Source organism: Anaerolineales bacterium (genome assembly GCA_037382465.1).
Taxonomy (GTDB): Bacteria; Chloroflexota; Anaerolineae; order Anaerolineales; family E44-bin32; genus WVZH01.
In genome coordinates this window covers 1-57,671 of sequence record JARRPX010000002.1, presented here as the reverse complement: position 1 = coordinate 57,671, position 57,671 = coordinate 1, and the positions used below count along the sequence as shown (strand labels likewise).

The 57,671-nt window shown below is 56.8% G+C and carries 49 protein-coding genes, 2 tRNA genes and 1 pseudogene (1 of these 52 running past the window's edge); 31 read left to right on the top strand and 21 right to left on the bottom strand.

Features of this window, described 5'->3' with window-relative positions; translation table 11 throughout:
• A protein-coding gene (locus P8Z34_00715; protein ID MEJ2549185.1) for a hypothetical protein crosses the window boundary here: on the bottom strand, positions 1-269 show its 5' portion. It extends 100 nt beyond the left edge of the window; only the first 269 of its 369 coding nucleotides appear in the window; the start codon lies at positions 267-269; the stop codon falls past the left edge of the window.
• Positions 270-403: 134 nt separating this feature from the next.
• Positions 404-1,429 (bottom strand): hypothetical protein, encoded by a 1,026-nt coding sequence (locus P8Z34_00710; protein MEJ2549184.1) that lies wholly within the window; start codon positions 1,427-1,429, stop codon positions 404-406.
• Between the two features lie 227 nt (positions 1,430-1,656).
• On the opposite strand from P8Z34_00710, the gene P8Z34_00705 reads away from it, so the two are divergent.
• From P8Z34_00705 to P8Z34_00680, 6 genes are all read left to right on the top strand, one after another.
• Positions 1,657-2,754: a L,D-transpeptidase gene (locus P8Z34_00705; GenBank protein MEJ2549183.1), complete on the top strand. Its 1,098-nt coding sequence runs from the start codon at positions 1,657-1,659 to the stop codon at positions 2,752-2,754.
• A 29-nt stretch (positions 2,755-2,783) separates the two neighbouring features.
• Positions 2,784-3,779, top strand: a complete 996-nt coding sequence (gene mvaD / locus P8Z34_00700; GenBank protein ID MEJ2549182.1) for a diphosphomevalonate decarboxylase — start codon at positions 2,784-2,786, stop codon at positions 3,777-3,779.
• Between the two features lie 95 nt (positions 3,780-3,874).
• Positions 3,875-4,921 (top strand): M50 family metallopeptidase, encoded by a 1,047-nt coding sequence (locus P8Z34_00695; GenBank protein MEJ2549181.1) that lies wholly within the window; start codon positions 3,875-3,877, stop codon positions 4,919-4,921.
• A gap of 20 nt (positions 4,922-4,941) precedes the next feature.
• Positions 4,942-5,907, top strand: coding sequence for a HEAT repeat domain-containing protein (locus tag P8Z34_00690; protein MEJ2549180.1), 966 nt, complete (start codon positions 4,942-4,944; stop codon positions 5,905-5,907).
• Positions 5,904-6,815 carry an AEC family transporter gene (locus P8Z34_00685; GenBank protein MEJ2549179.1) on the top strand — a complete coding sequence of 304 codons (912 nt, stop codon included), beginning with the start codon at positions 5,904-5,906 and terminating at the stop codon, positions 6,813-6,815. Before P8Z34_00690 ends, P8Z34_00685 begins: the two co-directional genes overlap by 4 nt.
• A gap of 66 nt (positions 6,816-6,881) precedes the next feature.
• Positions 6,882-7,424, top strand: coding sequence for a ribonuclease H-like domain-containing protein (locus P8Z34_00680; GenBank protein ID MEJ2549178.1), 543 nt, complete (start codon positions 6,882-6,884; stop codon positions 7,422-7,424).
• Between the two features lie 47 nt (positions 7,425-7,471).
• Here the strand turns inward: P8Z34_00680 and P8Z34_00675 are convergent, their stop codons facing one another.
• From P8Z34_00675 to P8Z34_00660, 4 genes are all read right to left on the bottom strand, one after another.
• Positions 7,472-8,857, bottom strand: coding sequence for a M23 family metallopeptidase (locus P8Z34_00675; GenBank protein MEJ2549177.1), 1,386 nt, complete (start codon positions 8,855-8,857; stop codon positions 7,472-7,474).
• A gap of 6 nt (positions 8,858-8,863) precedes the next feature.
• Positions 8,864-9,088: a hypothetical protein gene (locus P8Z34_00670; protein MEJ2549176.1), complete on the bottom strand. Its 225-nt coding sequence runs from the start codon at positions 9,086-9,088 to the stop codon at positions 8,864-8,866.
• A gap of 18 nt (positions 9,089-9,106) precedes the next feature.
• Complete coding sequence (gene radC / locus P8Z34_00665) at positions 9,107-9,808, bottom strand: DNA repair protein RadC (GenBank protein ID MEJ2549175.1); 702 nt, start codon at positions 9,806-9,808, stop codon at positions 9,107-9,109.
• A gap of 148 nt (positions 9,809-9,956) precedes the next feature.
• The gene (locus P8Z34_00660; GenBank protein ID MEJ2549174.1) at positions 9,957-10,340 is read right to left on the bottom strand and encodes a pyridoxamine 5'-phosphate oxidase family protein; all 384 of its coding nucleotides are present in this window, start codon (positions 10,338-10,340) and stop codon (positions 9,957-9,959) included.
• Between the two features lie 103 nt (positions 10,341-10,443).
• Between P8Z34_00660 and P8Z34_00655 the strand changes: the two genes are divergently transcribed.
• Positions 10,444-10,938: a zinc ribbon domain-containing protein gene (locus tag P8Z34_00655; GenBank protein ID MEJ2549173.1), complete on the top strand. Its 495-nt coding sequence runs from the start codon at positions 10,444-10,446 to the stop codon at positions 10,936-10,938.
• Positions 10,939-11,010: 72 nt separating this feature from the next.
• Here the strand turns inward: P8Z34_00655 and eno are convergent, their stop codons facing one another.
• Positions 11,011-12,309, bottom strand: coding sequence for a phosphopyruvate hydratase (gene eno, locus P8Z34_00650; protein MEJ2549172.1), 1,299 nt, complete (start codon positions 12,307-12,309; stop codon positions 11,011-11,013).
• A gap of 203 nt (positions 12,310-12,512) precedes the next feature.
• Between eno and mnmA the strand changes: the two genes are divergently transcribed.
• Genes mnmA through P8Z34_00630 form a run of 4 tightly spaced genes read left to right on the top strand, consistent with a single transcriptional unit; the run spans position 12,513 to position 14,777 of the window.
• Positions 12,513-13,583 (top strand): tRNA 2-thiouridine(34) synthase MnmA, encoded by a 1,071-nt coding sequence (gene mnmA, locus P8Z34_00645; protein MEJ2549171.1) that lies wholly within the window; start codon positions 12,513-12,515, stop codon positions 13,581-13,583.
• A complete protein-coding gene (locus tag P8Z34_00640) occupies positions 13,580-13,882 on the top strand; it encodes a hypothetical protein (GenBank protein MEJ2549170.1) in 303 nt (100 codons plus the stop codon). The genes mnmA and P8Z34_00640 overlap by 4 nt, the downstream gene beginning before the upstream one ends.
• 48 nt (positions 13,883-13,930) lie before the next feature.
• Positions 13,931-14,362 (top strand): hypothetical protein, encoded by a 432-nt coding sequence (locus tag P8Z34_00635; protein ID MEJ2549169.1) that lies wholly within the window; start codon positions 13,931-13,933, stop codon positions 14,360-14,362.
• Positions 14,363-14,387: 25 nt separating this feature from the next.
• Positions 14,388-14,777 (top strand): YtxH domain-containing protein, encoded by a 390-nt coding sequence (locus tag P8Z34_00630; protein ID MEJ2549168.1) that lies wholly within the window; start codon positions 14,388-14,390, stop codon positions 14,775-14,777.
• 102 nt (positions 14,778-14,879) lie between these two features.
• Here P8Z34_00630 and P8Z34_00625 read toward each other — a convergent pair whose 3' ends face one another.
• From P8Z34_00625 to P8Z34_00610, 4 genes are read right to left on the bottom strand one after another with little or no spacing between them, the layout of a single operon-like run.
• Positions 14,880-16,511, bottom strand: coding sequence for an NAD(P)H-hydrate dehydratase (locus P8Z34_00625; protein ID MEJ2549167.1), 1,632 nt, complete (start codon positions 16,509-16,511; stop codon positions 14,880-14,882).
• A 2-nt stretch (positions 16,512-16,513) separates the two neighbouring features.
• Positions 16,514-18,352, bottom strand: a complete 1,839-nt coding sequence (locus tag P8Z34_00620) for an aldehyde ferredoxin oxidoreductase family protein (protein ID MEJ2549166.1) — start codon at positions 18,350-18,352, stop codon at positions 16,514-16,516.
• Positions 18,353-18,389: 37 nt separating this feature from the next.
• Positions 18,390-20,021, bottom strand: coding sequence for a GMC family oxidoreductase (locus P8Z34_00615; protein MEJ2549165.1), 1,632 nt, complete (start codon positions 20,019-20,021; stop codon positions 18,390-18,392).
• A 42-nt stretch (positions 20,022-20,063) separates the two neighbouring features.
• On the bottom strand, positions 20,064-20,510 hold the full coding sequence (locus P8Z34_00610) for an SCP2 sterol-binding domain-containing protein (protein ID MEJ2549164.1): 447 nt from the start codon (positions 20,508-20,510) through the stop codon (positions 20,064-20,066).
• Positions 20,511-20,650: 140 nt separating this feature from the next.
• Here P8Z34_00610 and greA point away from each other — a divergent pair, with 140 nt between their 5' ends.
• Positions 20,651-21,121 (top strand): transcription elongation factor GreA, encoded by a 471-nt coding sequence (greA, locus tag P8Z34_00605; protein MEJ2549163.1) that lies wholly within the window; start codon positions 20,651-20,653, stop codon positions 21,119-21,121.
• An 88-nt stretch (positions 21,122-21,209) separates the two neighbouring features.
• On the opposite strand, the gene P8Z34_00600 is transcribed toward greA, so the two are convergent.
• From P8Z34_00600 to P8Z34_00575, 6 genes are all read right to left on the bottom strand, one after another.
• Positions 21,210-22,214: a hypothetical protein gene (locus P8Z34_00600; protein MEJ2549162.1), complete on the bottom strand. Its 1,005-nt coding sequence runs from the start codon at positions 22,212-22,214 to the stop codon at positions 21,210-21,212.
• 113 nt (positions 22,215-22,327) lie between these two features.
• On the bottom strand, positions 22,328-24,670 hold the full coding sequence (gene topA, locus P8Z34_00595; GenBank protein ID MEJ2549161.1) for a type I DNA topoisomerase: 2,343 nt from the start codon (positions 24,668-24,670) through the stop codon (positions 22,328-22,330).
• A gap of 25 nt (positions 24,671-24,695) precedes the next feature.
• Positions 24,696-25,796, bottom strand: coding sequence for a sugar phosphate nucleotidyltransferase (locus P8Z34_00590; protein MEJ2549160.1), 1,101 nt, complete (start codon positions 25,794-25,796; stop codon positions 24,696-24,698).
• Between the two features lie 5 nt (positions 25,797-25,801).
• Entirely contained in the window at positions 25,802-26,914 is a 1,113-nt protein-coding gene (dprA, locus tag P8Z34_00585; protein ID MEJ2549159.1) for a DNA-processing protein DprA, read from the bottom strand.
• 145 nt (positions 26,915-27,059) lie between these two features.
• Positions 27,060-27,133 (bottom strand) — tRNA-Asp (locus P8Z34_00580).
• A 69-nt stretch (positions 27,134-27,202) separates the two neighbouring features.
• Positions 27,203-28,303, bottom strand: coding sequence for a hypothetical protein (locus P8Z34_00575; GenBank protein MEJ2549158.1), 1,101 nt, complete (start codon positions 28,301-28,303; stop codon positions 27,203-27,205).
• A gap of 186 nt (positions 28,304-28,489) precedes the next feature.
• Here P8Z34_00575 and alaS point away from each other — a divergent pair, with 186 nt between their 5' ends.
• Genes alaS through P8Z34_00545 form a run of 6 tightly spaced genes read left to right on the top strand, consistent with a single transcriptional unit; the run spans position 28,490 to position 37,542 of the window.
• A complete protein-coding gene (gene alaS / locus P8Z34_00570; GenBank protein ID MEJ2549157.1) occupies positions 28,490-31,240 on the top strand; it encodes an alanine--tRNA ligase in 2,751 nt (916 codons plus the stop codon).
• 25 nt (positions 31,241-31,265) lie between these two features.
• A complete protein-coding gene (locus P8Z34_00565) occupies positions 31,266-32,789 on the top strand; it encodes a baseplate J/gp47 family protein (GenBank protein MEJ2549156.1) in 1,524 nt (507 codons plus the stop codon).
• Positions 32,786-33,181, top strand: coding sequence for a Holliday junction resolvase RuvX (gene ruvX / locus P8Z34_00560; protein MEJ2549155.1), 396 nt, complete (start codon positions 32,786-32,788; stop codon positions 33,179-33,181). Before P8Z34_00565 ends, ruvX begins: the two co-directional genes overlap by 4 nt.
• The gene (gene mltG / locus P8Z34_00555; protein MEJ2549154.1) at positions 33,165-34,301 is read left to right on the top strand and encodes an endolytic transglycosylase MltG; all 1,137 of its coding nucleotides are present in this window, start codon (positions 33,165-33,167) and stop codon (positions 34,299-34,301) included. Before ruvX ends, mltG begins: the two co-directional genes overlap by 17 nt.
• 7 nt (positions 34,302-34,308) lie before the next feature.
• On the top strand, positions 34,309-36,270 hold the full coding sequence (locus tag P8Z34_00550) for a prolyl oligopeptidase family serine peptidase (GenBank protein MEJ2549153.1): 1,962 nt from the start codon (positions 34,309-34,311) through the stop codon (positions 36,268-36,270).
• A gap of 27 nt (positions 36,271-36,297) precedes the next feature.
• Positions 36,298-37,542 carry an MFS transporter gene (locus P8Z34_00545; GenBank protein MEJ2549152.1) on the top strand — a complete coding sequence of 415 codons (1,245 nt, stop codon included), beginning with the start codon at positions 36,298-36,300 and terminating at the stop codon, positions 37,540-37,542.
• Positions 37,543-37,546: 4 nt separating this feature from the next.
• Here the strand turns inward: P8Z34_00545 and P8Z34_00540 are convergent, their stop codons facing one another.
• Complete coding sequence (locus P8Z34_00540) at positions 37,547-38,854, bottom strand: thymidine phosphorylase (protein MEJ2549151.1); 1,308 nt, start codon at positions 38,852-38,854, stop codon at positions 37,547-37,549.
• A gap of 189 nt (positions 38,855-39,043) precedes the next feature.
• Between P8Z34_00540 and P8Z34_00535 the strand changes: the two genes are divergently transcribed.
• On the top strand, positions 39,044-40,957 hold the full coding sequence (locus P8Z34_00535) for an amidohydrolase (protein ID MEJ2549150.1): 1,914 nt from the start codon (positions 39,044-39,046) through the stop codon (positions 40,955-40,957).
• Positions 40,958-40,983: 26 nt separating this feature from the next.
• Here P8Z34_00535 and mutS read toward each other — a convergent pair whose 3' ends face one another.
• Positions 40,984-43,587: a DNA mismatch repair protein MutS gene (gene mutS / locus P8Z34_00530; protein MEJ2549149.1), complete on the bottom strand. Its 2,604-nt coding sequence runs from the start codon at positions 43,585-43,587 to the stop codon at positions 40,984-40,986.
• Positions 43,588-43,661: 74 nt separating this feature from the next.
• Here mutS and P8Z34_00525 point away from each other — a divergent pair, with 74 nt between their 5' ends.
• The 5 genes and pseudogenes from P8Z34_00525 (at position 43,662) to P8Z34_00505 (ending at position 48,900) form a co-directional block, all read left to right on the top strand.
• Positions 43,662-44,603, top strand: coding sequence for an ROK family protein (locus P8Z34_00525; GenBank protein MEJ2549148.1), 942 nt, complete (start codon positions 43,662-43,664; stop codon positions 44,601-44,603).
• A 1-nt stretch (position 44,604) separates the two neighbouring features.
• A pseudogene (locus tag P8Z34_00520) lies at positions 44,605-46,079 on the top strand (ABC transporter substrate-binding protein).
• The gene (locus P8Z34_00515; protein ID MEJ2549147.1) at positions 46,040-47,002 is read left to right on the top strand and encodes an ABC transporter permease; all 963 of its coding nucleotides are present in this window, start codon (positions 46,040-46,042) and stop codon (positions 47,000-47,002) included. Before P8Z34_00520 ends, P8Z34_00515 begins: the two are co-directional and overlap by 40 nt.
• Positions 46,999-47,802 carry an ABC transporter permease gene (locus P8Z34_00510; protein MEJ2549146.1) on the top strand — a complete coding sequence of 268 codons (804 nt, stop codon included), beginning with the start codon at positions 46,999-47,001 and terminating at the stop codon, positions 47,800-47,802. Before P8Z34_00515 ends, P8Z34_00510 begins: the two co-directional genes overlap by 4 nt.
• Positions 47,803-47,928: 126 nt before the next feature.
• Positions 47,929-48,900, top strand: a complete 972-nt coding sequence (locus P8Z34_00505; GenBank protein MEJ2549145.1) for an inorganic phosphate transporter — start codon at positions 47,929-47,931, stop codon at positions 48,898-48,900.
• Here the strand turns inward: P8Z34_00505 and miaA are convergent.
• On the bottom strand, positions 48,897-49,829 hold the full coding sequence (miaA, locus tag P8Z34_00500) for a tRNA (adenosine(37)-N6)-dimethylallyltransferase MiaA (protein MEJ2549144.1): 933 nt from the start codon (positions 49,827-49,829) through the stop codon (positions 48,897-48,899). The genes P8Z34_00505 and miaA overlap by 4 nt on opposite strands.
• Positions 49,826-50,200 carry a YraN family protein gene (locus P8Z34_00495; protein ID MEJ2549143.1) on the bottom strand — a complete coding sequence of 125 codons (375 nt, stop codon included), beginning with the start codon at positions 50,198-50,200 and terminating at the stop codon, positions 49,826-49,828. The genes miaA and P8Z34_00495 overlap by 4 nt, the downstream gene beginning before the upstream one ends.
• A 140-nt stretch (positions 50,201-50,340) precedes the next feature.
• On the opposite strand from P8Z34_00495, the gene P8Z34_00490 reads away from it, so the two are divergent.
• The 7 genes from P8Z34_00490 to P8Z34_00460 all read left to right on the top strand — a co-directional run.
• A complete protein-coding gene (locus P8Z34_00490; protein ID MEJ2549142.1) occupies positions 50,341-51,486 on the top strand; it encodes a molybdopterin-binding protein in 1,146 nt (381 codons plus the stop codon).
• Positions 51,487-51,524: 38 nt separating this feature from the next.
• A tRNA-Gly gene (locus tag P8Z34_00485) sits at positions 51,525-51,596 on the top strand.
• Positions 51,597-52,043: 447 nt separating this feature from the next.
• Positions 52,044-53,363, top strand: coding sequence for a branched-chain amino acid ABC transporter substrate-binding protein (locus tag P8Z34_00480; protein MEJ2549141.1), 1,320 nt, complete (start codon positions 52,044-52,046; stop codon positions 53,361-53,363).
• Positions 53,364-53,487: 124 nt separating this feature from the next.
• Positions 53,488-54,579, top strand: a complete 1,092-nt coding sequence (locus tag P8Z34_00475) for a branched-chain amino acid ABC transporter permease (protein MEJ2549140.1) — start codon at positions 53,488-53,490, stop codon at positions 54,577-54,579.
• Between the two features lie 3 nt (positions 54,580-54,582).
• The gene (locus P8Z34_00470) at positions 54,583-56,235 is read left to right on the top strand and encodes a hypothetical protein (protein MEJ2549139.1); all 1,653 of its coding nucleotides are present in this window, start codon (positions 54,583-54,585) and stop codon (positions 56,233-56,235) included.
• An 11-nt stretch (positions 56,236-56,246) separates the two neighbouring features.
• A complete protein-coding gene (locus P8Z34_00465) occupies positions 56,247-57,044 on the top strand; it encodes an ABC transporter ATP-binding protein (GenBank protein MEJ2549138.1) in 798 nt (265 codons plus the stop codon).
• Positions 57,045-57,063: 19 nt separating this feature from the next.
• Positions 57,064-57,671, top strand: a 608-nt coding sequence (locus P8Z34_00460; protein ID MEJ2549137.1) for an ABC transporter ATP-binding protein, incomplete at its 3' end; no start/stop codon positions are given.

The following is a 57,671-nucleotide window of genomic DNA, read 5'->3' as shown; positions in this document are numbered from 1 at the left end:
CGCACCCGATACTTGCCCTCGATCTCACCGCAATCGTCGTCGACAAGCAAGATCACGTCCCCCCTTAATTCATATACCCCGTTTATTTTTCGGTCACTCTCACCGACTTGAAGCGTGAAGGTTTCACCCCCGTCGAAGCTCAGGCGTACGAGATACTCTTCGATCTTCCGCCCCCAGACGCCAACGACATTCACGTCATCCCGAACGCATCCAGTACACAGTACGACGAGAACGATCATCGTGGCAAAGAGGAAGAGCGGCTTCTTCACTGGATCACCTTGAACTCGCGATTATCAGGGCGTTATCCAAAAAGGAACGGAATCTGCATTGAGTATGCAGTATCCCGGATCGAGTGTCAAATCCAGGCTGTATCTTGCAGTTACCAGGCTTTGTGTATGCCCAATTATTCGCTCGGCAATTCGACGCCGGTGCCGATAAATCCCCCTTCCAAATCATCGAGTAAATCACGTGCTGCTCTCTCTTTTCCTTCGGTGAGTAAATCCCGGTTCACATCGACGATCTGAAGTTCCCAGCGGATGACCCACCCACCTTTCCCATCGAGTAAATCGGCCCAAACCGAGCGTAAGCTTTCGATCGCAGAATATCGGATCGTCGCTGCCCATTGACTTTCCGGTACGACGTCAGGGCGCGGCCCATCGCCGATGACGGCGGCGGGTAATTGGATTTCTTCCGGCCCGATCGATTGGAATACATCCACCGGCGCCAGGTAGATAACAGCTAGTCGATTTTCCTGGATGAATGCGGCGAGTGATTCCCAGCCTTGTCCGCTCGTATCCATATGGAATGATTGGGGGTATTCATAGAACGGCGGAAACGCCGGCCGGCACAATCCACAGAAGTAGCGAGCACCGTTGATGAATCCAGTTTCGATCGCCTCGCTATTCGCACCGCTCCCCAACGATACAACTCCAGTCCGCCAATCTTCTGCAATCATTGCCGCAATATAACCCGCGACGAACGCTTGTCTGTCCGACCGCAGATCGTTCCTGTCGAGGACGCTGATATTGCCGCTCGCCGCAACTCCTGGCACTCCAATTGTGACGAATTGGATTTCAGGGTGCCCGGAAGCGAAATCCCCCACGCCGGGATCATCCTCGAAGATGAACACGAGGGACCCACCGCCATCCAGCATGTCATCCTGCAGCGCAGTGATGCTCTCCAGTTCGAGGTCCGATTGATACGCGAGATTCACCACCTCATCGCGTAACTCGATGGTTCCCGGATCGGTGGAAACCTCGTTTTCGAGTAGCAGTACTTTTCTCGCCGTTGTTTCCGTCGATATGGCCTGCTCGACTGCCGGAGTGAACGAAGTCACATCCGCGGACTGCGTCAACGCTTGCGTGGCCTCATTCCCCGGGAAATTGCAGCCCGCGACAACGATCGTGAGTGCGATTACGATCAGTGCCATACTGCTTCGCCTTACGGATGTCGTAATTCGATGAAAACCATTTTTCATTCTTGCGGATCTCCACCATCTCATTTCATTGATTTGAATTCCACGGTCGACCGCTATTCTATTTCATCCTACAGAACTTTACCGTATTGACTACAATACTATAAAAGATTGTAATTAATATTTCGATTTCTATTGACCCTCACCCTGTATTGCCGGTATGCTTATGCGGGTTGGAAATTATGAAAGAAACTGCAAAGATCAACCGCAGGGATATGTTAAAACTAGCCGGCTTGGGATTCGCTGGTTCAACACTGCGCCCGCACTTCGAGCCCGATTCTCCCGAGTTGCTTCCTGAATTTCCCGTTTCTCCGCGTCTCGGAAGAGTTTGCGTTGGAAAAACAGAGATCAAAGCGAGTCCGGACAACAACAGCCAGACCGTGGAGGTTCTTTACGAGGACGGCGTTGTTCCCTGGTATCGCGAGCTTCCTGGCCAACCTGTCTCCATTTACGCGCCCAACGTCAGGTGGGTGGAAACGGATAGAGGATACATCTGGTCCCCGCATCTCCAACCTGTCGAAAACCGGCCCCAGGAACCGCTGCTCGAACTGCCCGGTTCGAGCCTGGGCGATGGAATGTGGGCGGAGGTTACCGTCCCATACGTCGACCTGGCGCTCGACAATCCTCCGGCAAGATCGCCCTGGCTCAAGGGCGCGCTCTTGCCCCGACTTTATTACAGTCAAATTCTATGGATCGATCAAGCCAAGATTGGTGCAGACGGCCGGTCCTATTATCGAGTTAACGAGCGCTATGGATATGGCGACATACTCTGGGTTGCCGCGGAAGCCTTTCGACCCCTGCAGGATGAAGATTTCTCACCTATTCACCCCGAGGTCGAGGACAAACGCGTCGTCATTAATCTTACCTATCAAACATTGTCTTGTTTCGAGGGGAACGAGGAAGTGTATTACTGCCGGATATCTTCCGGTGCGAAGTTCGATGCACAGGGCAATCCGGTCGATAAATGGTCTACACCTTTAGGACCACATCCGATCTGGCGCAAAGTCATCTCGCTGCACATGAGCGGCGGAACGACGGGCGGCGGCTACGATTTGCCCGGGATCGGTTGGTCGATGCTTTTCGTAGGCAACGGCGTAGCCATTCACTCCACATTTTGGCACAACAACTTCGGCGTTCCCATGTCGCACGGATGCGTCAATGCACGTCCGGAAGATGCGCATTGGATCTTCCGCTGGACAACGCCTCACGTGACCGCAGATCCGGGGGACGTTACGGTCGAGATGCCGGGCGGCACGGAGATCGAAGTTGAGGAAGCATAGATTCAACAACCGGTCGTAATCGATACTGCATGGTCAATGATTTTATGGAAGCACATCAGGCAACGGCTCGCGCACATCCAAACATCGCCCTGATCAAATATTGGGGCAATCTCGATCACGAACTGCGTTTACCCGCCAACAGTTCGTTATCGATGACGCTGGGCGATCTGGAAACACGTACGATGGTTCGCTTCGACGATCGTTTGGATGCCGACCAAATTCTCATCGACGACGTTCCTGCACTGGAGACAGCGAGCCGGCGCGTACGGCAACACCTCGACCGCATCCGCCGCATTGCGGGCATCGATACGTACGCGTTCGTTGAAAGTAAGAACACCTTCCCATCAGGCGCAGGGATTGCCTCCTCCGCATCAGCCTTTGCAGCGCTCACACTTGCTGCGGCCACGGCCTGCGATCTTCACCTCGATGTGCGTGCGTTATCTCGCCTGGCGCGGCAAGGTTCCGGATCGGCAAGCCGTTCCATGTTTGGCGGCTTCGTCATCTGGCACGCCGGTGACAGCGACTCTGAATCCTACGCAGAGACGATCGCCGGCAAAGAGCATTGGCCGCTCATCGATTTAATCGCCGTCGTCGATACCGACCATAAATCCACGGGGTCCACGGAAGGCCATCGCCTGGCCGAGACGAGTCCGCTGCAAGAGGCGCGCGTTACGGATACGCCCCGCAGACTCGCGATTTGTCGTCAGGCGATCGAGCGGCGCGATTTCTCTGCACTGGCAACGATCGTCGAGCAAGACAGCAACATGATGCACGCCGTGATGATGACCTCCGAGCCCGCCCTGCTTTACTGGTCGCCGGCGACCATCGAAATCATGAAAACCGTCGCCCGTCTGCGATCCGAAGGCCTCGACGTCTGCTACAGCATCGATGCCGGTCCGAACGTGCACTGCATCTGCACACCCGGACACGCCAATGCCGTTTTAGAGACGCTGCGTAAAGCGCCGGGCATCCGCAATGTTCTCAAGTCCCTTCCCGGGGACGGCGCTGAAATTATCGATTCCTAGCTTTTCCACTTCGTACTCGAAGAACCGGCGGGGAATGTATGCCGCCCGCGGTGATATAATCCTTTAGATATATTAAGACTTGAAGGAAAACGGAAGTGCCCGATTTTTTACTGTTTGTAATCGTTCTCGGAACTTTGTTGCTTTGTCACGAATTGGGTCATTTCATCGCAGCGAAATTGACTCGGGTTCGAGTGGACGAATTTGGGATAGGATTTCCCCCTCGCTTGATTTCCCTTTTCGAAGCAGGCGGCACTAAATTCACGCTGAATTTGATTCCCCTCGGCGGGTTCAACCGAATCGCCGGAGAAGATGACCCCGAAGTTCCTGATGGATTAGCCGCCGCAAGCAAACGGGTGCGCGTCTTTGTCCTTTCAGCCGGCTCGCTTGCGAACGTGTTCCTCGGATTCATTGCTTTCGTTCTGGCGTTCAAATTTGCAGCACCGGATGTTGAGCGGGTGATCATAGCCGATGTCGTTCCGGCCACCCCGGCCGATACAGCGGGTATCCAGGTCGGAGATCTGGTCGAGTCCGTCGACGATCAACCCATCACCAGTTTTGAAAGCATGGTCGACGCGATTCAAAATCGTCCGGACGATACTGTCCGCATCGTGGTCGAGCGTGATAACCAGGAGCTGACCTTCGAACTTGCGCCCCGTATAGATTACCCTGCAGACCAGGGTCCAATCGGTGTGGTTCTCGGGCATCCCGCACTCGAAACAAGTTGGTTGAGCGCCGCTCGCATGGGCGGTGAATCGATCGTCATGCAGGTCGACGCTTTAATCCGCTTGCCTGCTCGTTTGATCCAGGGCACCGCAGAGCCAGAAGAGACACGAATCAGTGGTTTGAAGGGCATCCATGATATGCTCGCGTGGGCAAACGACATCGACAGTACCGCGCATCGACCATTTCTCACACTCAACCTTATCGGCGTCATCAGCGTTGGCCTTGCTTTGGCCAATCTACTGCCATTTCCGGCGCTCGACGGAGGCAGGCTTCTCTTCGTTTTTGCGGAAATGATCCTGGGTCGAAGAATCCCGCCCAAATTTGAAGCGATTATCCACACGATCGGTTTCGCCTTCTTGCTTGCGTTGATGATCTACATCAACCTGAAGGACTTCACAAACCCGATATCATTGCCATAATTCCTTTCGATGGTGTTCGTATGAAAAAATCGTATCTTGAATTGCTTGAAATCTTGCAGGACGACAGTTTACCGCTCCCGGCGCAGCGATTTGCGGAACTGTCCGATCTCGACAAGGATCAACAACGCCAATTTGCATCCGTTTGGCAGTCCATATCCAGCGAACGCAAAATGCAAATCTTGCGGGTTATGGGACAACAAGCACTCGACCGTTTCGAGCTTTCCTTCGAAGCCGTCAACCGTATTGCGATCCTGGATCCCGATTCGCAAATCCGCTCGATCGCCATCGAGAATTTGTGGGAGAGTGAGGATCCCTCCCTCGTGCCTATCCTGTTGGAATCGCTGGTGGTCGAAGGCGACGATCGAATTCGCGCCGTCGCGGCTACCGCTTTGGGCAGGTTCGTCTGGCTCGGCGAGATCGACGAAATCACACCCGAACTCCTGCAGCAAATCGAGTTGGGCTTGCTTGCTGCATGCCGCGATGATGACTCCCATGAGGTGCGCAGAAGATCGCTTGAATCAATCGGGTATTCATCGCACGATGAGGTGCCGGATCAGATTGAAGAAGCGTACCGTTCGACGAATGAGCAGCTGCAGCAATCCGCCGTCCTGGCCATGGGACGATCGGCGAACGAGCGTTGGGCAGACTACATCCTGGCCGAGCTGACCAATCCCAACCCTTTGATCCGCATGGAGGCCGCTCGTGCCGCCGGCGAGCTCGAAGTTCGAGAGGCTACAATGCCGCTCATCGACCTGCTCCAAGATGTAAATGATGGCATTCGCCAGGCTGCGATTTGGGCGCTCGCCGAACTGGGCGGCGAGGACGCCGTCAACGCGCTAATCGAACTCGCAGATAATTCGGACGACAGCGCATTACAGGACGTCATCCAGGAAGCAATCGATCATATGACGTTTATCGAGGGCTCACGCGATTTGCTTCTGTTCGACTTCGATGAGGACAACAATTTCAAGGCTCCCGAATCTTGAGTGATTTATTCCAAGTTTTCACGTCCAACCTTCTGCCGATCATACTCATCTCCGGGATCGGCTTTGCGTTACAGAAACGCATCGGCATCGACCCAAAGCCCATTTCACAAATTGTGTTCTACGCGTTCTCTCCCGCGCTCGTCTTCAATTTATTGACATCGACCGAGATTTCTGTCGACGAGTTGATGCGCATGGCGTCCCTGACGGTATTGAACATCAGCATCATCGCCGTTTTATGTTACTTAATCGGCCGCGCCCGAAAACTCGAAGCTCCCATATTATCCGCATTCATAATCTCGGCCAGTTTCATGAATGCCGGCAACTACGGCCTGCCGCTGGCGCGATTCGCATTCGGCGAAAGTGGTTTGGCGTGGGCGAGCATCTACTTCGTTGCCAGCTCGATGATGGTCAATTCTGTTGGCGTGTATGTCATCAGCGTTGGCAAACAATCGCCGCTGAAGGCGCTGCTGGGCTTGCTGAAAGTTCCCTCCGTTTACGCCATTCCGCTCGCGTTGTTCGTACGCGCGAACGAAATTGCGCTGCCCTTGTCGGTGACCCGTCCGATCGAGCTGCTTGGGTCAGCATCGATACCGGTCATGATCGTCGTACTTGGCATCCAGATCGCCCGTTTGAACTCGTTCAATCACAAAGACGTCCTTTCGTCGGCCGTCATCCTGCGATTGGTCGCATCCCCATTGATTGCCTGGCTGCTCGTGCCTTTTCTGCATCTCGATACGATCGGTCAGCATGCGGGCATCATTCAATCCGCAATGCCGGCTGCGGTGTTCAACATGGTGATCGCAACCAAGTTCGACGTCGAAGCCGAGTTCGTCACCGGCGTCGTTGCAGCCACGACGATCCTGAGTCCGCTTACTGTTACCGCGCTGCTCGTAGCGCTTGGCGTGTAACCCACGGCGGCTCATGGATTCATGCAACCCATCAAGATCAGCCGCTAGCACGAGGATGGCACCAAGATGATGAAAACCTACGTGTTCGATCTAGAAACAAAGCACCTGGCGCAGGAGGTCGGAGGATGGGATTACATCGATCGCCTGGGTCTTGCTGCCGCCGTCCTCCTGGACGTCGGTGCGGACGAATACCTCCGTTACACAGAACAGCAAGCCGCCGAGCTCATCGAGGCCATCGAAGAGGCCGACCGCATGATCGGCTTCAACCTGGTCCGCTTCGACTATACCGTGTTGAAACCGTATGGCTTGTCCATTACGCCGGAGTTGGTGGCCAAGACGACCGACTTGCTGCTCGACATCTATCAAGAATTGGGTTTCCGCGTCTCATTAGACAACCTTGCTGCAACGTCATTCCAGGCCAGGAAAAGCGCGGATGGACTGCAGGCAGTGTCCTGGTACAAGGAAGGCAAGATCGACGAAGTCTTGGCTTACTGCGAAATCGATGTCGCCGTCACGAATGAATTATGGCAGTTCGGAAAAGAGCACGGCCAGGTTTTCTTTCAAGACCGCTTCGGCCGCCGCCGCGCGGTTCGCGTGGACTGGTCTTGAGTGTAGAAATTACGTCCCCCACTGCGTTCCTTCCCCCAGCAGGGCTATCAATCTTTCCGTGCGGCCAATATCCCGGCAAAAGCGCCGCCCTCCGACGGCCAAACGAACCCATTTTCACTTTCATCGGAGGAGATCGCGTAGGAAAACACGGCACCAACCCCCGCGACATCAGCGACCTGGTTTGTAAACGACAGATACTGGCGTGCTTTTGCCTCTGCGTTTACCGACTGCGACGGATTGTAGAATTCCGTAACGAGCAGCAATTTATGCGGGAATGATTTTCGATAAGTCATTACCCATCCGCGGCCGTCTTTGGAATTCATCCCGCGCACATCCGTCCAACAACAATGAACGCCGATCCAATCCGCGCTGTCCATGGCATCTTCCGCTTCGTGCATGAACTGATCCGCGGCTTCCCGCCTACCTGAAATCCCAGCGCCGGGCGATAATCCAGGGAAACCGAGACGGATACCGGGAAAACTTTGTTTCAACTGATCCACCACACGCAGAAACCATCCCCCGAATTCGCTCCCGTTTCTCCAGGATCTCCGCCATCCTGCAGATTGTAGATTTGGATTTGCATGCAGCTCAAAATAGCGCACGTCCTGCCGATAAAAGACCCCGAGGCCGGCTTCCACTTTGCGGACGAAATCATCCGCCGTTATTGGCAATCCGGAAAAATCTGCCGTCAACCGGCCCATGATGAAAATGCCGGGGTTCAATTCGCGCAAGCGTGTGATGTTCTCCTCCGTCTCACAATTCTCCAGTTTGATACATTCGAGACGTGCACGAGATGCCATCGCCAGATCGCTGTCGGTCATCGGTGCGCCGATTCGTGCATGCGCCCCGAACAGCAGTTTTCCGGCCGGCCAGTCGAAGCGCTCGATACTTTTACTGTTGGCCGTCTCTGGCCAGACAAGAAACGGTGTTGGATCGATGACGTCTTTGGGATAATCCGTTTCATCTCGCTCCGTGGCGCCGTCGCGTTTGAGCGTGAAATGCAAATGCGATCCGACGGAGGCCCCAGTGGAATCCGCTTTCCCGATGACGTCGCCCGCCTTGACCATTTGTCCTTTAACGACCAGCGACTTGGCGAAATGAGCGTAGACGGTCTTGTAGCCATCTTCGTGCTGTATTCGTACGTGGATCCCATACGGATGATTGTCCGGATTGGTATGTACCTCATACACCTGGCCGTCCGCGCTTGCGTAGATGTTCGTGTTCGGCCGGGCGCGGAAGTCAATCCCCTCGTGACCGGGAAAACCCCAGCGTCCGTAGATTTCCGGATGCGCCCCAAATTCTTGCGTGATCACGGCAAAATCGGTGGGCCAAAGTAGATAAAACGGCCGCTGCTTTTGTCCGTAGCGGTCATCGTCCTGAATACGTGATTTTAAAGCCTCTTTAAAACTCCCCGGATCATTCGCTTCGACCACATCTAATCAAATTCCCGGATTTATGTTTTTAAAGAATTGCTTCAGATCACCGTACTCTCCATAGCCATTGGCGACCTGCGGAAATGTGATCACCTGGCGAGGCGCCATATAAGCCGCTGCCGTGTGCGGATCGGAAGTCATATTCGGGCCGAAGCGCATCACGTATGGGCTGCTGGCCCGCACCCAGTTCCAATAGTTTTCCGACGGAAGCAGCATGATCTGAAAATCCACATATCCCTCCACTGAACTTTATGCGAACCCTAATCCCTTGGATTTAAGCGACACGTATCGATTCTTTCCGATGATCAGATGATCCAGCACTTCGATGTCCATGAGTTCGCCGGATTCCACGATTGCCTTGGTCACTCGCACGTCTTCCGGGCTTGGTGTCGGATCTCCGCTGGGATGATTGTGGGCCACGATGACCGCCGCCGCGTTCGTCCGGACCGCTTCCCGGAATATTTCCCCGATACGGATCATGGAGCTGTTCAAAGAACCCCGATACACTTCCACCGTTCGCAGCACCCGGTTTCTCGTGTCCAACAGCAGCACGCGCAGATGCTCCTGCTCCAGTGCACCCATCTCGTAGAGCAGCAGCGAAGCCGCGTCCTCCGGCGACTGTATGACCGGGCGTTCCTGCGGCGAGGCGATGGAAAGCCGCCGGCCCAGTTCTATAGCCGCTTTGAGCTGCGCCGCTTTTGCCGGTCCGATCCCTCGACGTTCGCACAGCGCCTCCAACGATGCTTGATGCAATCCCGCCAATCCACCCAAATCCAGGAGCAATTTCTGTGCCAACTGCAGCACGTTCAGCCCTTCGATCCCTGCGCGCAGCAAAATGGCGATCAACTCCGCATTTGAGAGTGAAGTCGGTCCGAGATTCAAGAGACGTTCTCTGGGTCGGTCCGAGGTATCTAAATCTTTGATGCGGTAGGAAGATCTGCTGTCCCCCATTCCCCCCTCCTTTTTGTACCAAAAATACACAAGCCTTCTGCCACTATACTGCACGCTTGCCGGGACGTCAAAATTGCATCACACTCACCTCAGAATAGGAAATGCGAAATCTCAATTCAACTTGGAGAAATCTACGGAATACCAGCGCTCAGGGTGCATCCGCACGAGATTCTTCTTTCATGCGTTCTGCGTGTTGATTTCCACTCTCCCTTCCAAGATAGCGCTGGCTGACCGAGCGGATGTCCTTTTCAAGATCAGCCGGCTCGATGGCCGTCACGCCGCCCTCAACGCTTACGTAACGGTAAGGCAGCGCGTCTTGATGTACACACAAACTGATTCTCGTGCCGATGTCCAAATGCCGTGCCTTAGGTGAATTTTCCAGGGTCACAAAACTCACGTCCCCGCCCGCCGTGTAGCTGTACCAGATGGGCACTGACAACGGCCCACGTCCCGGTTCCGAAATGCTCAATACGCCGATACGAGTTACCGCCAGGAAACTTTCCCGCTCCTGTTTCGTCATGGTCAACGTCATTTTCGTCTCCACTTATTTACTTGAGAAACGCGGGGACTATTCTACCTGGATGGGATGCGAAATTCATGCCCTGTGCTATAATCCGCACCCGAAGGAGCGCAACATGTCGGATGCGTTGAATTTGGGGTCACTCGGGAACATATTTACCACGCTAACGGCCTTCTTCGGCGCATTTCTCGCCGCGCTGTGGCTGAGTCTCGTTTTTTGGACCTATCGTGATGTCCGCTCCCGCACGCAGGACCGCATCGTACACATCCTGGCCGCCTTGGTCGTGCTGGTGCTCAACGTGCTGGGTGTCGTCATATATTTCATCCTGCGCCCCCTGCAAACGCTCGACGAGGCCTACCAGCAATCTCTCGAAGAGGAGGCGCTTCTCTCCCAGATCGAAATCCGCATGGTTTGTCCGGGATGCGGCGCAAACGCCGATGTCAACTGGCAAATCTGCCCCCACTGCCACACCCGGCTGCGCAAACCTTGTGCTCGCTGCGGGAAACTGATGGAGCTCCCCTGGCAGATCTGTCCTTACTGCAGCGCACCCGCCGCTGGGAGCAGCGAAGAACCTTCAGCTGCAGTATATTCAGAACCAATTCTCGACTGAGCATCATCCCTGAATCATAAAATAAAACGAGCGTCTCGGAATCGAGACGCTCGTCTGCTTACGAACGAAATCTCAGATGTTGGCTCGTTTCAGCGCCTGCCAACCGGCGTATTCTCCAACTTCATCTAACTCACTTTCGATTCGAAGAAGTTGATTGTACTTGGCCACGCGATCCGAACGCGCCGGCGCACCCGTCTTGATTTGACCCATGTTCAAAGCAACCACGAGATCCGCGATGGTGGCGTCTTCGGTTTCACCGGAGCGATGGGATGTCACCGCTGACCAGCCCGCGCGATGGCAAAGTTCTACGGCTTCGATCGTCTCCGTCAGCGAACCGATCTGATTTAATTTCACCAGCAATGCGTTGCAGGCCTTTTCTTCGATCCCCATGCGCACACGATCAGGATTGGTGACGAGCAAGTCGTCTCCCACAATTTGGATCTTATCGCCCAACTCTTTGGTCATGAGGATCCAACCCTCCCAATCGTCCTGTGCGAGCCCGTCCTCGATCGATACGATGGGGAATTTCTCGATCCATTCCTTCCAGAAGGCAACCATTTCCTCACTGTTTAGCTCTTTGCCTTCACGGCGCAAATTGTACCGGCCGCTTTTCGAATCGTAGAATTCAGAAGCTGCCGGATCGAGCGCGATGGCGACTTGTTCTCCCGGTTTGTAACCCGCTTTTTCGATCGCCTCCAGGATCACTTCCACGGCCTCTGCGTTGGCCTTCAAGGCAGGGGCATAGCCACCTTCGTCTCCGACCAGTGCGGTGTAGCCGCGCCCTTTCAAGACGTCCCTCAATTGGTGATAGATTTCAGATCCCCATCGAAGTCCCTCTGCAAACGTCGGCGCGCCAAGCGGCATGATCATAAACTCCTGCGCATCGGTCGACTGCCAACCGGTGTGTGCGCCGCCGTTGAGGATGTTGAGCATCGGAACGGGAAGCAGGTGTGCATAAACACCGCCGATGTAGCGATACAGTGGCAGGCTCAGAGAACTCGCTGCCGCCTTGGCGACTGCCAGACTCACGCCCAGGATCGCGTTCGCCCCCAGATTCTCCTTGTTGGAGGTGCCGTCCAGGCCGATCATCTCCATGTCGATCAGGCGCTGCTCCGTTGCGTCCCACCCCAACAGCGCTTCAGCGATCGTTGTGTTGACGTTCTCGACGGCCTTCGTTACGCCCTTTCCGCCATAACGTTTCTTATCCCCGTCGCGCAATTCGAGGGCTTCGTGCACGCCGGTCGAAGCGCCCGAGGGCACAATCGCCCGCCCCCAGCTGCCGTCCGCCAGAATGACGTTTGCCTCCACTGTTGGGTTACCCCTCGAGTCTAAAACTTCGAGGGCATGAATAGATTCGATCATTGTGTTCATTGTGCGAATATCTCCTTTGATAGCATGTCTTCTGCTCGCACCATTATACCGACCTTTTTTACTATCGATCCTTAAATCTAAAATTCGTGTAGATGACGGAGGACGTGATAGAATTCGCGCATGGATGCTGTTTTTGGATGTTCGGAACATCCAGGATCCTCTTTTGTCCCGATACGATACTCTTTCGCTTGGTGTGCATCGCAATGAATTCCGATAAACCTCGCATCGCAATTGCCATGAGTGGAGGCGTAGACAGTTCCGTCGCCGCGGCGCTGCTCGTCGAGCAAGGATACGACGTGTTCGCAGTCATGCTGCGCCTTTGGAGCACGAAGCCGGAATTCCCCAATCGCTGCTGCACACCGAAGGACGCAGCCTCTGCACAATCCGTCGCTTCCATGCTGGATATTCCCTTCCATAAACTCGATACGAAGGCATTGTTCAAAGAGAACGTGGTGGACGCGTTTACGGATGCTTATGCACGCGGGATCACGCCCAATCCATGTTTGATCTGCAACCGCACGATGCGTTGGGGATTTCTGCTGAACAAGGTGCGCGAGATGGGCGCGACGCATCTCGCTACCGGTCATTACGCGCGTATACAGTGGCTTGACGGCGAACATCGATTGCTGCGCGGCAAGGATCGTTCGAAGGATCAGAGCTACGTGCTCAGCGTGCTGCGGCAGTCCGATCTCGCCAGCACCATCTTTCCACTCGGAGACTTGAGAAAGCGGGAAGTCCGCCAGCACGCGCGGCGCTTGAATCTGCCTGTTGCGGAAAAACCGGACAGTCAGGATCTATGCTTCGTATCGGGCGGCGATTACCGCGATTTTCTGCGCCAGCAGGATATCCCATTGCCACCACCCGGACCCATCACTGACGTGGATGGGACACAGATCGGCACTCACGACGGCCTCTCGAACTACACCATCGGGCAGCGCCGCGGTATCGGCTTATCGACCCCCCAGGCGCTCTACGTCATCGAAAAACAAGTCGCTTCGAACACCCTCGTCGTAGGATCACGCAGCGTGCTCGGTCGCAAGATCTTCACCACAGAACCGGTTAACTGGATTGCCGGCCGCCCTCCCGATCCATCTATACCGCTCGTGGTGCGCGTACGTTACAAGGCATCCGAAACGCCTGCAGCGCTTCATATTCGTGATGACCTGTCGGTCGAAGTGCATCTGGCAGGCCCGGTTCCCGACATTACACCCGGCCAATCTGCGGTTTTCTATTCCGGCGAGATTTGTCTCGGTGGAGGCGTAATCCTGGGATGAATATTCCGACGATCTTTTTCGGTTCCGTTATTGCTGCGATGTGCGGGTTGTTGTTTCACGTTTTGCGCGGCGGACGGCTCTCACGGATGATGCTCTACGTCGCCACGGCCTGGGTTTCCTTCTTCGCCGGCCAATTGGTGAGCGAATGGATTCACTGGCGCGTCTTGAGATTCGGCTCCCTCAACCTGCTGCCAGATCTAGTCGCCACGATTATCGGATTGTTTACTGCAGAAGTACTGGCCGGACCCGAGGCAGAATCCAGACAAACTCGCAAAAGCTGGAAACGAAGGCGTAAATGATCTCTATGCTATAATGTTCGCAATCGATTGAGAATCAAGGTCAAGAACGTGGATTTCGAAGAAGAAACCATTCAACCTGATGAAGAGCGCGGGATTTCCTCCTGGGCGGCAATTCTGGTTACTATCATCATATTTGCCGTCTTCGCCGGCATGTTCTTTGCAGTCGTCGCTTTAATCAAGCATCCGCAGGAAACAGAAACGATCCGGGATGTCGTCATCATTTTCGTGGCTGTCGAATCCTTGTTCATTGGGCTTGCATTAATTCTGCTCATCGTACAGATCGCCAGACTCACGGCATTGATCCAGACTGAAATTAAACCTCTGATTGAATCTGGCAGCGAGACCGTCAACACATTGCGCGGGACGTCCCAATTCCTTAGTGATAAAATGGTTCGACCAGCAATTAGAATCAGCAGCACATACGCCGCCGTCCGGCGTGCTGTTGATTTGATCAAATCGGGACGCTCAAAGTCGCGCTGAAACCTAGTAAAGAGGAGTGATACCCATGTCTGACCGTGATAGTGATTTCGGTACCTTCGTTTCGGGATTCTTCATCGGAGGCATTGTCGGTGCTGCCGTTGCCTTGTTATTGGCGCCGCAATCTGGCGAGGAAACACGAACGATGATTCGCGAAAAAGGAATCGAGCTTCGTGATCAGGTAGAGCAAACGGCTTCCGAGACCCGTGCTCGTGCAGAACAGTTGGCGCGCGAAGCTCGCGAACGAGCTGAAGATCTGCAGAAACGCGGCCAGGTGATTCTGGAAGAACAAAAATCCCGCATCGAAGAAGCTGTTGAAGCGGGCAAGAAAGCCACGCGCCGCAAGCCAAAAACGACCAAGTCGAAAGAGTCTGAGACTGAATCCAAACCCAAGCCCAAGTCCAAATCAAAATCCTGAAGCATAATTCAACACGCGTCAGATAGATTCTTTGTTTATTAAAAGGACGCTACCAAGTGCGTCCTTTTTTAATGCGTCACAGCGCTCAGCAGCTTGTAAACCCTAAACGCGGCACAACCCTCCGTTCAACTCGGCAATGGCAAGCGAAAGCGAATCCGCTACGTCTCCGGCAATTACTCCCGCCAAGGAGCCGACCATCTCTGCCGCCAATTCGCCGGCGCGGCCATGCAAGTAAGCACCCAATACAGCGGCTTCATACGGCTCGACACCCTGTGCTCTCAACCCGGTAATGACACCCGACAGCACATCGCCCGTTCCGGCGCATGCGAGTGCGGACGTGGCAAATGGCAATACGGCAGACTTTCCATCCGGCGCTGCTACAACCGTAAATGCGCCTTTTAACACAACCACGTGTCCCCACTCTGCCGCGGCGCGCTGCGCATGATTGACGCGGTCTTTTTGAATTTCTGCCGTGGACAATTTGGTCAGGACCGACATTTCCCCCGGATGCGGTGTAAGCACGGTCATCGGCGGCAGCAGCGACGGCCAATCGGGTAGCTTCGTCAATAATTTAAGTCCATCCGCATCGACGACACACGGAACGTTAAGTTTGGTTTTCTTGACTTTCCCGCGATCCGTCGGCACCAGGCCCAACTTGCCCCGGTCGTCGCCGCTCAACAAACGCTGCAGAAAAACCGCGGTCGCGTGCTGTTGTCCAAAACCAGGGCCGAGAAGCAAGGCCTGTATGTTTTTAATTTCCTCGGCCAGCACCTCCGCGGCGTTTTCAGCGATGACCCCCAACTCGTCCGGCAGCACGATCCAGGTCGCTTCCACCAATTGTGGTGCCAACAACTTTTGGACCGGCGCGGGCACGGCGAGGGTCACCAAGCCGGTACCGACGCGATACGCACCCATAGCCGCCAGTGCTGCGGAACCTGGATAGTTGACCGAACCGGCGACGATCATGGCGCGCCCGAAAGTACCTTTATGTGAGTTTTTGGGCCGTGCAGGAACCCAGGGTTTAACCGTCTCGGCCGTTGCAAGTTCAAGCTCCACGCTGGCAATCTCCTTCATATCATCATCGATTCCGATGTCCCCGATAAAAAGCCGCCCCACCTTATCAGCGCCGGGGAAGATGAACAATCCCGGCTTCGCAGCGGCCAATGTAACCGTAAGGTCGCACGACAGCGATTCGTCGGCCACTTCGCCGCTATCGCAATCCAATCCCGAAGGGCAGTCTACAGCGGCGATGACCGGTTTTCGCTTTCTCGTGGATATCCCCTTGCCGGCTGCATCGAGGATGCTTTTCGCATTTCCCCGCAACGGAAGTGTAAAACCGGTTCCGAGAACTGCGTCGACTATAAAATCAGCGCCTGCAACCCATTCAAGCAGCGTGCTCCGCTCCGTATCTTCGGAGGCAACGACGATCTCAGCCCCATCGTCCGCAAGACGCTTCAGGTTTGCATCGCTTGCCGGGCGCGCTTTCGCCAGGTACGCACGCAGCTTCGCTCCGGCTTGATGCAGATAATGCCCCACGACGAGTCCATCCCCGCCGTTGTTGCCGGAGCCGACGAGGATGAGGGCGCTTTTCCCGTCCATTCTGGTCCAATGATCCAGGATACGTTGGGCGATCGAATGTCCGGCATTCTCCATCATCTGCGCGTAGCTCAATCCTGCGGCATCTGCAGCCTTCTCGATCTTTCTCATTTGCTCGACAGTCACGATCTTCGCCAAAGTTATTCCCTCGTCTCTCTCGATAGTCTATCTTCTTCGATTTTCAACTGCGCCATTTTCTCTCGGCTGGGAAGGCCGGTTTCCGTATTCCAATCTCGTGCCCGGTAATAGGCTTCAAGCATCTCGTCGATGGGTATGACATACCCGGCAGCGCCGCCCTCCTCCAGGGGTTTCATAATCGATTTGGGCAGGCAATCGTCGGAAGGGGTGATTCCCATACCGATATTCACCATCCGTTTGATATTCCAGCCACGCTCTCCAACCTGCATCAATTCATCTAAATTGTAATCAAAACCCGTCACGGCGTTAATCATTTCGAGAACTGAATGCGGCGGCACGTTTGCAAAAATACACATGACCAGGGAGTTTAAAACCGTGCACCAATCTTGATGCCGGGCAACGTTGGCGGCCTTTTCCTCACCCGCCTGTCGTGCAAAGAATTCCACGCCAACTTCCTCTATCGTTTGACCGATTTCTACCATGAAGTAATCGCTCTGGTTGTGGCAGGCGCCTCGGGGAGACGTTGCGTAAACCACGCCCATCCCGGACAGTGCACGCGGATCGTGATACGGCATTTCGAGTCCCTTTACGTGTACGGCCATATCGCTCGCGTCGAAATGTTTGGCCATCTCTTCGGCCCCAAGCGAAAGAAGCTGTCCGAAACCCTCCTGCTTTGCGATGCGGTGGATCAATCGTTCGGCGACGGCCGGCTCTCCCCATTTCAACGCTTCGCCATCGGTATCCGCTTCGCTGATGATGCCTTGTTCATACAGTAAGAATGCAAGTCCGATGGTATTCGAAACCGAAATCGTATCCATGCCGTATCGGTCGCAAAGTTCACCGAGTCGCGTTATTGCGGATAGATCGTCGATCCCCAGGTTCGGACCAAAACCAACGCTGGTTTCGTATTCCGGACCTTTGCGATCTTGCCCATCCGCGAGCCGCACGACCCTTCCGCAAGCAATGACACATCCGTGGCACGTGCTCACACCGGAAAGGATGCTCTCCGCCATGGCCTCCCCGCTGACGCGTTCCGCGCCATCGAACAGCCCTTTCGTAAAGTAGTACTTGGGCATGTCTCCCAAATAATCGAGGTAGTCGCTTGCACTCGACGATCCGAACTGCCGCAGCGCTTCCGCCACGTTGTCCGATCGCAAACTGCGGTTCGATTCCGTGCGTATTTTCGCAAAGCGATCCGGATACGCAATCAACAGATCTCTCTTTCCGCGAGCCGCGATTGCCTTCAATCGTTTGGAGCCCATCACCGCGCCCATACCGGTTCTTCCGGCCATTCTGCCATGATCGCACAGAATCGAAGCAAATCGGAGCTGTTTCTCTCCCGCCAGCCCAATACTGGCTACACGAATTAATGAATCATCGTGCGCTTCGCGGATCAAAGTCTGTGTTTCATACGGGTCACATTTTCCCCATAATCCACCGGCGTCGCAGATCTCTATGTTCCCATCGTGTACCCACAGGTACACCGGCTGCGGCGCCCGGCCCGTGATCCAGATTCCGTCCACGCCCGCCATGCGCATTTCCGGGCCGAAATAACCGCCAACGTTCGATTCGCCCCAAATTCCCGTCGCAGGGGATTTCGCGCAGACGACAAACCGCCCGACTGCCGTGCCCTTCGTTCCGGTCAACGGCCCGCCGAGAAACAACAACGGCGCATCCGGCGAAAGCGGATCGATCTCCTTGCTCAGATATGGATAGAGCAATCGGGCAGCCAGACTCGCGCCCCCCAAGGTCTCCCGCAAGATCTGCACACCAACTTCCAACTGATGTGAAACACCTGTACTGATATCGATGTGAAATATACGAAAACCAAATTCAGGCATGCTGTAAACCCGATCCCCTTCAGGCTCGTGTGTGCTTTCAGCTTGCTTTGGGCTCGATCCTGCTCATCGCATACTCAGCGAGCGCCGTGATGGTGAGGCTTGGATTTACCCCCGGATTGGCGGGGACGATCGACCCGTCGACGATGTACAGCCCCGGGTAATTGAACGCCTCACAATCCACGTCGATAACTCCTTCATCTTCATTCTGACCGAAAACACAGCCACCCAGCATGTGCGCCGTCATCGGCACGTTGATCAAACCCTGGGTGATGGCGCCGCTCGGTGCTCCGCCGATTTTTTCCGCTAAGGAGCGCGCGACCCTTTCCCCCAGGTCGATCTTCACCGGCACCGTTCGTTCCTCGTCTTGTTCACCGACGAGTCCACGCCGAAACATAGCGAAGGGGTTCCGCCCCAGTCGTAAACGCAGTAAGTTGTCTTTCGTCTGCATGACCATGATGGCGATGCCGCGTTTTGTCAGGCCTGGCAGCAGACGCACGTTGAGAAACTCGATCGGATGCCGCAGGGCCTCGACGATGTTGCGCCAGATACGCACGGCCGCGGACTTGCTGGGTTCGATGATCGGAGAAGCCAGCACACGGAACAACATCGAAGATCGTTCTTCCAGCCGCACCGGCTCGATCTGGGTCTCCTCGTCCGCTTTGAAGATCGAGCTGATCGAAATACCCTTCGAATGATCCACATCTTTTGAAAGGCGGAATGCCCCGAAGAACGTTTCGCTGTTGGTACGTACTGCGCATCCTAATTGGGAGGACAAATCGGGAAGCGTCTTGGACACATCGCGACAGCGGAGCAGCAGTTCGACCGTTCCCAAGGTCCCTGCAGACACCACCACATTTCTTGCGTAGACGCCCTTCGTCTTCCCGCCGAGAAATCGCGTAGAAGATCGGTATTTGACAATATACCTCGCATCATGCTGATCTTCTTCCACCAACGGCTCGATACAATCGACTTTCGATTCCGGCCGGATTTCGACGCCGAGGCGTTCCGCGAAGTAAAGATAATTCTTCTGCAGGGTGTTTTTCGAATCGTAACGGCATCCCACGATGCATGCTCCGCAGTGAATGCAGCCTACGCGCGACGGCCCTTCACCATCGAAATATGGATCTGGGCATTCCTCTCCCGGCTGTCCGAAATAGATACCGACTTCCGTCGGCCGGAAACTGTCCGCTCGACCGAATTCCCCGGCGATATCCTGCAGTGCTTCGTCTGCCGGCCAGAATTCAGGATTTCTTTCCACACCCAACATGCGTCTTGCCGTCGAGTAGTGCGGCTTCAAGATATCTCCCCAATTTCCCAAATGCCGCCACGAAGATGCTTCGAAAAAGGTTTCATCTGGCTCCATCAACACCGCGGCGTAGACCAGACTACCTCCCCCAACGCCGCTGGAATGATACAAGAAGTAGCCGCTCGACAGGTTGAGCTGGAGAATTCCGAAACAGCGTAACGCCGGCATCCAAAGATATCGTCGAATGTCCCAATTCGTCTTTGGGAGTTCGTGATCCGCATAGCGCCTGCCGCGTTCGAGCACAAGGACGCGATACCCTTTTTCGGCCAGCCGCAGCGCGGAAACGCTGCCGCCGAAGCCGGATCCCACGATGACAAAATCGTAAATCGTTTCTTCTGCCATGCCTCGCCCGGCCACATCCATGTCCGCCTCCCGTCTTGCTTGTCTGTTCGGTACAACGATTGCTTATGATTCATCTTCCGCAGCGATCTCGACTTCCCGGCAGCAACGGACAAAATCCAACACGGTGGGCACATTACGCAGCATGTAGCCAAGATTTCCCTTAACCTGCAATCTGCGGGTCAACATGGCCTGCATCGGATCCAAATCGCCCTGGAAGATACGCATGATGTCTTTAATCCTGGATCTCAACACAAACGCCGCGCCCGGCATTTCCTCTTGGGCCGGATCGATCACACGCACTTTCCGGCATTTTCCATGCCACAGATCGAGATAGAGCGTGATCGGCAGTCTCGGATCCTCTTCTTTCGGATTGGGTTCGATGACGACGACCATATCACCCTCCCAATTCTTCGCCACCTCCGCATAACGCGAATCCGAATTAAGGACATCCATCAAGGCGACAAGCCATTCTTCACTGGGGAACGGATAGGCCATTTTCGTCCCTTTCACGCGGGTTTCGGCGATTATGATGCATTCCAGGGAAAGAGTCAAAGATTTACATTGACAGTCCTCCCCAAACTCCTTAGACTCTTCTCTTGGTACAATGCTAGTTCATAACCGAAAACAGTTGAAAGAGGTTGCCTATCAAGATGGAATCGCACCAAGAATACTACCTCACACCGAACGGCGCGGCGAAGTTACGAGCGGAACTCGATGAATTACGCGGTCCGAAAAGAAAGGATCTCGCGAAAAGACTGCGGTTTGCGATCCAGCAAGGTGATCTTTCCGAAAACGCGGATTACATTGCGGCAAAGGAAGAGCAAGCGTTTCTTGAAGGCCGCATCCAGGAACTCGAAATCATCCTGCATGATGCGATCATCATCGAGCAAAATACTTCCAAGGATACGGTTGAAATCGGCAGCACGGTCCGCGTCGTCGAAGACGGCAGGGAGCCCGAAACTTACCGGATCGTTGGGGTGAAAGAAACAAATCCTCGGCAGCATATGATCTCCTATGTTTCACCGATCGGCGAAGCACTGATCGGGAAAAGCGTTGGCGACACTGCGACGGCAGAAACACCCGGCGGTAAGATCAAGCTGAAAATCCTGTCCATTCAATGATCACGGCTGCGAAAGCGAAAGAGCGAGGCATCCTCGCTCTTTTTTCGTTCGCAGTTAATTTCGTCAGGATTTGATTTAATAGGGAAGTTCAGATGGCAGTCGGAAAAGCCTTCAACTCTACGGTAAGCCGATCGAAGTAACTCTCTGCCGGCAATGCGGAATCTCCGTAATTCATATCCACTATGCGGGCTTCGACGGTCAGCGACGCCGTCTGGAGACTGATGACCTCGCCGCTCCTTGCTTCGAAAGGATCGCCTTTCGCCGCAAGGTTAGCCCGGGTTTCAACATCTTCGAAGGTGTACCGGCTCATCAAGACTTTCGTTACCGTTTGGATGTCGTTTTTATCGAAGAGCCAGATTTCGAATGCAGATACTTTCTTTGGTTCACCCACACCAATCACGTCACCTATTCCCACGCCGCATTCGCCCAAAAAATCTCCCGCGGCGCTTTCGATGCTGAACGAATCGTCGTACAGATCGTCACCCACAGAATATGTCGTACGAAAAGTCGCCAAAGGTTGGTCGATGGACATGGGAATATCTGTCTCGCCGGCTTCTGCAGCAGGTTCATAATCATTTTCGTAGGCGTACTGTTCGTCATGCGCGCCTGTGTCCATCCTGCGCCGCAGCACGAGTGCAGCCACGAGCAGCAAACCCAGCAGCAAAGTCGCCCCACAAACGGGCAAAAGCAGCCGCGAGAGAGACGAACTCGATTCCCCCTCTGCCGCCGCGGGCGTCTGCTCGGTTTCGCCGGTTTCTTCCATTTCCGGAGGAGTCTCGACGAGTTCGTTGAAACGCTGTATGTTGCCGCTGGTAACCGTGCCAGGATCGTTCGCAACTTCGGACAAGATGTCCGCTTTATCCGCTCCCAGCTCGTTATAGCGTTCAACAGCGAGTTCCGTATCTTCGTTCAGTGCATAGGAATCGATCGTCATCCTCAGATAATCAACGCGCAGATCCCGGCGCAGTTGGTATACCGCTCCGTCAACCCACTCGACGGGGCTGATGATCCATGCATAGAGCACGCCCAGCGCGATTCCCACAATCAACGCGAGCACAACGACCACGACGTTTCGATTTATCTTGCCCGACATCTCGTTCATAGCGCCTCTACTTTGTACTCGGGATCAGGAGTCCCATAGAAAGTAAGTATTGCTCGGCATTCTAGCCCCATCCTACAATTGGGGCAATTACCTGGTTGCAGGATTCATACCGATTCGCCCTCTTCGCGCTGTAACTCGGATAGGTCGAATTGTTCTTCACATTCCGTGCAGCGTGCCCGATGTCGATTTTCGATCACCAGCAAACCGCCACAATTGGGACACGGCGGAGCGATCGGCCGTTTCCAGGACGTAAAGTCGCATTCCGGATAATTGGCACATCCGTAGAACGGACGGCCCTTACGCGTCCGCCGGGCGACGAGATCGCCACCGCATTGCGGACACGTCACCCCTATCTTTTCCAGCCACGGCTCGGTATGCCGACATTCGGGAAAATTGGAGCATCCGATGAATTTTCCATAGCGGCCGTGCCGCAGGACGAGCGGACTGCCGCATTCCGGGCAATTCCGCCCGATTTCTTCCGGCTCTGTCTTGATTTCCGGCATCGCTTCTTCAGCGGCCTCGAGCTGCTTCTCAAAGGGCTCATAGAAATCTCGCACTACGCCGACCCAATCGCGCTTTCCTCCCGCAATTTCATCCAGCTGCTCTTCCATACGAGCCGTAAAACCTGGGTCGACGATGTTGGGAAAATATGCGACGATCAAATCGTTGACGATTTCACCGATTTCGGTGGGCATCAACCGACGACTTTCGCGTACGATGTACCCGCGTTGGCGTAGGGTGGAGATAATTGGCGCATACGTGGACGGTCTGCCAATGCCTTCTTCTTCCAGCGCACGGACCAGTGTGGCATCCGAAAAGCGCGGCGGTGGCTGCGTGAAATGCTGCTCAGGCAGGACTTCCAGAAGCTTGACCGGGTCGCCCTTTTGTAAATTCGGTAATTGAGCAAGCTGGGCGACCAGCTCTTCATCCGCTGCTTCATCCTTCTCCGAATGTTCATCCCCGTTCTTTCCCGACGAATATACGGCCAGGAAGCCGGCGAAACGCAGACTCGATGCGGTTACGCGAAATACATATTCATTGTTCGGTGAACGCCCCACAACTTCGATCGTCAACGTATCGTACTTTGCGGGTTTCATCTGCGAAGCTACAAATCTCTGCCAGATCAAGTTGTACAACTTGTATTGATCCGCCGTCAGGTACGGCTTGAGTGATTTCGGCGTACGCATTACGGAAGTCGGGCGAATGGCCTCGTGGGCTTCCTGCGCCAGCCGGCCGCGAGTACGGTAGACGGGCGGTTTTTCGGGTAAAAACTCATTGCCATATTGGTCGGCGATCAATTTTCTCGCCTCCAACTGCGCTTGTTTGGAAACCTGTGTGGAATCTGTACGCATGTAGGTGATCAAGCCCACCCGCTCACCATCACCGAATTCTACGCCTTCGTACAATTGCTGTGCGATGACCATCGTCCGGCGTGCGGTGTAGCCGAACCGTTGCGAAGCGGTCTGCTGCATCGTGGAGGTGGTGAAGGGCGCCGACGGCCGACGTGTGCGCTGCCCCCTTCGGACGTTTCCAATCTGATGGGTAGCCTGGCGCAGATCGGAGATGATCGACTGCACTTCCTCATTGGACCCAATTTCCGGTTTTTCCCCGTTGTGTTTCACGAGTCTGGCCATGAAGGCAGGAGGCTTGTCTTCGTTCAGGAATTCCGCATCGATCGTCCAATATTCCTGGGGCACGAATTTCTCGATCTCGCGCTCCCGCTCGACGATCAGACGCAGCGCAACGGACTGCACGCGGCCCGCAGATAATCGTCCCCGGACTTTTTCCCACAACAGTGGGCTGAGATTGTATCCGACCAGGCGATCGAGAATTCGGCGTGCTTGCTGTGCGTCGACCAGGTCCATCGCGATGTCCCGCGGCTGCTCGAATGCTTCTTTGATCGCGGGTTCCGTTATTTCGTTGAAAACGACACGCTTGGCGTTGTCACGGTCGATGTCGGCTGCTTCCAACAAATGCCACGCAATTGCTTCGCCCTCGCGATCGTGATCCGTTGCCAGGTACACCTCTTTCGAGCCCGCAGCAGCCGATTTAAGTTCCTTGACCACCTCGCGTTTCTCGTTGGGCACACGATATTTCGGTTTGAAATCATGCTCCACATCGACAGACAACTGCGAACGCAGCAAATCCCGCACGTGGCCGATCGATGCCATGACCTTGTAGTCCTTGCCGAGAAAACGGCTGATCGTACGCGCCTTTGCGGGCGATTCGACGATCACCAGCTTTCCGCTGCGTTTTTTGTCTTTCTTCTTTTTTCGCCTCGTTTTCACCGCACCTTCTGGCGGGGTGAGACCGGCATGCGCAGGCGTTTTTCCCATGCGGTAAAGCCCGGTGCCGCACACGGCGCAGACGCCTTTGGTCGCCGGTGTTCCCGTTGCCGTGAAGGTCGGTTCTGCCTGCGTTATTTCTCTTTTCTGCTTACACTTCACACAATATGCTTCCACAAACACTCTCCTATAGATATCGATCCATACCCTTTTCTTCCAGCATACGCACGATTTTTCGAACGTCTTCGGACCGATCTTTCGGGCACACCAGCAGCACGTCGCCCATATCCACGACGATCAATGCATCCGTTCCCAAGGCGACGATCAAGCGCTGCGCTTCGGCGCTTTCATCCTTGTAGATCAACGTATTCCTGGCGTCGACCGTCAAACAATTCTCAGCCAGGATCACGTTTCCGTGCTCGTCCTGGTCTTTCACCTCGAACATGCGCGCCCATCCACCGACGTCGCACCAACCAAGATCATCTGCCGGAATGACACTCACATTCCTGGCGCCTTCCATGATGCCAAAATCCACCGTCTGGCTTTCCAATTGGCACCAGACTCTTTCTGTCGTTTCCGCTTCGTCTGCCGTGCCCAATACTCGATCGATCTCTTCCAATCCTCGGAACAGCTCAGGCATCTGTCTTTCGATTTCAGCCAGAATGCTTTCCGCTTTCCAGACGAACATCCCCGAATTCCAGGAGTATTCGCCGCTGTCTACATATTCTTCGGCCAGACCTACGTCCGGCTTTTCCTTAAAAGCCTCCACGCGAAACGCCTCGAATCCGTTGAACACGCCGCGACGTTCTCCACGATGGATATAGCCGTACCCTGTATCCGGGTATCGAGGCGTGACGCCCAAGGTGACAAGATCTCCCGCCAACGCCAGTTCTCTTGCGGCTCGAAGCAGTTCCTGAAAATTTTCTTTGTCTGCGATAAAGTGATCTGCAGTGAGGATGGCAATCACGCAGTCCTGATTTACTTTTCTCAGCTTGATCGCAGCCAGCCCCACGACCGAGGCGGTGCCTCGCGGGCAGGGCTCGAGGATGAAGTTATCCGCCGGCAGGGAGGGAACCTGATCGGACAATATTTTAGCCTGATCCTCGACCGTGACGACGAAAATTCGATCGAAATCCATCAATGGCTGCAAACGTTTAACCGATACATCGAACAATGTCTCATTTCCAAATATCTGCAGCATCTGCTTTGGCCGGTCTCGCCGGGACAATGGCCAAAGCCGCGTGCCGCCACCGCCCGCCATGATCGCTGCAAAAAAGTCTTCTGCCATATTTATCAATCCCGCAGGTATGCAGTTCGCGCTTCTCGAATTTTCACGTATTGCATACCACTGAGTTTTCGCACGCGTCCTTTTAGCTCCAGCATCGCCAACGCGGCCGTGATGCGTGCAATTGGCAATGCACACGATTCCTTTAATTCGTCCACGTGAACGGGTTCGCTTCCCAGAGATTCCAGGATCAACCGCTCCGTTTTATCTTCCGGCAATGCCCGCGACACAGCTTCCTGCCGGGTAACGATTTCCATATTCAGGACTTCGAGCACGTCCTGAGGGGAGAGCATCGGTTGTGCACCAGATTGTATCAACTGATTTACACCTTTGCTCGTATTCCGATGAACATCTCCCGGAACTGCGAGTACGTCTCGTCCTTGTTCTGCTGCGAAGTCCGCCGTGATCAACGCACCGCTCCCTTCTCCCGCTTCGACGACTATGACGACCATCGAGAGACCGCTGATGATTCGATTGCGGGGCGGGAAATTCTTCGCTTCGGGCCGCGTCCCGAGGGGATAATCGCTGATAACGGCCCCATTTTCGATTATCCTTTGGGCCAGTTTTCGATGTTCGGGTGGATAGATTTGATCCAATCCGGATCCCAGCACCGCGATCGTCCGCCCACCCGCGTCCAACGCAGCTTCGTGAGCGACGCCATCGATGCCGCGCGCCAAACCCGATACCACCGTCACGCCGCTTCCGGCGAGCGTCCGGCCTAGATCGCGTGTGACCGCCTCACCGTACGGCGACATCCTGCGTGTGCCGACTACCGCCGCCGCCCATCGATCCCGGGTATCGAAATCGCCCAAAGTGTATAACATCGGCGGAGGCGCATCGATTTCACGCAATCGCTGCGGATATTGCTGGCAGTCCCAGGTTATGACTTTCAATCCTCTGGACTGGATATCCTTCCATACGCTTTCCAAATCTACACGCCGGCGTACTTCTAAAAACGATTCGATGGTCTTCGGTCCCAAACCGGCGGATTTCAACGTCTGACGATCTGCGTTCCAGGCAAGCTCCACGTCTCCGCATGTATCCAGTAGTGATCGCAGACGATGGGGCCCGATACCAGAGACAAGGTTGAAACCGACCCAATACAGTTTTTTCTCCCCCATTTCAGCCTCCGAAAGCCGTCAGAGCATATCACAGCGATTTCGCGCATGTCAAGTTGACAACATACTGCCAGATACTTTCATAGACGCATGAAACGCAAATCTCTCAAGCGCAAGAAAAAACGCCTGAATGGATCAGGCGTTTGTGCGGGGATGACGGGATTCGAACCCGCGATCTCTGCCTTGACAGGGCAGCGTGTTAAGCCACTACACTACACCCCCGGACGCTGAGCAGTGTACCACAGTCCGAGAATTGGCGTCAAGAAACTTCATCCTGACGATGTCGATTGGCTAATAAAGCTCCTCTAATGTTGCCGTTGGCGTCATTGTAACCGTGGGTGTAATTGTCGGTGTCGGTGTCGGCGGAGCCACATAGCAAACGCCAGGTTCGGTGCCGTCCGGTGTAAATCCTACGGTCCAGCGGCAGGTGTTGTCCATCATGGCGACTTGCTTGATGGGATACAGTGAACTGCTGATCTCTGGCGATCCGGCTTCTTCCGGCGTGAAATGGTCGTTGTAGTCCATCCAACCCGGCTGGATGACCATTTCTTCCGACCAGACTCCCCACATGAACTCGCCGTCCGAATCGATCAAAGAATACTTGAAAGCCAACTGCACACGGTCCGGCTGTGTGGGCGATCGCCGTATCCAAGCCGCGTCCGGATCGGTCCCGATTCCCTGGGCAAATAACTGCTCGTCATACCCGTCCCAGACCGGCTGCGGAGGATCGGCTTCCAGCGGAACCACGCCGCCGACGTCGTTGTTGCTGTCCCGCCAGGCGAACACGCCGTCTGTGGTCCAGTCGCTCGATGCAGGAACGACGCCCGAAATATACCAATCGCCACGACCATCGAGATCTCCATCGATCTCAACGGCATACACGGCCTGCGAATCGGCAGGAGGTTCGCCCTCCAGGAATATAGTTACATACACCCAGGAACCACTCAAACTCAACTCGGCACGGGTGATGTCGAGATGTTCTACGTAGTCCATCACTTCGGAGGTAAACGGGCGTTCGACCAGGTTTTTATCGAAGTTATCGGCGATCGCTCTACGCTCTGCTGCCAACGCCTTCGTGGATCGATCCGTCATGTAGCTGGTCAGACTACCCGGATTCTCCGGACGGGCTACGTGTTCGACGGTCGCCGTCGGGGTGACCTCGGCTGCAGGTTCTTCTTCGACGGGTTCCGGAGAAGATTCACCGGATTCGCCCTCACCTCCAGATGACGCCTGAAGTGTGGCCGCAACAATGAGGTCCAACGCTTCCATGGTCTGCGTGCCCGCAAGATTCAGATCGGCTTCCTGCGTCTGTGCCAGCGGCCCGCAGGCGAGAATCCCCAGAATCAGGATCGTGAAGACCAGCGTGAGAGAATTCCGGCGAGATGATTCCATGTTATTCCTCCATGCGAAACGAAGTGCGTGATAACGGTTTCAATTTTACAACGCTGTCGATATGCCATTTGTGACATCGCTGGCTCAATGACTATAAGTATAACCCGAGGCGCCGCAATTCGCGCAGCACACCTTGTTGATGCGCCTTCGCTCATGACGTATAATCGCTAACCAAGTGGAGTTAGAATGTCGAAAAAACGAGAAAATAAAACGCCCGTGAAGCGGACGGGCGCAGAGATCCGTCAATCCTTCCTGGATTTTTTCGCGCGGCACGGTCACACGATCGTCCCTTCCGCCTCTCTCGTTCCCGGCGGGGATCAAACCCTGCTCTTCACAAACGCCGGTATGGTGCAGTTTAAAGACGTGTTCCTCGGTTCCGGCACTCGCCCCTACGTTCGTGCCGTGGACTGTCAAAAATGCATGCGCGTCGCGGGCAAGCACAACGACCTGGAAGACGTCGGACGGGACGACACTCACCATACGTTCTTCGAAATGCTAGGCAACTGGTCCTTCGGTGATTACTACAAGAAGGACGCAATCACCTGGGCCTGGGAACTGCTCACGGATGTGTGGGGGCTGCCGAAAGATCGGCTGTACGCCACATGCTTCGAAGACGAAATGGGAGAGATTCCTCGCGACGACGAAGCGGCCGGCATCTGGCTCGAACAACCCGGTTTCCCAGCCAGCCACGTGCTTTATTTCGGCAGGGAGGAAAATTTCTGGGAGATGGCGGACACGGGACCTTGCGGCCCGGACAGCGAAATCCACTTCGATCGCGGTCCCGAATACTGCAACATGCGGGACGTGAAGGGTCACGAATGCGCAGTAAACGGTGACTGCCAGCGCTATCTGGAATTGTGGAACCTGGTGTTTATCCAGTACAACCGCATCAGCCCACACGAACTCGAACCGCTTCCCGCAAAACACGTCGACACCGGCATGGGCTTCGAACGCATCGTATCGGTTCTGCAGGACGTCGATTCCAATTACAAAACGGATCTGTTCACGCCGCTTCTGGACACCGTTCAACGACTGACCGGCGACGATGAGAAAACCCGGCATCAAAATCTGACTCCCTATCGCGTCATCGCCGATCACGGACGTGCGGCTTCGTTCCTGATTGCAGACGGCGTCGTCCCTGGAAATGTCGGGCGCAACTACGTCTGCCGCATGATCATCCGCCGCGCAAGCCGTTTCGGCGCAATGATCGGTCTCGACGAACCCTTCCTCCATGAAATTGCTCAGACGGTGATCGCACACTACGGCGATTTCTACCCGGAACTCGAGCGAAATAAGGCGGCCATTCTGCAAACCCTCACGGACGAAGAACGCCGTTTTCACCGCACGATCGATGTCGGCGTCGCCCACTTCATGACGTTGATGGAGCAAGCCGAATCATCCGGTTCGAAGGTCATTTCCGGTCAATCGGCTTTCGACCTGTACGCCACGTACGGCCTGCCTTTCGAGATCACGCGCGATCTCGCCGAAGAACACGGTTTTACGACCGACGAAGCGGGATTTTACACGGCGATGGAGCAACACCGCCTCACATCCGGAGATGGCAGCGGTAAAGCCCATGCAGACGAAAACATCGATCTCTACCGCCAGGTCCTGGAAGACCTGCGTTCTGCAAAGGTGTTGGGGCCGGCGGGGGTCGTTTACGACCCGTACGATTCGATTCAGACTCAGGGAGACGTCCTGGCGCTCATTCGAGGGGATGAACGCGTTCGATCCGTGCATGAAGGTGAACGAGTCGAGGTCGTGCTGCCAGAGACTTCTTTTTACGTCGAATCCGGCGGACAGGTGACCGACACGGGGGAAATATCCGCCGTCAACGGCGCCTCCTGGGAAATCGAAATCGAGCGCGCACGCGAACCCGTTAAAGGTCTGATTCTGCACGAGGGTAACGTCGTTCGCGGGACCCCGCAGGTCGGCGATCTTGCGCGGGCTTCGGTCGACGGGGATCGCCGCCTGGATATCATGCGCAATCACACGGCCACCCACCTGCTCCACGCCGCGCTGCGAGAAGTTCTCGGAGAGCATGCCCGCCAGGCCGGTTCGCTGGTGGCGCCCGACCGCCTGCGTTTCGATTTCACACATCCCGAAGCGATGACGGCTGATGAGATTCAATTGGTGCAGGACAAGGTCTCCGAGGCCATTTTAGCGAACTATAAACTGACGGTGGTGCATAAATCACGCGAGGAAGCGATAGACGAAGGCGCGATGGCGCTTTTCGGAGAAACATACGGCGAAGTCGTGCGCACGGTCAGCATCGGCGAAAACGTGCGCCATTCCTACGAATTATGCGGCGGCACACACGTCGACGAGACCGGAATCATCGGCCCCTTTCTGATCTTGAGCGAGGGAAGCGTTGCGGCCGGAATTCGCCGCATCGAGGCCGTCACCGGACGTAAAGCACAGTCCATCATCGACGAACGCCTGCGCATCCTGCAAGATGTCGCGGCCATCCTGGATTCACCCGTAGAAGAAATCGACACGCGGATTCGGAATATACTCGCCGAGCGCGATCGACTCGAGCGGGAACGTTCGACGTATCAGTCGCAGCAAGCGGTCGAAGTTTTCGATTCTCTCGAACCCCAGAAGTATGCCGGGGTGCTCGTGCTCAGCGCGATGATCCCCGACGCCGATGCCGAGATTCTGCGCCAGTTGACGGATCGGTTTCGCGCCAAATTCGATTCTGGTGTGGCCCTGCTCGGATCGATCGTAGATGGAAGGCCTATTCTCGTAGCCGCCGTGAGTGAAGACCTCATCTCGCGAAACCTGAACGCCTCGAAATTGGTGAAACTCGCTGCTAAAGCCATCGGCGGCGGCGGGGGCGGCAAAGCGACCCTGGCGCAGGCGGGCGGTAAAGATGCCTCTAAAATGCCCGAGGCTTTGGACGTAGTGCCCGATTGGGTGGAATCTGATCTCCAATGAAACCGATTGCATGTGACTGATCCCGGTGAAAGTCCATATCGTTCACCTCGATTTGCATGACGATTACGTGTCTGCCCGAGACAAGTTGGGCTGGGCGAAATCTCCGCGCGTGCTCATCGTCTGGCCAAAGTACGGGCGAATTCTCCACCGCAGGCTAGACCTGGTATTGCTGCAGCGTTTCGCGGCGCAGCACAGCCTGCAAATCGGTCTCGTAACAAACGACCCGGGTGTCCTCGATCATGCCGATGTTTTGGCGATTCCGGCTTTCGAGAGCGTCGATGCCGTGACGGATGCCGGCTGGCGCCGCAGGGCTCGCCGCCGTTCAAAAGCAGCAGGTCCACGCCCCAGGAAGAAAGAAGCCTCGATTGCGAGGCTCGAGTCGACCAACGACCTCGCAGACAGGCCGCCCTCCACACCACTTAAAATATTGCGTGCGCTCTTACTGGTCGTGGTTCTCGTTACGCTTGGCGGCTTGGCGATCCTCATCGTTTCTCGTGCGGAGCTGATCATCTCGCCGCCAATCGAAGCGCAGACCACCAACCTGCTTTTGCATGTCGATCCTGCATTGGTGGTGCCGGAAGCAGACGGCGCGATACCCGGCCAAATTCTCACCGTACAGGTTTCGGATGAACTGCGGCTGCCGACCAGCGGCGAAATTGCCCTGCCAGCCACTTCTGCACGGGGATTCGTCACCTTCACGAATCTGACTTCGGATACCATCGAAATCCCTGCAGGCACGGGGCTGCGCGCCAGCGCGTACGAGGATCAGCGCTTCGTCACGACGGAAAACGTGTCTCTGCCGGGTGAGATCGGCGCGCAGGCAGAGGCGGCCATCGAGGCCACCACATTGGGTCCGGCCGGCAATTTACCCTCCGGAGCGATCGACGCCGTGGAAGGCACGCTGGGACTGCAGGTAGAAGTCAACAACATCGTCTACCTCTCCGGCGGGGAAAACGAAATCCATGGAGCCGTCGCCGAAGCGGATTTCAAACGCCTGGAGGATAAACTTCAGGAGAATCTGGAAGCCCAGGCACTGCAGCAGCTCAGTGCGCTTTTACATGAGCAGCAGATCCTGCTTTCCCAATCGCTTCGACTCACGCAAGTCGACCAACGTACGTTCGATCGTGCACTCGGCGATCCGGCGGACACGCTTGCCTTGTCGATGGACGTCGAATACAGCGTTTTTGCGTACCGGAATTCGGATGCGCAAACTGCGGCGGAGCGAGTGCTTGCCGATCAGATACCTGCCGGATATGCGCCGGTTCCACACAGTTTCGGTTTCGAAGTCCTCGAAGAGGGTTCGCAAATCCGATCCGACGTCGTCGATCTCGCCGCACGCGCCTGGCAGGATATCTACATCCCTGCCGACAAGGACATGCTGCGTGAAATCCTTCGCTGGGAACGACCGGCGCGTGCGGTGGCGCTCGTCTCGCAGAACATCGCGGTCACGGAACCTCCGACGCTGCACCTCTATCCCGGATGGCTGCCGCGAATCCCGTTCCTCCCAACGCGAATCTCCATTCACTATTCTTGGCAGGTGAATTCATGACCCGCATACTTGCCGTCGACCCGGGAGACAAACGCATCGGCCTGGCGGTCAGCGATCCAAGCGGAACCATCGCGAGACCCCTGGCGGTCGTCAAACACGTGTCGAGAATCACAGACGCCCAAGCAATCGTCCAGTGGGCGGATGAATGCGAAGCGGATAGGATCCTCGTCGGACTTGCCCTGAACGCGGCGGGCCAAATCGGGCATCAAGCTCGAAAGGCGCTGCGCCTGGTTGAGGCGCTGCGCGCCGTGACGGAATTACAGGTCGACACCTGGGACGAAACTGATTCCACGAGTGCCGCGCTCCGACTCCACGGGAAAAAAGATGGCATGACGGATGCGCGTGCAGCCGCCGTTTTCTTACAGGAATACCTCTATGCTGAAAAGCCTTAAACGACCTGCTTGTTTGCTCGGTGCAGCTGCTGGTATGCTGATCATCTGCGGAGTAATCTGGGCGGCGGGATTCGTCATGCTCGGCGTGCCGCAGTCGAACGAACGCCTCGGCCCGCCCAATCCCCACCTGAACCCGTTCATGCGCACGCTGTTATCCGTGTATCTGCTGGCCAATGAAGCCGCGCTCGACGAACCTGCGGGCGCAGCGGAAGTATCGATTGATTTCGAAGTGTTTGAGGGCAATCTCGCCAGCGACGTCGTCGACCGCCTGACGGAAAGCGGCGTCGTCCGCAACGGTTTCCTGCTGCGCAATTACCTGCGCTACCGCGGTTTCGACTACAGCGTCGAGGTTGGATATTACCAACTTACCGGAGAGATGACCATCCGCCAGATCGCAGACGCACTGCAGACCGCGATCCCTGCGGCGACCGCCTTCACCGTGGTCGAGGGCTTGCGCCTGGAAGAAATCGCCGAACGCGTCGCCGTCAGCGATCTGAATATCAGCTTCGAGGATTTTCTGGCAGCTTGTGATGAAATTGCCCGCAGCAGCGATCTTCCAGTCGATTGGCCCGCCGAAGCTTCGCTGGAAGGGTTACTGTTCCCGGACACGTATTTCTTCGATCCCGAGGCATCTGCACGTGACGTGATCCTCGCCATGCTGGACAACTTCGAATCCAAGCTCGATGCAGAAATGCTCGCGGGATTCGAACGACAGGGATTGAACGTATACCAGGCTGTCACGCTGGCCTCGATAGTAGAGCGCGAAGCCGTAATCCCGGATGAACGGCCGCTGATCGCCTCGGTCTTCCTGCGGCGTCTGTCCCTGGGCATGAAATTGGAAGCGGATCCCACCGTCCAGTACGCACTGGGCCTGCAGACCGGCGGATGGTGGAAGGCGCCGCTCAGCTTCTCCGATCTGGAATTCGACTCCCCGTACAACACCTACCGATTCACCGGACTGCCGCCGGGCCCGATCGCCAATCCTGGCGCTTCGGCGTTGAAGGCAGTCGCCTTCCCCGCCGACAGCACCTACCTGTACTTCCGTGCGCTGTGCGACGGATCGGGCCGTCACGCATTCGCCGAAACGTACGAAGAGCATCTCGAAAACGCCTGCCCCTGACGCGCATATGACCGGCATAAGAACCGCACCTTACGGCTCCTGGGAATCACCCATCTCGTCCGAACTCGTCGCGGCATGCGGCTCTGGTTGGGGATGGTTGCTGCGCGAGATTCAAGTGCACGGCAGGTCCGTCTACTGGATCGAGCCCAAACCGGAAGATGGCGGCCGGAACACCATAGTGTGCCGGAGAGAGGACGGCAGCATTGCCGAGGTCATCCCGGAAGGATACAGCGCACGCACCCGCGTCCATGAGTACGGCGGTGGAGATTACTGCGTGCTTGCGGGCACGGTTTTCTTTTCCAACGAGGCGGATCAACGCCTCTACCGGCTCGCAGCGGGTGGTACACCCATCCCGATCACGCCCGAACCGCCCACCGGCGAATCCTGGCGCTTTGCGGACGGTTCTCCTGCAGCGGATGGTCAGTTCATACTCTGTGTCCGCGAGCGTCATGATTCAAACGGCAAGGTGCAGAATGATATAGTGGCCGTTCAAAGCGACGGTGCTGGCGAGGTCAAAACCGTCGTTCGAGGCAGCGATTTCTACGCCAGCCCCAGAATCAGCCCGGACGGCTGCCGCATCGCCTGGTTGTCCTGGGATCTTCCCCGCATGCCGTGGGATGGAACGGAGCTATGGGCAGCGAAATATCATCCCGACGGCTCGATTTCGCCAGCGGATAAAATCGCAGGAAGCGCTGCGGAGTGGATCTCCAATCCATCCTGGAGTCCGGATGGGAATCTCTACTTCCTCTCGGATCGTTCGAATTGGAGCAACCTCTACCGCTGGAACGGATCGCTCGTCGATCGAATCTTCGACATCGAAGCCGATCTCGATCGGCCGGCCTGGTCGTTCGGCTACACACGCTATGCGTTTCTCTCGCAGGGCCGCATCGCCTGCGTCTTCTGGAAAGACGGTCTGGAGCACCTGGGCCTCTACGAACCCCAGTCCCGTAGTTTCCGGAAGCTCGACACGCCTTTTACGGCGATTCCCTACCTGGCCAGTGACGGCGAAGAGAACCTCTGGTTCCTGGGTGGCAACTTCGAAATGCGCCCCGCCGTCGTCCGCATCAATCTCGAAGATGGCTCATCGAATGTCGTTTATCGAGGTGCATCATTCGAGATCGAAGCCGGATACCTCTCCAGGCCTCGTCCGATCGACTACCCAACGTTCGACAGCGAAGTCGCCCACGCGCTATACTACCCCCCTGCGAATCCGGATTATGACTCCCCGGCGGACGAATTGGCCCCGCTGATTGTGCGCTGCCACGGTGGACCGACCTCCGCCGCACATCCCTTCCTGCAGCCCGAATTCCTATTCTTCACCAGCCGTGGCTTTGGCGTCCTCGACGTGAACTACCGCGGTAGTTCAGGCTACGGACGATCCTATCGTGAAGCTTTGCGGGGTCAATGGGGGCACGTCGATACCGAGGACTGCCTCGCCGCAGCCCGCTGCCTGATCGATCGAGGCGAAACGGATCCCGGCCGTCAGATCATGCGCGGAAGCAGCGCCGGCGGCTGGACCACGCTGTGCGCGCTCACGTTCCACAATCTGTTTCGCGCCGGCGCCGTGTACTACGCCGTTGCGGATGCCGAGATGTTGGTCAACGCTTCCCCTAAGTTCGAATCCGGTTACGTGCAATATCTGATCGGCCCTTACCCTGCTGAAAGACAGTTGTATCTCGACCGCTCGCCGATCCATCACACGCAGGAACTATCGAGTCCCCTGATCGTCTTTCAAGGTATGCGTGACAAGATCGTTCCGCCCTCCCAATCGAAAACCTTGATCGAAGCGCTGCGCGAGAAGAAATTGCAGTACGCCTACCTCACATTCCCCAATGAAGGCCACGGATTCCGGCGTGCGGAAAGCCTCAAACGAAGTCTCGAAGCCGAACTTTCCTTCTACGCGCAGATATTCGGCTTCGAACTTGCCGATTCGCTTGAAGCGGTTACAATTTCAAATCTCGCGCGCTGAACAAAAACCAAGAGAAATTTGTGAAGCATGATGTTTGGGAAACGGGCTGATTTTCATATCTCCGAAGCATGGCGGCGCACGCTGTATGTCACCTTTTTCGCGCAGATCATCACTGCCGTCGGCTTTTCCAGCGTCTTTCCGTTCCTTCCACTGTACGTCGAAGCCCTGGGCTCGACTTCCGGGCTCAGCCTCGAACTTCTGGCCGGCCTGGTTTATTCGGCACAAGCTTTCTGCATGATGCTCGCCTCACCCGTATGGGGTGCAATTGCCGATCGCTATGGCCGAAAACTCATGATTCAGCGGGCGTGTTTCGGCGGTGCAGGGATCATCCTGCTCATGGCTTTCGTCCGTTCAGCCGAGCAGCTCGTTCTGCTGCGCGCTATTCAGGGTTTGATCACCGGTTCGGTCGCCGCATCGAGTGCGCTGATCGCCGCAGAGGCGCCCCGTGCGCGCACCGGCTACGCCCTGGGGTTGCTGCAAACGGGGCTCGGTATTGGGATCGCGATGGGACCACTCATCGGCGGCGCCGTCGCAGACGCATTCGGATACGGCGCTGCGTTTTATATTACGGCGGCACTGCTGCTCGTGGCCGGAATTCTGGTTCACTTTGGCGTCGAAGAAACTTACGTTCCAGCCACCACGCCCTCGATCGAGCTGCGTAGTTTCTTTGCCGACTGGCGGCACATCATCCACTCCCCCGGCGTCAAGACGACCTACACGTTGGACACGGTCGCACGGCTGGGGCGTTCGACGATCGTGCCGATCATGCCCATCTTCATCCAATCCTTCACCACCGATATTTCCAGTGTAAATACGATAACCGGAATCGTTTTTGGGGTCTATTCTGCTGCGATGACCCTGAGTTCGATTTATTTCGGCAGGCTTGGCGACCGTATTGGCCATCGATCGATCCTCATCGGCAGTCTGGTTGCCACGGCGCTCTTCTATGCACCACAATCGCTTGTGAGCGAAACCTGGCAGATGTTGCTCCTGCAGGCTCTGGCGGGGGTGGCAATGGGCGGCATACTGCCTTCGGTGGGCGCGCTGCTCGCAAAGCTCACCGTCCACGGGGAGGAAGGCGCGGTGTATGGATTATCGAATTCACTGCGCGCCGCTGCACGCACGATCGCGCCGCTGCTCGGCGCCGGCATCGCAACCTGGCTCAACCTGCAAGCGACGTTCGCCTTTACGGCCGGTTTTTTTCTGCTGGCTGGGATTTTTGCTGCCGCCAGGCTTCCTCGTTCTGAAAATCCGGCATTTACGAAATCATGATCTATCAGATGCCGATCGTCCTGTAAAACAACGGCAGCGGCTCTACATCTTTATCCTCGATGCGGTGCGCCTCGAGCAGCCGCTCAACCGCCGGTTTTACGAGCTGCTCGTCGTTTGCATGGACTGCAAAGAGCGGATCGCCGGCCTCGATGCGGTCCCCGATGTTGGTGTGCACGACCACCCCCACGGCGTGATCGATCGGATCGCCTTTTTTCTCCCTGCCGGCGCCCAGGTCGACCGCCGTGAAGGCCACTTCGCGCGCATCGATTTCGGTGACCGTTCCGCTCACCGGCGCAGTAACTTCCTCGACGATCGCCGCCTGGGGCAATCTTTCCGGATGCTCAACCATGTCCGTATCGCCGTCCTGGGCGCGGACGAGATCCAGGAACTTCTCGTAGGCAGCGCCGCTTACTATGGCGGAATCCGCCATCGCCCGTGCCGTTTCAATATCCTGCGCACGTTCTCCCAGGATCAGCATATACCCCGCCACTTCGAGACAGTGGGCGTGGAAATCCTGTGGTCCCTCACCTTTCAATGAGGCGATCGCCTCTTTCACTTCCAGGGCGTTACCCACGGCATCCCCCAGCGGTTGATTCATGTCCGATATCAGGGCCACGGTGCGCCGATCCGCATGACGGCCAATTTCGACCATCAAATCCGCCAATTCGACCGCCCGCTCCATGGTTTCCATGAAGGCCCCTTTTCCGACCTTTACATCGAGTACGATGCCCTGCGCGCCGCCGGCGATCTTCTTGCTCATGATCGAGGAAGCGATCAGCGGTATCGACGGCACGGTCCCGGTCACATCCCGCAGTGCGTAGAGTTTACCGTCAGCGGGAGTCAGCTTCGCCGTCTGTCCGGACAGCACGATCCCGACCTTCTCCAACTGCGCCAGGAACTCTTCCTTGGTCAGATCGGCGCGAAAGCCGCGGATCGATTCCATTTTGTCCAACGTGCCGCCGCTGAAACCCAGCGCCCGACCGGACATCTTGCCCACTGCGAGCCCGTTCGCTGCGACCGTCGGCAGGACGACGAGCGAGGTTTTGTCCCCGACACCGCCGGTCGAGTGCTTGTCCACGGCGATAGGCACGACGCTGGAAAGATCAATGCGTTCGCCCGAATCGACCATCACCTGTGTGAGTTCCGCCGTCTCGCGCGGAGTCATGCCGCGGAAAACCACTGCCATGCACCACGCAGCGACCTGATAGTCCGGGATGTCTCCGCGGGTGAAACCATCGATCAAGAAACGAATTTCATCCTGCGTGAGCTCCAATCCGTCCCGCTTTTTGATCACAATGTCCACGGCGCGCATACATCGCCTCCTGAAATGTATTTCGATTATACTTTGCGGCCCGTATCCCGCCATAACGTTTGTGATTGTCTAACATGACATAAATTTGTGCGAACGAGCCGTATCCGTGATACGATTCTCTCATGAATATCGCACGGTTTCCCGCTCAACCGATTCGCTTGAATTTTCGACACTTGAAAAAGGAAGCTTATGCAAAAGGTTGATCTCATTCTCCGCAACGCGTTGATCGTAACGATGGACCAGGACGAGCGTGTGATTGCTGACGGCGCCATCGCCGTCAGCGGCGATTCGATCGAAGCCGTCGGCCCGAGCGACGAGATCGTCGCCAGGTACTCCGCCGCAGAGACGATCGACTGCTCCGGTAAGACGATCACGCCGGGTCTGGTCAATTCGCACACCCACGCAGCCATGACTCTGCTGCGTGGCCTGGCCGATGACCTACGCCTTGACGTCTGGCTCCTGGGATACATGATGCCCGTGGAACGTGAGTTCGTATCTCCCGAATTCTGCCGCCTGGGAACCCTCTTGGGCTGCGCCGAGATGATACGCGGCGGAACGACTTGTTTCGCCGATATGTACTACTACGAGGCTTCCGTCGCCGAGGCCGCCGCGGAAGCCCTTGACTACGCCCGCAGCTACATCGAAAAATGGCGCGATCACCCCTGCGTCACACCGGCGATCGCACCTCATGCGCCCTATACGACAACACCGGAAATCCTCAAAGCCTGCGTCGACCTGGCCAGGGAATTCGACGTTCCCCTGCTCACCCACCTCGCCGAGACGATGGAAGAGGTGGAAGAATGGCGTGAGACCTACGACATGCCGGTGATCCCCTGGGTGAAGAAATTGGGTTTGCTGGACGTGAATGTCGTCGCGGCGCACTGCGTGCACGTCGATGACGGCGAAATCCACACCCTGGAACACACCGGAACGGGCGTCTCGCATAATCCCTCCAGCAATTTAAAGCTCGCCTCCGGATTCGCACCGGTCGCCGACATGCTGGATACCGGACTCAACGTTGGCGTCGGGACCGACGGCCCTTCCTCCAACAACGATCTGGACATGTTCGAAGAGATGCGCCTGGCCTCTTTCATCGCCAAGGCGTACGGCGAAAATCCGACGGCGCTGCCCGCTCGCACGGTCTTCGATATGGCTACACGCATGGGTGCGAAGGCTCTCTTCCTCGGCGACGTGACCGGCTCCCTCGAAGCCGGTAAACGCGCCGACATCATCCTCATCGACCTGGAATCCGTGCATAATTCCCCCCACTTCGCCCGAACTCCGGACATGGTCTACTCCCGCCTCGTCTACTCCGCCAAGGCGACCGACGTCACGGACGTGATGATCAACGGGAAATGGGCAATGCGGGAACGCCAGTTGTGTACCATCGACGTCGAACCGCTGCTAGAGGAAGCGGCGGATTATGCGGCGCGAATCGATTCCTTCCTCATCGAACGCGAGGGCTCGGTGCTCTCCAAGCTGATCGCCATTGGCGGCGCCGAGCAGGAAGAGAGCTACGAGGTGCAGATCAAAGTGCGCATCCCCGACGCAGCGCCGGTGATCGAAAAACTGAACAGCGGCGAGTTCGACATCGTACGCACGGCGCACTATCTCGAATACGACACGTATTTCACCTTCGATCCGCCGGAAGTCAACCGCCTGCGCTACCGCGAGGACGAGTTCGTCGGCGAAGACGGCGACGTCTTCAACGTGCGTTATCGTTTGACCCTCACCGGGCCGGCCGCGGAAGGGGAATACCACGATGCCATCTTCCTCTCCCGCTCGCGTTTCATCGCGCCCGCGATCCACAGTCTGCGTTTCTATCAGGAGTACTTCAATCCGTCTTCCTCGATCGAAATCAACAAGGACCGCCGGCGCTGGCTGCTGCGCTACGACGGGGTCGAACTCTTCGTCAACATCGACCGCATCACCAAACCAAGGTTGGAGTGCTGCTTCCTGGAAATCAAGAGCCGCACCTGGTCCCGCCGCGATGCACAGGAAAAGGCGGATGAAATCTCACGTTTGCTGCAGGCGCTGGGCGCCGGTGATGCCGAGACCGTGCGGATGGAATACCCTGACGTGATTGCCGACGAGGTTGAATAACCCCAAGTGGAGCCGACGGACGACTCTTAGGTCGTGGTTTCCGATTCAGGCGCGTCGTCGTCTTTATCCAGGAAACGCTGTTGCCATTCATACAATCGATTTAGCGCTTCCAAGGGCGGCAGGCTGTCGACGTCGATCTTCTTCAATTCTTCCAATATGGGATTTTTCTGCGGGAACATACTCAGCTGCATCGCGGGGATCGCTTTTACATCGTTATTGGCGTTCGAATTCATCTCGAAATTTACCAGAATTTCCTGCGCCCGGTGGATGACGGCGCGCGGCATGCCGGCCAGCTCGGCGACGTGAATGCCGTAGGATTTATCCGCACCGCCGGGCACGATCGTGTGCAGAAACACGACCTCACCGCCCTCTTCCGAAACCGCCACGTTGTAATTGCGTACGCCGGGCAGCACTTCGGAGAGTTGTGTTAGTTCGTGATAGTGCGTGGCAAACAGGGTGCGAGAACGCAGCCGCGGATGGTTGTGGACGAATTCCACCACCGCCCAGGCGATCGACACGCCGTCGTAGGTGCTCGTACCGCGCCCGATCTCGTCCAGGACCAGCAGGCTGCGGTTCGTGGCGTGATTAAGGATGTTGGCCGTTTCCACCATCTCCACCATGAACGTCGATTGGCCGGCGTGGATTTCGTCCTGCGCACCGATGCGTGTGAAAATACGGTCGGCGATCCCCAGGTGCGCCGATCTCGCCGGCACGAAACTGCCCATCTGCGCCAGGAGCAAGATCAAGGCCACCTGACGTAAATAGGTCGACTTGCCCGACATGTTCGGTCCGGTAATGATGCGAATGCGTTCCCCCTCCTCGAAGACCGTGTCGTTGGGGACGAAGCGCTGGGATTGAAGGAACTGTTCTACGACCGGGTGGCGTGCGTCGTAGATTTCGAGGCTTTCGTCCTGCGCCAATTCCGGACGCACGTATCCATTGTTGGCCGCGACTTCGGCCAGCCCGGCTACGACGTCCAGCCGCGCCAGCGTGCGAGCCGTTGCAAGCAAACGCTGCGCCTGTGCGCCGATTTCGCGGCAGATCTCGCGGAACAACTGCGTTTCCAGCTCGCGTATCTGCTCCTCTGCGTTGAGCACCCGCGCCTCGTAATCCTTCATCTCCGGTGTGATGAAGCGCTCGGCGTTGACCAGGGTCTGCTTGCGGATGTACTCCTCCGGTACGTTCTCGCTGTGCGTGCGCGTGACCTCGATGTAGTAGCCGAACACCTTGTTGTAGCCGACTTTCAAGCTCTTGATCCCCGTGCGCTCCCGCTCGACCGTTTCCAGAGATCCGATCCACTCCCGCGCTTCATGGGAGCCGTCCACAAGATCGTCCAATTCCTTTGAATAACCGCTGCGTATCACGCCGATGTGCGCCAGCGTGGCCGGCGGGTCATCGGCAATGGCCTGTTGCAGCAAATCCCGAACGTCGTCACAGGGGTCCAAATGCCCGGCCACTACCGCGTAGGCGCCGTCCGCATGGCCCTGCATCAACTCGATCAACGCCGGAAGCCGTCCCAGCAGCTCGCGCAAACTGGTCAGGTCGTTCGGGCCGGCGGCCCCGATGGAAATGCGGTTCGTCAGCCGTTCGAGATCGCCGATCTTCTTCAGCGCCTGGCGCATCTCGGCCCGCCACAAACCCTCGTTGTAGAAGGCTTCCACCTGATCCAGCCGCTTCTGTATGCGCTCGATGTCGAGCAGCGGATTGCCCATCCAATGCCGGATCAGACGCTTTCCCATCGGCGTGAGAGTCTTATCCACGACACCGAGCAACGAACCATCGACCTTGCCCGTGCGCAGGGTCTCGGTCAATTCCAGATTGCGCCGTGTGGCGGCGTCCAGCGCCATCGAATCGCTGAGCGAGTACGTCGACAGGCCGGTCATCAGCTTGCTCGCTTCGCCCTGCGTCGACTGCAAGTATTCGAGAATGGCGGCCGCCGCACGAATTGCCAGCGTTTTTTTCCCCAGGCCGAAACCGTCCAGCGTCGCCGCGTTGAAATGATCCTTCAAGGTTTCCGCGGCGCGATCCAATTCGAAGCGCCAATCCGGCAGCTTCGTGCTGTGCCCCCGCCATTCGTCTTCCAGGTCCAGCGATTCGGGCAGGATCACTTCCGCCGGCCGCAGGCGGATCAGCTCCTGCCGTATCACGGGACGCGCTGCCGCCGTTTCCACCTGCGTGTCGGCGAATTCAGCTGTGCTCAGGTCGGTGTAGTCGATGCCAACGCCGGCGTTATCCGCGACCACAGCGAGCAGGTAGTTATTGGCGTCGCCCGGCAGCAGCTCCGCTTCGAGTACCGTCCCCGGGGTGATCACGCGCACGACCTCGCGCGGGAAGAGGCCCTCAACGGGTCCGTCCCCGACCTGTTCGCAAATGGCTACGTGATAGCCTTTCTCGATCAAGCGGGCCAGGTAATTCTCGGCGGCGTGATGGGGGATGCCCGCCATGGGCACGCGCGTGCCTTTAGCCACGTTGCGCGAAGTGAGCACGATGTCCAGTTCCCTGGAAGTGATCTCGGCGTCTTCGTCGAAGGTCTCGTAGAAATCCCCCAGGCGGAAGAAGAGAATCGCGTCAGGATACTGCTTCTTGATCTCTAGATACTGCTTGCGGACCGGCGTGGCCTTGGCATTCATGACAGTTGCATTCTAAGCGCTGGCCGTTCAAACTTCAAGCCTCTATGTGTTATACTCGCCGCATGGCTCACATCGTGGCAGTCGACCTTGGCGGCACACACATTCGGGCGGCATACTTCCCGAAGTTCGAAGCTTCTCCCGCTACGCTGACGAAGGTCGAAACGCTGGCTTCGGAAGGACCGGATGCGGTCATCGAGCGCATTACGCAAGCCATCGAATCTCAAATTCCGGACGGCGTGGAAATCCGCGATCTACGCATCGGCATCGGCGCGCCGGGCCCGTTGGATCCGGCGACGGGCGTCGTTCTCGATGCACCGAATCTCCCGGGTTGGGTCGATTTCCACCTCGTCGACCGGATGCGAGCGCATTTCGACTGCCCCATTGCCCTGGGCAACGACGCCAACATGGCCGCGCTCGGGGAATGGCGCTTCGGCGCCGGTATCGATACACAGAATCTCGTTTTTCTGATAATCGGCACGGGCATCGGCGGCGGCATCATCAACGCAGGGCAGCTGATCACCGGAACCTGCGGTCTGGCGGGAGAAGTGGGGCACGTCAGCATCACCTCCGATGGCCCGCGGTGCGGCTGCGGCCAGTCCGGCCACGTGGAGGCTCTTGCCGCAGGTCCGGCCATCGCCCGGCGTGCGATGGCTAAATTGGCGGACGGCCAGGCATCGACGCTGCGAGAAAAATACGAAGCGGAAGGCTCAATTCGTTCAGAAGACATCGGACGCGCCGCCGGCGAAGGCGACTCGCTCGCCCTCGAAACGCTCGAGGAAACCGGCGACATCCTGGGCAGACACCTGGCCAATCTTGCGCACATTTTCAATCCCGAAATCTTCGTCCTCGGGGGAGGCGTCTCGCAGATCGGAGAACCCTTTTTCCAGCCCATCCGAGCCGCTTTTCGCAAATACGTTATGCACCCGGCATACCTGGAGGGTTTGCGCATCGTCCCTGCGACCTTGGGTGACGATGGCGGACTCGTAGGTGCAATGATTCTCGCCCACCCCAAATAACATGAGACAAAACATATTCAAACCACTCGTCGTCCTGTTCTGCGCGCTGGTTGTTGGCGCCTGTTCCAGCTCCAGCAAGTCGAATTCCGTGGTCTACGGACTTACGCTCGCGCCGTCCGGAATCGATCCGCACCTGAACGCCTCGGCCGAACTCGGCATCCCGCTCAGCTCGGTGTACGATACGCTGGTCTTTCAAGATCCCGCCAGCGGGGAGTTCGTGCCCGGCCTCGCCGAACGCTGGACGATCAGCGACGACGGGCTCACCTACACCTTCTATCTGCGCGACGACGTCACCTTCCATGACGACACACCGTTCAACGCCGACGCCGTCGTGGCCAATATCGACTACACCACCGATCCCGATAACCATTCGTTCAAGGCTGCCCTCATGCTGGGCCCGTTGAAAAGCGTTGATAAGCTCGACGATTACAGCGTCGTGTTCCGCCTCGAAGAGCCCTACGCGCCGCTGCTTGACGCACTTTCGCAGGTCTATTTGGGGATGGCCTCTCCAATCGCCCTCGAAACCTGGGGGTCGAGCGATTATCAATTCCACCAGGTCGGCAGCGGGCCGTACCGATTCGTCGAGTACGTACCCAACGATCACCTGGCCATCGCCCGCTACGACGATTACGATTGGGCGCCTTCGATTTATGATCAAGACCGGGCGTCGATCGACACGATCGTCTTTCGTTTTTACGAAGATCCCGCCACGCGCGCCCTTGCGCTCGAAAGCGGCTTTTTTTCAACACCCGGATTTCGCCGACCGACGACGTGCGCGTTCGGGAAGCGCTCATCGCTGCAGTCGATCGCCCCGCCATCGTTTCGACTGTTTTCGGGGCGTACTCTCCGGTCGCCAACGCCCCGCTGACCGCCGTGACGAAAGGTTACACACCCAATGCGCCATTCCCGGACTACGATCCGGAACGCGCCGCGGACCTTTTGGACGCCGCCGGATGGCGGGACGAAGACGGCGATGGAATACGCAGCCGTGAAAACCAACCGCTGCAGATCCTCATCGTTGCACCGTCCTGGGGCTCGAATTCGGAAGTTGCCCAACTGCTGCGCGCCGCCTGGGAAACAATTGGCGCCAGCGTCAAGCTCGAGGTCGCACCGGGATTCGGGCCCCTCAACGAAATGCAGGCCGCAGGGGAGTATCACTTGATCGGCATCAACTTGTTCGATTCCGATCCCGACCTGCTGCGATCGTTCTACGCCAGTGACGGTTTTTACAACTGGACCGGATACGCGGATTCAGAACTGGACGCATTGCTCACGCAAGCCGCGGAAGCCGCATTGGATCCCGAACTGCGGTGGGAGCTGTACGCAGCGGCAGCCACACGCATCCGCGATCAAGCGCTGCTGATTCCGATTCGAGATTACGTCAATCTCGTCGTCACCAACAACCGCATACAAGGTTTATACTTCTCAGCACAAGGATGGTTTCCTTTACTGATCGACCTGAAAATGACGCCCTGAGAATGGTCGTCCGCCGGCTGCTCGAAGGTCTGCTTACTGCCTGGGCGGCGGTTACTGTCACCTTTTTTGCGCTGCATCTCACTGCCGGCGATCCACTCTCGGGTTTGCTCAGCCGTGGTCTGGCGACTAGTGAGCAAATCGAAACACTACGCGTCAACCTCGGGTTCGATGTTCCGCTGCCCATCCAATACCTGCGCTATCTGGCCGGCTTCATCCGCGGCGATCTCGGCGTTTCACTCTACTCGCGGCGATCCGTAAGTCAGGAGATTCTCTCCCAGCTTCCGGCCACCCTGGAGCTGGCCCTGGCCGGCTTCTGCATCGCCATCGCATGGGGTTTCGCTCTGGGTCTCCTCTCGGCCTGGAAAGAACAACGATGGTCCGGCAGGCTTTCCATACTGATCACGGGATTGGCGACGTCTCTTCCGGTCGCTTTCACGGGAATCCTCGCCTTGTATGCCTTACGGACCGGATACGGGCATCTTCCCGAAGGCGCTTTGAATCCAATCCAACGTCTCGTTCTTCCGGCGCTCGTGCTGGGTTTCGCGACGGCCGGCGGGATCGCCCGCGTCGTCCAGGCCGGTCTTCGCGAAAGCCTGCGGCAGCCGTACATGCTCGCCGCTCAAGCCCGAGGCATCCAGAGCGGTTTTCGATACTTGTGGCATGCGTTGAAACCCTCGCTGCCGCCGGCGATCTCGATGAGCGCCCTCGAAGCTGCCTTCCTGCTTTCCGGAACGGTGATCACCGAGACCATCTTCGCCCGTCCGGGTTTGGGCAGGCTGCTGATCGATTCGATCCTCGAGGGGGACTTCCCCATCGCGCAGGGAATCGTAGCCGTTGTCGCCATCTTCTACACACTGAGTCACATCATCGCCGAACTGCTCTCGCTTGCCATCGATCCTCGTTTGCGAAGGGGCGCCGGATGAAACGCGCTGCGGATTTTCTGGCGCTTGCCTGGCTGTTGACCGTCGCCATGCTGGCGTTTGCCGCGCCGCTGATCGCGACCGCCAATCCGAACCACCCCGTCGCCGATCCGCTGCTGTCGCCTCGAACCCACTTTCCTCTCGGCACCGATGGATTGGGCCGCGATCTCTGGTCGCGTATGCTCTACGGCTGCCGCATCAGTCCCGGCGCCGCATTCCTGGCCGCACTGCTGACCTTGATCCTTGGAAGTTTGCTGGGGTTTACCGCTGCTGCTTTCGGTGGGCTGCTCGATCGACTCATCTCGGCCTCGATCAACGCCGCGCTCGCCGTTCCCGCGCTGCTGCTTGCCATGCTCCTCGTGGCCGGATTCGGACCGGGGATCACGACGGTGATCCTCGCCATCGGCCTGGGCGGCGCACCAGCGTTCGCCCGCGTGACGCGCACGCTCAGCCTTCAGTTGATGGAAAAGGAATACATTACCGCCGCAGAATCACTGGGGGCGACCCGGCTGCAGATCGCGATTCGTCACCTGCTGCCGAACGCCGCAGGCCAGATCGTCTTCCTCGCAACGACCCATTACGCTTGGGCGTTTCTGGGTGTAACGACGCTCACTTTTCTGGGTCTTGCCGGCGATCCATCTCTGCCCGATTGGGGAGCGATCCTCAATCAGGGGCGAGTGTTTCTCGTCGAAGCCCCCTGGTTGGTCCTGACTCCGGGACTCGCCATCACCCTCACCATCTTGGCCATCCATCGCATCGGCGCATCGTTCACCGAGCCGAATTTACCCGCCCGCATCCGATGACCGCTGCGCCCCTGCACGGTGTGGTAAACTGGTTCAGCGCCGAGCTGGAATCATCTTCGCTGCATTCGCCCTGAGTGATCCTCTCGGCTGCGACATACCATCCTCGTAAATCAAGGTAAGGAAACATTGATCTACATTCTGTTGGCATTGGCGCTGGTCTTCGACTTCCTCAACGGCATGAACGACAGCTCCAACATCGTTGCGGGCGTCATCTCGTCTCGTGCCCTTCGCCCTCGAACGGCCTTGGTGATTGCAGCGATGGCGAATTTCGTCGGTCCCTACTTGTTCGGCGTCGCAGTCGCAACTACAGTGGGGGAAGATTTACTCGATATCAAGGCCATCGATCTCAACGTGGTCTTGTCCGCTCTAGCTGCAGCCATCGTTTGGAACGTGCTTACCTGGTATATCGGTCTTCCCTCCTCCTCATCGCACGCGTTGATCGGCGGCCTTCTGGGTGCTGCCATCATGGGCAGCGGCCTGGAGGTCGTACGACTCGGCGGTTTGCTCAAAATCGTCCTTACACTGCTGATTTCCCCCCTGCTGGGCATGATCGTCGGCTTCATCATCATCCGTATCATTCTCTGGCTGTTCCGTAAAGCGACACCGAAGGTCAACATCCTTTTCCGGCGCATGCAGGTGTTGACTCTGATCGGGCTGGGTCTGAGCCACGGCGCAAACGATGCGCAGAAAACCATGGGCGTGATTACCCTGGGTCTCGTGCTCATGAGTAAAATCGCAACTTTCAAGGTGCCGCTCTGGGTCATCACGATAAGCGCAAGCTCGATCGCTCTGGGAACCGCAATCGGAGGCTGGCGGCTGATCCGCACGCTGGGAGGAAAAATCTTCCGTATTCGGCCCGTTCACGCATTTTCATCGCAGGTCGCGGGATCTGCGGTCATTTTTGGCGCAGCCATTTTCGGAGGCCCGGTCAGCACGACTCAAGTCATGAGCTCCGCCATCGTCGGAGTCGGCGCCGGTCACCGTGCAAACATGGTCCGCTGGCAGGTGTTGGGTGAAATGTTGACGGCCTGGCTGCTTACCATCCCCAGCACGGCGGCCATTTCCGCGCTCCTGTTTTTGATACTCAATAACCTCTAGTCGTCCTCCGTGCACCAGCGTTTGATGAGCGTAACGATCTCGGCCCCTGCATCCGGTCCTGCGTCGATCCAATGAATCTGCGGATCGTCGGCTTTGAACCAGTTCGCCTGTCTGCGCACGAATTGTCTCGTCAGACGGCGGATTTGGAGGACGGCCTGCTCCAGAGTCGTCTTCCCCTGTAAATACTCCCCGATTTGCCGGTAACCGATGGCAGACATGGCCGAATTCTCCGGACGCAGTCCCTTCGCAAAGAGTTTTTCCACTTCCTGGACGAAACCCTGCGCAATCATCGCTTCTATACGCTCGTCGATTCGGGCGTACAGTTTCTTGCGCGGCATCGTCAACCCGATTCGCAGCACGTCGAACGGCGGCGGCTCTTTGCGGCGCAAGCTGCTCGCCGGCCTGCCGCTGATGTGACAGATTTCGATGGCGCGCACCACGCGGCGCACGTTGCGGTGATCGATGCGCTGCGCTGAAAGTGGATCGATTTTCCGCAGCTTCTCATGCAGCGCACGGGATCCATGTTCCGCTGCATACGCCTCCAACTCACGACGCAACTCGAGATCGGATTCATTTAACGGCGGCTGCCAGCCCTCCAAGATGGCGGCAAAGTACTGTCCCGTTCCGCCCACGAGCAGCGGCAGACGCCGGTGCGCGTGGATCGCATCGATGGCGGCCAAAGCGGCTCTGTTGAAATCGACCAGCGACCAGGGATGCTCGGGGTCGGCCACGTCGATCAGGTGGTGCGGTATGCGCGCTCGCTGTTCGGCCGTCGGCTTTGCCGTACCGATGTCCATACCCCGATAGATTTGGCGTGAATCGACAGACACGATTTCCGCATCCACTTTCTCGGCCGCGAGTATCGCGGCTTCGGTCTTGCCGACGGCCGTAGGCCCAAAGATCGCCACGACCTTGTTTTCCGGATTCATGATTCACGCTCCCCCTCGATGGCATTTACGTAGTGTTCGATCCGCTGCACGTCCCCACGCCGATCCGCGTCGATGGCGACGACGTCGATCCGCCAAACGGCATCGAGCCGATCCTTTTCTTGCAGGTATGCGAGGGCTGCATTCCGCAGGTGCCGGCATTTCCGTGGGGTCAGGCTCTCCTCAGGCGTACCATATGCATCGGAGCTGCGCGTGCGTACTTCCACAATGACGATGATTTCGCCGTCCAAAGCCACGATGTCGAGTTCTCCCGCTTCGCAGTGCCAGTTACGATCCAAAATAGCCAGACCTGCCGACTGGAGAAATTCCGCCGCAGCAGCTTCACCCCGTTCGCCCAATTCGTGTGACCGCATAGCTAGATGAACTCCCGTTAAATTGCCAAAGCGATACCATTGTACTGGATTCATGGGCCGCAAACCGATTCTTGTGGCTATAATAAGTATAGGGGCCAGGCCTATACGCTGGAGGGCAGTACGTTTTCAAAGTGGGGAACATGCAAGCAGAGATTATCTCGATCGGCACCGAGCTGCTCCTGGGTGAAATCGTCGATACCAACACGCACACCATCGCACAAGCGCTGCGTGAGGTTGGCATCAACGTTTTCCGTACAATCAGCGTCGGTGACAACAAGGAAAGGATCGCCGAGGTCGTCCGCGAGAGTCTCCGGCGTGCGCAAGTCGTCATCACCACGGGAGGCCTGGGCCCGACGATCGACGACGTTACACGGGAAGGCATTTCTCTGGCGCTCGATCGGACGCTCGAATTTCGCCCCGAATTATGGCAGCAAATCCTGGAGCGATTCGCTCGCTTCGGACGCCAACCCACCGAAAACAACCGCCGCCAGGCACAACTTCCACGCGGTGCAATCGCCATCGACAACCCGATCGGAACAGCACCGGGATTTTTGATCGAAAGCGCCACGTCGGTCGTATTTGCACTTCAAGGCGTACCGGCCGAGATGGAACACGGATTGGAAAATTATGCCATTCCATATCTGCGTGAGAAATTCAACCCGCAGAGCCTGATCAAAACCCGCATCCTCCACACTTCGGGTCTGGGAGAATCCGCCGTAGACACCCGCCTCCAGGATCTGGAAAAATTCAGCAACCCGACCGTCGGCCTTGCCGCGCATCCAGGCCGCGTCGACGTTCGCATCACGGCGAAGGCCAAGACAGTCGAACAGGCAGACGAGTTGATCCGCAGATTCGAAGCCACGATCCGGGAGCGTTTGGGCGAACATGTTTATGGCACCGACGGCCACACCCTGGAAGCCGCCACGCTGGCCCGGGTCGCCGCATACCAGCTTCAGCTCGTGACCGTCGAGTGTGGCACGAACGGCGCGCTTTCCGCTGCTTTGTCACCCCTGGAGGAGCCATACATTTGCGGCCAGGTACTGACCCAGGTCGAAGATTTCGAGGAACTGTCCTCCGCGCTCGTTCGTTTACAGCATTCACAAAAAGCTCGGCTCGGTATGGGCTTGCGTTTGACCGCGGAAGGCGCGCGGCATATCAGCACTATCCTGATCAACTCGCCGGTGGGAAACGAAACCCTGAACCGAACGTACGGCGGCCCTCCCGCATACGCTGCGCGTTGGGCGGCGAGCGTGGCGCTCGACCGCTTGCGGCGCCATCTTGCTTGACAACCCCCTTCACGACTTCTATAATCCGCAGCGAAGACGCGGGTGTCGCCAAGTGGTAAGGCAGTAGCTTCCCAAGCTACCATTCGTGGGTTCGAATCCCATCACCCGCTCTCTTTTTCATCCATCCGGATTTGCCCGTCCACACACTGATTATTGACATCCATCAAAGCTATGATAGATTATTAGCTATATATTTCTGGTAATTTTGGGAATTATCGACGGAGCGCTGTTGGAAGATTTTCTCGTTTGGACTGCCATCTTGACTTGGCACATCGACGGATCATAAGACCCTTTCCGGTGTCCAGGGCGGTGCGCGAAACGAACGTTTAAGGTCGCGTGGGACACCTCCCTGCCGGGAGGTGTTCGTTGTTTCCAACGGGGAATTATCCTTGACAATCCTTTTCAACCAAATTTTAATTTCCAGATTACCCTATTGCACCGATACGAAGTTCGAAAGGAGGAATCTGCGCCGTAAATCAAACGCACTACCGTACATAACCATCGCTAACGACTTATTACGAACAAAGTCAATTTGAGTGGAGGAGGAGAGAGCTACCATGAAACGTCTTACGCCGCTTGTTTTCTTATTAATTGCCAGCTTGCTGTTTACATCATGCGCCAAGGTCACGGAAACGGCCGCGCCCGTCGCTGTTGAGCCTTCAGCCACACCGGAAGAAGCAGTACAAGAACCCATGCCAGCAGGTGGCGACGTAATCGCCATGGGCATGACGGCAGACGAACTCGTCCAATCCGGATACGTCGTCATTGCGCCGGGTGATCCGATCCGCATCGGCCAATCCACCGGCCTCACCGGCCCGCTTCCGGATCCAGGCCTCGACATTCAACAAGCTGCCGAATTGGCCGTGGACGACCTCAACGCTGCGGGTGGTTTCGAGGGCCATGAGTGGGAACTCGTAACAGAGGACGGCGCCTGTGATGGCGATGCCGGCACTGTCGTCGGCAACAAATTCGCCGCCGATCCTTCGATCGTGGCCGTGCAAGGCGGTATGTGCACGGGCGAGACCCTGGCCCTGATCCCGATCTTCGAGGAAGCGCGCATCCCCTTCGTTTCCGCCAGCTCCACCAACCCGGCGGTCACGAGTGAAGGCTGCGACATCTGCAACCGTGTTGCCCTGAGCGACAAACTGCAAGCCGACGTGGATGCCGAGTACATCGTCAACGAACTCGGCGTTACCAAAGTTGCACTCATGCACGACAACTCGGACTACGGCCTCGGCCTGGTCGAGCTGATCCAGGATTCATTGGCGCTGCTCGGAGCCGAAGTGACGGACATCCAGGGCGTGCAGGTCGGCGACACGGATTTCCGTGCGGTACTCACCCAGATTGCACCGAACAACCCCGAGTTGATCTTCTTCGGCGGTTACTCCACGGAAGCCGGTTTGATCACCATCCAGATGGATGAAGTCGGCCTCGACAACGCGATCTTCTTCAGCGACGACGGCACCTATACCAAGCAGTACCTCGACACCGCCGGGGATGCCGCCGAAGGCGCATACGCCAGCTTCGTGGCTGGTGACGAACTCGTGGATGCCAATGCTGAATTCGACTCCAAGTACATGGAGAAATTCGGCGTCGCCCCGGATGACCTCGGTCCTTTCCACGCCCAGGCATACGACGCGGTCAACCTCATCGCCGAAGCGATCAAGAGCGTCGCCATGACGGATGACGCAGGCGAAGGTTACCTGATCATCGAGCGCGAGGCGGTCATTCATGCCGTTCGCAACACCTCCGGCCTGCAAGGATTGGCCGGCGTGATGACCTGCAACGGGATCGGTGATTGCGGCGCCGGTGGTATCCAGATATTCGAAGTTCAGGATGGCGCCTGGACCCAAATCTCTGGCTTTGGGTTCGAGTAAAGCCGTCTCACATTAATCGAAACCAAGACTGGGGTAGTGGAAACTACCCCAGTCTTATCACCATGAACGTTCAGAAAATCGGATATCTCCATCCACACCCTGTCAACATGATTGGTCATCGTCCATGAAGAAAAACGCTAAACAGGCGTCGACGAAAAAAACGCTGGGCGCGATCAACCGAAGAACGCAGAGCAGAATCCTGATCACCGCATTCGGCATCCTTGTCTCGATCCTGCTGATCTGGCGCATCCTCGTCGTCGCTCAGGAGACCGCCTACACGCCGCAATATTGGGCTTTTCAGATCATCAACGGACTGATCCTCGGCGGGGTGTACGCGCTCGTCGCCCTTGGCTACACGCTGGTTTACGGGATCCTGTTCATGATCAACTTCGCCCACGGCGAAGTAATGATGATCGGCGGATTCGCCGGTTTCTTCACGCTGCAGTTGTTCACCACGCTTGGCTGGACGAAGGGATCACCCATCGTAGCCGCGCTCGCAATCCTGCTGGTCATCATTGCCGGCATGATCGCCTCGATACTCATCGGAATCACCTTGGAGCGCATCGCCTATCGGCCGCTGCGGACTGCACCCCGCCTGGTGCCGCTCATCAGCGCCATCGGCGCTTCGTTCTTCCTGCAGTATTCCGCACTGCGAATTTTCGGCGTGACACCACACAATTACCGCAAGCCGGATATCATCGCCGGCGGCTGGTCTATCGGGGACACGGGAATATTCGTCACACGTACGGGCGTCTTTATCCTCGTGATTTCCATCCTGATGATGATCGGCCTTTTTATCATCGTTCAGCGCAGTAAAATGGGCCGCGCCATGCGCGCCGTCGCCGAGGACAAGGAAACTGCTGCGCTGATGGGCATCAATGTCGACAGCGTCATCGCCTTCACGTTCGCGCTCGGATCGGCACTAGCCGGCGCCGGTGGGGTCATGTTCGGATTACACAACACGGTCATGCGCTTCAATACAGGTTTCATCCCGGGGCTCAAGGCATTCACCGCTGCCGTCCTCGGCGGCATTGGCAACATCCCGGGCGCTATGCTCGGTGCGGTGCTGCTCGGCGTGTTCGAAGCATTGGGTCCCAGCGCGCTGGGGCTGCCTACGGAATATAAAGACCTGATCGCATTCTCGATCCTCGTTCTCGTACTGATCTTCCGCCCGATGGGCTTGCTCGGTGAAGTCCTGGCTGAGGAAAAGGCGTAATCCATGAGACATAAAGACGGTATTCGCTTCGGTCTAATAACCTTTGGCATCATTCTCTATCTCGACCTGCTCGGTTTACCGCTTACATCCGGGAATTCGGTCACGGTTATCTTCGCCTTTCTGATTGGATTGTTTTCACTGCTTTTCTTACGCAATCGTCCTGGGCAGACTCGTACGCGTTCAAGCACAATAGTCAACGGCTTATTGATCGGCGCCATCAGCGGTGTTGGATTGATGTTTGTCACCTACTTCTTTGCCAGCTTGCAAGCCGACGGCGTCCGGGTTAACCAGGTTTTTGCTCAAATCCTTCCCGAAAATACGGGTGCCCTCACGGGATTGAGTAAAACGCAAGTGCTCGACGGCGCGAACATCTGGCCGGGTTTGATCAAAATCGGCCTGATCTTCACCCTCGCCGGGTTCATAGGCGGCAGTGCGACGCTGCTTTTCACGGAAAGCAGCGGTGGAAGAGTCCAGCGCCTTACCGGTTCCTCCGTTGGGCATTATGCCGTTTTGACCTTGCCTCTGCTTTTCTTCGCCTTATTCATGCTGCTGAAAGTGGAAGGGGTACAGCTGGGCGGCGCGGACGAGAACATCCTTGGATTGCTTTTCGTGTTTCTCTTTATTTCTGCGGCGCTGTTTGCCTTTCGCGATACACGGCCGGGCATCGAACGCAAAATCGTTGCGCTGCTCATGCTGGCATTGATGGTCGTCTTGCCGCAGCTCACCGACCTCTTCCAGAACGCCGTGCTCAGCGCTGTCGTGATCTTCGTCGTCATGGGTTTGGGTTTGAACATCGTCGTAGGATATGCGGGCTTGCTCGATCTTGGATACGTCGCATTCTTCGGCATCGGCGCCTACACCTTCGGACTGCTCTCCGCCCCTGAATCCTACGTTCTCGTCAACCTGCCGGCATTCGGCGGCGTCACATTTTGGAGCGGCTTGCCGATCGCAATCATCGCCGGCGTCATCACCGGCGTTATGCTCGGCATTCCCGTACTACGCATGCGCGGCGATTATCTCGCCATCGTAACCCTGGGTTTCGGCGAAATCATCCGGCTGCTCTTCTTGAACCTTCGAGTCTATACGGGAGGACCGGGCGGCGTACTCAACATTCCGGCCCCGATCGTCTTCGGCGTAGACCTGGGCAACCCGAAGGGCATCTTTTACCTCGGCATGATATTCAGCGGCATCGTAGCCTTTGTCACCATCCGTCTGCGGGATTCGCGTTTGGGGAGATCCTGGATCGCACTGCGCGAGGACGAGGACGTCGCCCAGGCGATGGGCCTCAACATCGTTGCGATCAAGCTGCTCGCTTTCGCCACCGGTGCAGCCTTCGCCGCGGCAGCGGGCGCACTGTACGCTTCCAGACAGGTCAATATCTTCCCGGACAATTTCACACTCCTCGTTTCCATCGACGTGCTTTCGCTGATCATCATCGGCGGGCTTGGCAGTATCGAAGGTGTGATCCTCGGTTCGATCGCGCTCATCGGTCTACCGGAGATTCTGCGCAGCGTGAACGAATACCGCATCGTGGCATTTGGCGCTCTCCTGGTCGTGATGATGATCCTGCGTCCGGAGGGATTGCTGCCCTCTGCACGCCGGCAGCGTGAACTGCGCAGCGAAGGCATAGCCGAAACACCCACATCCTCGGAATGAATGGGACGACCATGGATTCCTTTTTCGAGATACACGGCTTACATAAACGATTTGGTGGACTGGGCGCGGTCAACGATTTTGATTTTCAATGCGATCGAGGCTCGATCGTCAGCATCATCGGTCCCAACGGCGCCGGGAAGACCACCGTCTTCAATTGCATCACGGGTTTCTACAGCATCGACGGTGGAGAGATCCTTTTCAAAGGAACCCTGCTCAACGATCGTTCGCCGGATCGCATCACCCGTATCGGAATCGCTCGCACCTATCAAAACATCCGTCTCTTTTCCAACATGACGGGCGTGGAAAACATCTTGGTCGGGATGGAACCTCACCTGCGTTCGACGTATTTTGGCTCACTACTGCGCACAAAATTCACACGCGATGAGGAACGCCGGGCACATATGGAAGCCGTTCGTTTGCTGGAATTCGTCGGTATTCCACTACAATCGGACGACCTGGCGAAGAATTTTCCCTACGGCGATCAACGGCGTTTGGAGATCGCACGCGCCTTGGCCAGCAAACCCGAACTGCTGCTCCTGGATGAACCGACCGCGGGCATGAACATCCGCGAAAGCGCCGAAACGATGCACTTCATCCAGCAATTGCGCGACGAATTGGGCATCACCATCATTCTGATCGAACACGACATGCGCGTCGTTATGGGAATTTCCGAAAGGATCACGGTCTTGGATTACGGCCAAAAAATCGCCGAAGGAACGCCGAAAGACATTCAAAACAATCCCAGGGTGATCGAAGCGTATCTTGGGCGCGGCGCCGCGTCCGGCATTGCGACATATCCTGCCACATAGCTTTCCAGGAGCCAATTTGATGTCTTTGCTCGAACTTCGAGATGTTCACAGTTATTACGGCAACATCCACGCCCTGAAAGGGATTTCGATCGACGTTGATGAAGGCGAGATCGTGACCTTGATCGGCACGAACGGCGCAGGTAAAACGACCACGCTGCGAACGATCAGCGGTGTTCTCAAGCCCCGCAGCGGCACTATCCTCTTCGATGGTGAAGATTTGATCCCCTTCAAGATGCACCAAATCGTCTACAAGGGCATCGCCCTGGTACCAGAAGGCCGGCGCATCTTCTCGCGGCTCACGGTATTCGAAAACCTGGACATGGGCGCATACCATCGAACCGACGCCGACGGTATTGCGGAAGACCTAGAGCGCGTTTTCACCTTGTTCCCCCGGCTCAAAGAAAGAGAGCATCAAGTCGCGGGAACGCTGAGCGGCGGCGAACAGCAAATGCTTGCCACTGGTCGAGCCCTGATGGCGCATCCCCGCCTGATGCTGCTGGATGAACCCTCCATGGGCCTGGCGCCTGTGCTCGTCGAAAGCATTTTCGACACCATTCAAGAGATCAACCGGGAGGGCAGGACCATCCTTCTCGTGGAGCAGAACGCACACATGGCCCTCCAGGTTGC

Bases quoted from the DNA above. Each gene is read 5' to 3' on its own strand.
- P8Z34_00710 (MEJ2549184.1), bottom strand. From the start codon at position 1,429: ATGGCACTGATCGTAATCGCACTCACGATCGTTGTCGCGGGCTGCAAT.
- P8Z34_00705 (MEJ2549183.1), top strand. From the start codon at position 1,657: ATGAAAGAAACTGCAAAGATCAACCGCAGGGATATGTTAAAACTAGCC.
- mvaD (MEJ2549182.1), top strand. From the start codon at position 2,784: ATGGTCAATGATTTTATGGAAGCACATCAGGCAACGGCTCGCGCACAT.
- P8Z34_00690 (MEJ2549180.1), top strand. From the start codon at position 4,942: ATGAAAAAATCGTATCTTGAATTGCTTGAAATCTTGCAGGACGACAGT.
- P8Z34_00680 (MEJ2549178.1), top strand. From the start codon at position 6,882: ATGATGAAAACCTACGTGTTCGATCTAGAAACAAAGCACCTGGCGCAG.
- radC (MEJ2549175.1), bottom strand. From the start codon at position 9,808: ATGGGGGACAGCAGATCTTCCTACCGCATCAAAGATTTAGATACCTCG.
- P8Z34_00660 (MEJ2549174.1), bottom strand. From the start codon at position 10,340: ATGACGTTGACCATGACGAAACAGGAGCGGGAAAGTTTCCTGGCGGTA.
- P8Z34_00655 (MEJ2549173.1), top strand. From the start codon at position 10,444: ATGTCGGATGCGTTGAATTTGGGGTCACTCGGGAACATATTTACCACG.
- eno (MEJ2549172.1), bottom strand. From the start codon at position 12,309: ATGAACACAATGATCGAATCTATTCATGCCCTCGAAGTTTTAGACTCG.
- mnmA (MEJ2549171.1), top strand. From the start codon at position 12,513: ATGAATTCCGATAAACCTCGCATCGCAATTGCCATGAGTGGAGGCGTA.
- P8Z34_00640 (MEJ2549170.1), top strand. From the start codon at position 13,580: ATGAATATTCCGACGATCTTTTTCGGTTCCGTTATTGCTGCGATGTGC.
- P8Z34_00630 (MEJ2549168.1), top strand. From the start codon at position 14,388: ATGTCTGACCGTGATAGTGATTTCGGTACCTTCGTTTCGGGATTCTTC.
- P8Z34_00620 (MEJ2549166.1), bottom strand. From the start codon at position 18,352: ATGCCTGAATTTGGTTTTCGTATATTTCACATCGATATCAGTACAGGT.
- P8Z34_00615 (MEJ2549165.1), bottom strand. From the start codon at position 20,021: ATGGATGTGGCCGGGCGAGGCATGGCAGAAGAAACGATTTACGATTTT.
- greA (MEJ2549163.1), top strand. From the start codon at position 20,651: ATGGAATCGCACCAAGAATACTACCTCACACCGAACGGCGCGGCGAAG.
- P8Z34_00600 (MEJ2549162.1), bottom strand. From the start codon at position 22,214: ATGTCGGGCAAGATAAATCGAAACGTCGTGGTCGTTGTGCTCGCGTTG.
- P8Z34_00590 (MEJ2549160.1), bottom strand. From the start codon at position 25,796: ATGGCAGAAGACTTTTTTGCAGCGATCATGGCGGGCGGTGGCGGCACG.
- dprA (MEJ2549159.1), bottom strand. From the start codon at position 26,914: ATGGGGGAGAAAAAACTGTATTGGGTCGGTTTCAACCTTGTCTCTGGT.
- P8Z34_00575 (MEJ2549158.1), bottom strand. From the start codon at position 28,303: ATGGAATCATCTCGCCGGAATTCTCTCACGCTGGTCTTCACGATCCTG.
- alaS (MEJ2549157.1), top strand. From the start codon at position 28,490: ATGTCGAAAAAACGAGAAAATAAAACGCCCGTGAAGCGGACGGGCGCA.
- ruvX (MEJ2549155.1), top strand. From the start codon at position 32,786: ATGACCCGCATACTTGCCGTCGACCCGGGAGACAAACGCATCGGCCTG.
- mltG (MEJ2549154.1), top strand. From the start codon at position 33,165: ATGCTGAAAAGCCTTAAACGACCTGCTTGTTTGCTCGGTGCAGCTGCT.
- P8Z34_00550 (MEJ2549153.1), top strand. From the start codon at position 34,309: ATGACCGGCATAAGAACCGCACCTTACGGCTCCTGGGAATCACCCATC.
- P8Z34_00545 (MEJ2549152.1), top strand. From the start codon at position 36,298: ATGATGTTTGGGAAACGGGCTGATTTTCATATCTCCGAAGCATGGCGG.
- P8Z34_00540 (MEJ2549151.1), bottom strand. From the start codon at position 38,854: ATGCGCGCCGTGGACATTGTGATCAAAAAGCGGGACGGATTGGAGCTC.
- P8Z34_00535 (MEJ2549150.1), top strand. From the start codon at position 39,044: ATGCAAAAGGTTGATCTCATTCTCCGCAACGCGTTGATCGTAACGATG.
- mutS (MEJ2549149.1), bottom strand. From the start codon at position 43,587: ATGAATGCCAAGGCCACGCCGGTCCGCAAGCAGTATCTAGAGATCAAG.
- P8Z34_00515 (MEJ2549147.1), top strand. From the start codon at position 46,040: ATGGTTTCCTTTACTGATCGACCTGAAAATGACGCCCTGAGAATGGTC.
- P8Z34_00510 (MEJ2549146.1), top strand. From the start codon at position 46,999: ATGAAACGCGCTGCGGATTTTCTGGCGCTTGCCTGGCTGTTGACCGTC.
- miaA (MEJ2549144.1), bottom strand. From the start codon at position 49,829: ATGAATCCGGAAAACAAGGTCGTGGCGATCTTTGGGCCTACGGCCGTC.
- P8Z34_00495 (MEJ2549143.1), bottom strand. From the start codon at position 50,200: ATGCGGTCACACGAATTGGGCGAACGGGGTGAAGCTGCTGCGGCGGAA.
- P8Z34_00490 (MEJ2549142.1), top strand. From the start codon at position 50,341: ATGCAAGCAGAGATTATCTCGATCGGCACCGAGCTGCTCCTGGGTGAA.
- P8Z34_00480 (MEJ2549141.1), top strand. From the start codon at position 52,044: ATGAAACGTCTTACGCCGCTTGTTTTCTTATTAATTGCCAGCTTGCTG.
- P8Z34_00475 (MEJ2549140.1), top strand. From the start codon at position 53,488: ATGAAGAAAAACGCTAAACAGGCGTCGACGAAAAAAACGCTGGGCGCG.
- P8Z34_00470 (MEJ2549139.1), top strand. From the start codon at position 54,583: ATGAGACATAAAGACGGTATTCGCTTCGGTCTAATAACCTTTGGCATC.
- P8Z34_00465 (MEJ2549138.1), top strand. From the start codon at position 56,247: ATGGATTCCTTTTTCGAGATACACGGCTTACATAAACGATTTGGTGGA.